The 57,038-nt window shown below is 63.1% G+C and carries 53 protein-coding genes (2 of these 53 running past the window's edge); 20 read left to right on the forward strand and 33 right to left on the reverse strand.

Going from position 1 to position 57,038, the window contains the following annotated elements:
* Both Mame_RS03185 and Mame_RS03190 read left to right on the forward strand, forming a co-directional pair.
* Window positions 1-282 carry the 3' portion of a class I adenylate-forming enzyme family protein gene (locus tag Mame_RS03185; protein ID WP_018065696.1) on the forward strand. The gene continues 1,227 nt to the left of window position 1, outside the view, so only the last 282 of its 1,509 coding nucleotides appear in the window; its start codon lies beyond the left edge, outside the window; the stop codon is at window positions 280-282.
* Window positions 279-1,031, forward strand: coding sequence for an SDR family oxidoreductase (locus Mame_RS03190; RefSeq protein ID WP_018065697.1), 753 nt, complete (start codon window positions 279-281; stop codon window positions 1,029-1,031). Before Mame_RS03185 ends, Mame_RS03190 begins: the two co-directional genes overlap by 4 nt.
* A gap of 61 nt (window positions 1,032-1,092) precedes the next feature.
* On the opposite strand, the gene Mame_RS03195 is transcribed toward Mame_RS03190, so the two are convergent.
* From Mame_RS03195 to Mame_RS03215, 5 genes are all read right to left on the reverse strand, one after another.
* The gene (locus Mame_RS03195; RefSeq protein WP_018065698.1) at window positions 1,093-1,938 is read right to left on the reverse strand and encodes a dipeptide ABC transporter ATP-binding protein; all 846 of its coding nucleotides are present in this window, start codon (window positions 1,936-1,938) and stop codon (window positions 1,093-1,095) included.
* On the reverse strand, window positions 1,935-2,780 hold the full coding sequence (locus Mame_RS03200) for an ABC transporter ATP-binding protein (RefSeq protein WP_018065699.1): 846 nt from the start codon (window positions 2,778-2,780) through the stop codon (window positions 1,935-1,937). The genes Mame_RS03195 and Mame_RS03200 overlap by 4 nt, the downstream gene beginning before the upstream one ends.
* Window positions 2,781-2,785: 5 nt before the next feature.
* Window positions 2,786-3,694 (reverse strand): ABC transporter permease subunit, encoded by a 909-nt coding sequence (locus Mame_RS03205; RefSeq protein ID WP_018065700.1) that lies wholly within the window; start codon window positions 3,692-3,694, stop codon window positions 2,786-2,788.
* Between the two features lie 10 nt (window positions 3,695-3,704).
* Window positions 3,705-4,712, reverse strand: a complete 1,008-nt coding sequence (locus Mame_RS03210) for an ABC transporter permease subunit (protein WP_018065701.1) — start codon at window positions 4,710-4,712, stop codon at window positions 3,705-3,707.
* Between the two features lie 213 nt (window positions 4,713-4,925).
* Complete coding sequence (locus Mame_RS03215; RefSeq protein ID WP_018065702.1) at window positions 4,926-6,521, reverse strand: ABC transporter substrate-binding protein; 1,596 nt, start codon at window positions 6,519-6,521, stop codon at window positions 4,926-4,928.
* A gap of 469 nt (window positions 6,522-6,990) precedes the next feature.
* Between Mame_RS03215 and Mame_RS03220 the strand changes: the two genes are divergently transcribed.
* The 4 genes from Mame_RS03220 (at window position 6,991) to nadC (ending at window position 11,386) form a co-directional block, all read left to right on the forward strand.
* The gene (locus tag Mame_RS03220) at window positions 6,991-7,887 is read left to right on the forward strand and encodes an NUDIX hydrolase (protein WP_018065703.1); all 897 of its coding nucleotides are present in this window, start codon (window positions 6,991-6,993) and stop codon (window positions 7,885-7,887) included.
* A gap of 154 nt (window positions 7,888-8,041) precedes the next feature.
* Complete coding sequence (gene nadA, locus Mame_RS03225; protein ID WP_018065704.1) at window positions 8,042-9,013, forward strand: quinolinate synthase NadA; 972 nt, start codon at window positions 8,042-8,044, stop codon at window positions 9,011-9,013.
* The gene (locus Mame_RS03230) at window positions 9,010-10,527 is read left to right on the forward strand and encodes an L-aspartate oxidase (RefSeq protein WP_018065705.1); all 1,518 of its coding nucleotides are present in this window, start codon (window positions 9,010-9,012) and stop codon (window positions 10,525-10,527) included. The genes nadA and Mame_RS03230 overlap by 4 nt, the downstream gene beginning before the upstream one ends.
* A gap of 10 nt (window positions 10,528-10,537) precedes the next feature.
* Window positions 10,538-11,386: a carboxylating nicotinate-nucleotide diphosphorylase gene (nadC, locus tag Mame_RS03235; protein ID WP_018065706.1), complete on the forward strand. Its 849-nt coding sequence runs from the start codon at window positions 10,538-10,540 to the stop codon at window positions 11,384-11,386.
* Here nadC and Mame_RS03240 read toward each other — a convergent pair.
* Complete coding sequence (locus Mame_RS03240) at window positions 11,365-11,910, reverse strand: dihydrofolate reductase family protein (protein WP_018065707.1); 546 nt, start codon at window positions 11,908-11,910, stop codon at window positions 11,365-11,367. The genes nadC and Mame_RS03240 overlap by 22 nt on opposite strands.
* A 44-nt stretch (window positions 11,911-11,954) precedes the next feature.
* Between Mame_RS03240 and Mame_RS03245 the strand changes: the two genes are divergently transcribed.
* Window positions 11,955-12,515, forward strand: a complete 561-nt coding sequence (locus Mame_RS03245) for a TetR/AcrR family transcriptional regulator (RefSeq protein WP_018065708.1) — start codon at window positions 11,955-11,957, stop codon at window positions 12,513-12,515.
* 213 nt (window positions 12,516-12,728) lie between these two features.
* Window positions 12,729-13,103 carry a DUF2147 domain-containing protein gene (locus Mame_RS03250; protein WP_079920682.1) on the forward strand — a complete coding sequence of 125 codons (375 nt, stop codon included), beginning with the start codon at window positions 12,729-12,731 and terminating at the stop codon, window positions 13,101-13,103.
* Window positions 13,104-13,119: 16 nt separating this feature from the next.
* On the opposite strand, the gene Mame_RS03255 is transcribed toward Mame_RS03250, so the two are convergent.
* Window positions 13,120-14,946: an SLC13 family permease gene (locus tag Mame_RS03255; RefSeq protein ID WP_018065710.1), complete on the reverse strand. Its 1,827-nt coding sequence runs from the start codon at window positions 14,944-14,946 to the stop codon at window positions 13,120-13,122.
* Window positions 14,947-15,456: 510 nt separating this feature from the next.
* Between Mame_RS03255 and Mame_RS03260 the strand changes: the two genes are divergently transcribed.
* A complete protein-coding gene (locus tag Mame_RS03260; protein WP_235726833.1) occupies window positions 15,457-16,557 on the forward strand; it encodes a DUF2778 domain-containing protein in 1,101 nt (366 codons plus the stop codon).
* Between the two features lie 56 nt (window positions 16,558-16,613).
* Here the strand turns inward: Mame_RS03260 and nrdF are convergent, their stop codons facing one another.
* The 9 genes from nrdF to cyoA all read right to left on the reverse strand — a co-directional run bounded on the left by nrdF (window position 16,614) and on the right by cyoA (window position 26,319).
* The gene (gene nrdF, locus Mame_RS03265) at window positions 16,614-17,591 is read right to left on the reverse strand and encodes a class 1b ribonucleoside-diphosphate reductase subunit beta (protein ID WP_018065711.1); all 978 of its coding nucleotides are present in this window, start codon (window positions 17,589-17,591) and stop codon (window positions 16,614-16,616) included.
* 17 nt (window positions 17,592-17,608) lie between these two features.
* Window positions 17,609-19,798, reverse strand: a complete 2,190-nt coding sequence (nrdE, locus tag Mame_RS03270; protein WP_018065712.1) for a class 1b ribonucleoside-diphosphate reductase subunit alpha — start codon at window positions 19,796-19,798, stop codon at window positions 17,609-17,611.
* Window positions 19,799-19,800: 2 nt separating this feature from the next.
* Window positions 19,801-20,202, reverse strand: coding sequence for a class Ib ribonucleoside-diphosphate reductase assembly flavoprotein NrdI (nrdI, locus tag Mame_RS03275; RefSeq protein ID WP_018065713.1), 402 nt, complete (start codon window positions 20,200-20,202; stop codon window positions 19,801-19,803).
* Window positions 20,203-20,331: 129 nt separating this feature from the next.
* Window positions 20,332-20,553, reverse strand: a complete 222-nt coding sequence (gene nrdH, locus Mame_RS03280) for a glutaredoxin-like protein NrdH (RefSeq protein ID WP_018065714.1) — start codon at window positions 20,551-20,553, stop codon at window positions 20,332-20,334.
* A gap of 693 nt (window positions 20,554-21,246) precedes the next feature.
* A complete protein-coding gene (locus Mame_RS03285) occupies window positions 21,247-21,978 on the reverse strand; it encodes an SURF1 family protein (RefSeq protein ID WP_018065715.1) in 732 nt (243 codons plus the stop codon).
* Window positions 21,979-22,176: 198 nt separating this feature from the next.
* Window positions 22,177-22,623, reverse strand: coding sequence for a cytochrome o ubiquinol oxidase subunit IV (gene cyoD, locus Mame_RS03290; protein ID WP_018065716.1), 447 nt, complete (start codon window positions 22,621-22,623; stop codon window positions 22,177-22,179).
* Window positions 22,620-23,234, reverse strand: coding sequence for a cytochrome o ubiquinol oxidase subunit III (gene cyoC / locus Mame_RS03295; protein WP_018065717.1), 615 nt, complete (start codon window positions 23,232-23,234; stop codon window positions 22,620-22,622). Before cyoC ends, cyoD begins: the two co-directional genes overlap by 4 nt.
* Window positions 23,231-25,213 (reverse strand): cytochrome o ubiquinol oxidase subunit I, encoded by a 1,983-nt coding sequence (gene cyoB / locus Mame_RS03300; protein WP_018065718.1) that lies wholly within the window; start codon window positions 25,211-25,213, stop codon window positions 23,231-23,233. Before cyoB ends, cyoC begins: the two co-directional genes overlap by 4 nt.
* Window positions 25,213-26,319, reverse strand: coding sequence for a ubiquinol oxidase subunit II (gene cyoA, locus Mame_RS03305; protein WP_210162255.1), 1,107 nt, complete (start codon window positions 26,317-26,319; stop codon window positions 25,213-25,215). The genes cyoB and cyoA overlap by 1 nt, the downstream gene beginning before the upstream one ends.
* A 513-nt stretch (window positions 26,320-26,832) precedes the next feature.
* On the opposite strand from cyoA, the gene Mame_RS03310 reads away from it, so the two are divergent.
* Window positions 26,833-27,237, forward strand: a complete 405-nt coding sequence (locus Mame_RS03310; RefSeq protein ID WP_018065720.1) for a hypothetical protein — start codon at window positions 26,833-26,835, stop codon at window positions 27,235-27,237.
* Window positions 27,238-27,510: 273 nt separating this feature from the next.
* Here the strand turns inward: Mame_RS03310 and pgi are convergent, their stop codons facing one another.
* The 10 genes from pgi to Mame_RS03360 all read right to left on the reverse strand — a co-directional run bounded on the left by pgi (window position 27,511) and on the right by Mame_RS03360 (window position 38,035).
* Complete coding sequence (gene pgi, locus Mame_RS03315) at window positions 27,511-29,136, reverse strand: glucose-6-phosphate isomerase (RefSeq protein ID WP_018065721.1); 1,626 nt, start codon at window positions 29,134-29,136, stop codon at window positions 27,511-27,513.
* A gap of 435 nt (window positions 29,137-29,571) precedes the next feature.
* Window positions 29,572-30,261: an ABC transporter ATP-binding protein gene (locus tag Mame_RS03320; RefSeq protein WP_018065722.1), complete on the reverse strand. Its 690-nt coding sequence runs from the start codon at window positions 30,259-30,261 to the stop codon at window positions 29,572-29,574.
* Window positions 30,258-31,007 (reverse strand): ABC transporter ATP-binding protein, encoded by a 750-nt coding sequence (locus Mame_RS03325; protein WP_018065723.1) that lies wholly within the window; start codon window positions 31,005-31,007, stop codon window positions 30,258-30,260. The genes Mame_RS03320 and Mame_RS03325 overlap by 4 nt, the downstream gene beginning before the upstream one ends.
* Complete coding sequence (locus Mame_RS03330; protein ID WP_018065724.1) at window positions 31,000-31,995, reverse strand: branched-chain amino acid ABC transporter permease; 996 nt, start codon at window positions 31,993-31,995, stop codon at window positions 31,000-31,002. The genes Mame_RS03325 and Mame_RS03330 overlap by 8 nt, the downstream gene beginning before the upstream one ends.
* On the reverse strand, window positions 31,992-32,861 hold the full coding sequence (locus tag Mame_RS03335; protein ID WP_051085128.1) for a branched-chain amino acid ABC transporter permease: 870 nt from the start codon (window positions 32,859-32,861) through the stop codon (window positions 31,992-31,994). The genes Mame_RS03330 and Mame_RS03335 overlap by 4 nt, the downstream gene beginning before the upstream one ends.
* Before the next feature lie 121 nt (window positions 32,862-32,982).
* Window positions 32,983-34,134, reverse strand: a complete 1,152-nt coding sequence (locus Mame_RS03340; RefSeq protein ID WP_051085125.1) for an ABC transporter substrate-binding protein — start codon at window positions 34,132-34,134, stop codon at window positions 32,983-32,985.
* 521 nt (window positions 34,135-34,655) lie between these two features.
* Window positions 34,656-35,534 carry an alpha/beta hydrolase gene (locus Mame_RS03345; protein ID WP_018065727.1) on the reverse strand — a complete coding sequence of 293 codons (879 nt, stop codon included), beginning with the start codon at window positions 35,532-35,534 and terminating at the stop codon, window positions 34,656-34,658.
* Window positions 35,531-35,926: an acyl-CoA thioesterase gene (locus Mame_RS03350; RefSeq protein WP_210162256.1), complete on the reverse strand. Its 396-nt coding sequence runs from the start codon at window positions 35,924-35,926 to the stop codon at window positions 35,531-35,533. The genes Mame_RS03345 and Mame_RS03350 overlap by 4 nt, the downstream gene beginning before the upstream one ends.
* A 23-nt stretch (window positions 35,927-35,949) precedes the next feature.
* Window positions 35,950-37,572: an AMP-binding protein gene (locus Mame_RS03355; protein ID WP_018065729.1), complete on the reverse strand. Its 1,623-nt coding sequence runs from the start codon at window positions 37,570-37,572 to the stop codon at window positions 35,950-35,952.
* A gap of 49 nt (window positions 37,573-37,621) precedes the next feature.
* Window positions 37,622-38,035, reverse strand: a complete 414-nt coding sequence (locus Mame_RS03360) for an acyl-CoA thioesterase (protein WP_018065730.1) — start codon at window positions 38,033-38,035, stop codon at window positions 37,622-37,624.
* A 456-nt stretch (window positions 38,036-38,491) separates the two neighbouring features.
* Here Mame_RS03360 and Mame_RS03365 point away from each other — a divergent pair, with 456 nt between their 5' ends.
* The 4 genes from Mame_RS03365 (at window position 38,492) to Mame_RS03380 (ending at window position 42,533) form a co-directional block, all read left to right on the forward strand.
* Window positions 38,492-40,771 carry a bifunctional salicylyl-CoA 5-hydroxylase/oxidoreductase gene (locus Mame_RS03365; protein WP_018065731.1) on the forward strand — a complete coding sequence of 760 codons (2,280 nt, stop codon included), beginning with the start codon at window positions 38,492-38,494 and terminating at the stop codon, window positions 40,769-40,771.
* On the forward strand, window positions 40,768-41,511 hold the full coding sequence (locus Mame_RS03370; protein WP_018065732.1) for an SDR family NAD(P)-dependent oxidoreductase: 744 nt from the start codon (window positions 40,768-40,770) through the stop codon (window positions 41,509-41,511). Before Mame_RS03365 ends, Mame_RS03370 begins: the two co-directional genes overlap by 4 nt.
* Window positions 41,512-41,579: 68 nt before the next feature.
* A complete protein-coding gene (locus Mame_RS03375) occupies window positions 41,580-41,999 on the forward strand; it encodes a RidA family protein (RefSeq protein ID WP_026173635.1) in 420 nt (139 codons plus the stop codon).
* 72 nt (window positions 42,000-42,071) lie between these two features.
* A complete protein-coding gene (locus Mame_RS03380) occupies window positions 42,072-42,533 on the forward strand; it encodes a MarR family winged helix-turn-helix transcriptional regulator (protein ID WP_018065734.1) in 462 nt (153 codons plus the stop codon).
* Between the two features lie 229 nt (window positions 42,534-42,762).
* Here the strand turns inward: Mame_RS03380 and Mame_RS03385 are convergent, their stop codons facing one another.
* The 7 genes from Mame_RS03385 to Mame_RS03415 form a co-directional block, all read right to left on the reverse strand.
* A complete protein-coding gene (locus Mame_RS03385) occupies window positions 42,763-43,566 on the reverse strand; it encodes an SDR family NAD(P)-dependent oxidoreductase (RefSeq protein ID WP_018065735.1) in 804 nt (267 codons plus the stop codon).
* Complete coding sequence (locus Mame_RS03390; protein WP_018065736.1) at window positions 43,563-44,405, reverse strand: fumarylacetoacetate hydrolase family protein; 843 nt, start codon at window positions 44,403-44,405, stop codon at window positions 43,563-43,565. Before Mame_RS03390 ends, Mame_RS03385 begins: the two co-directional genes overlap by 4 nt.
* Window positions 44,406-44,422: 17 nt before the next feature.
* Window positions 44,423-44,848, reverse strand: a complete 426-nt coding sequence (locus tag Mame_RS03395) for a cupin domain-containing protein (protein WP_018065737.1) — start codon at window positions 44,846-44,848, stop codon at window positions 44,423-44,425.
* A gap of 328 nt (window positions 44,849-45,176) precedes the next feature.
* A complete protein-coding gene (locus Mame_RS03400; protein WP_018065738.1) occupies window positions 45,177-46,109 on the reverse strand; it encodes a TIM barrel protein in 933 nt (310 codons plus the stop codon).
* A 23-nt stretch (window positions 46,110-46,132) separates the two neighbouring features.
* Window positions 46,133-47,635 (reverse strand): glycerol-3-phosphate dehydrogenase, encoded by a 1,503-nt coding sequence (locus Mame_RS03405; RefSeq protein ID WP_018065739.1) that lies wholly within the window; start codon window positions 47,633-47,635, stop codon window positions 46,133-46,135.
* Complete coding sequence (locus Mame_RS03410) at window positions 47,632-49,248, reverse strand: FGGY-family carbohydrate kinase (RefSeq protein ID WP_018065740.1); 1,617 nt, start codon at window positions 49,246-49,248, stop codon at window positions 47,632-47,634. The genes Mame_RS03405 and Mame_RS03410 overlap by 4 nt, the downstream gene beginning before the upstream one ends.
* Before the next feature lie 12 nt (window positions 49,249-49,260).
* A complete protein-coding gene (locus Mame_RS03415) occupies window positions 49,261-50,226 on the reverse strand; it encodes a sugar-binding transcriptional regulator (RefSeq protein ID WP_026173637.1) in 966 nt (321 codons plus the stop codon).
* A 480-nt stretch (window positions 50,227-50,706) separates the two neighbouring features.
* Here Mame_RS03415 and Mame_RS03420 point away from each other — a divergent pair, with 480 nt between their 5' ends.
* From Mame_RS03420 to Mame_RS03445, 6 genes are all read left to right on the forward strand, one after another.
* Window positions 50,707-51,375 carry a DUF2291 family protein gene (locus Mame_RS03420; RefSeq protein WP_026173638.1) on the forward strand — a complete coding sequence of 223 codons (669 nt, stop codon included), beginning with the start codon at window positions 50,707-50,709 and terminating at the stop codon, window positions 51,373-51,375.
* Window positions 51,372-52,913: a sugar ABC transporter ATP-binding protein gene (locus Mame_RS03425; protein ID WP_018065743.1), complete on the forward strand. Its 1,542-nt coding sequence runs from the start codon at window positions 51,372-51,374 to the stop codon at window positions 52,911-52,913. The genes Mame_RS03420 and Mame_RS03425 overlap by 4 nt, the downstream gene beginning before the upstream one ends.
* 28 nt (window positions 52,914-52,941) lie before the next feature.
* Complete coding sequence (locus Mame_RS03430) at window positions 52,942-54,054, forward strand: ABC transporter permease (protein WP_018065744.1); 1,113 nt, start codon at window positions 52,942-52,944, stop codon at window positions 54,052-54,054.
* Window positions 54,055-54,129: 75 nt separating this feature from the next.
* On the forward strand, window positions 54,130-55,083 hold the full coding sequence (locus Mame_RS03435; protein ID WP_018065745.1) for a D-ribose ABC transporter substrate-binding protein: 954 nt from the start codon (window positions 54,130-54,132) through the stop codon (window positions 55,081-55,083).
* A 323-nt stretch (window positions 55,084-55,406) separates the two neighbouring features.
* Window positions 55,407-56,261 (forward strand): DeoR/GlpR family DNA-binding transcription regulator, encoded by an 855-nt coding sequence (locus tag Mame_RS03440; RefSeq protein WP_018065746.1) that lies wholly within the window; start codon window positions 55,407-55,409, stop codon window positions 56,259-56,261.
* A gap of 86 nt (window positions 56,262-56,347) precedes the next feature.
* Window positions 56,348-57,038, forward strand: partial view of an FGGY-family carbohydrate kinase gene (locus Mame_RS03445; RefSeq protein WP_018065747.1) — the 5' end (the start) only. It continues 839 nt past the right edge of the window; 691 of the gene's 1,530 nt are visible here — the first part of the coding sequence; the start codon lies at window positions 56,348-56,350; the stop codon falls past the right edge of the window.

Raw genomic sequence — 57,038 nt, forward strand, 5'->3', positions numbered from 1 at the left:
GCCTCGGATCTGGAGGAAAAGCTGCTTTCCCATCCGGGCGTGCTGGAAGCGGCAGTGATCGCGATCCCGAGCGAGAAATGGGGCGAGACGCCGCTCGGCTTTGTGGTGGCGAAGGCGGGTGCTGCGCTCGATCCGGATGCGCTCCGCGACTGGGTCAACGCACGACTCGGGCGGATGCAGAAGATATCAGCCGTCGAAATCCGCGACGCGCTGCCCCGCAATTCTGGCGGCAAGGTGCTGAAGCAGGAATTGAAAAACCCTTATTGGGAGAAGGCGTCATGAGCGACATTTTGCCGGTCCGGCCCCGCGTCGCCGTCATCACCGGCGCTTCCGGCGGCATCGGCCGAGCGACCGCCGAACGGCTGGCGGCGCTCGGCGCGTCGGTCGTGATCGGCTATCACGGCAACCGCGAAAAGGCCGAGGCGCTGGCTGCCGCGCTGCCCGGCAATGGCCATGTGGCCCTTCGGATCGCGATCGAGGAGGCCGACAGCATAGCGGCGGCGGCCGATGCGGTGGAGGCCCGTTTCGGCGCGGTCGACCTGCTGGTCAACAATGGCGGCACCACCGAAGTCGTGCCGGCAGATGATCTCGAAGGCCTCACCGACGACCTGTTCGACCGGATCACCCAGGTCAACCTGCGCGGCCCCTTCGCCATGGTCCGCGCCTTCCGCCCGCTGCTTTCGCGTGGCGAAAACGCCGCCGTCGTCAACGTGTCCTCGATCGCCGCGCGCACCGGGGTCGGCAGCAACCTCGCCTATTGCGCGGCCAAGGCCGGGCTCGATGCGCTCACCATCGGTCTCGCCAAGGCGCTGGCGCCGGATATCCGGGTGTTCTCGGTCTCGCCCGCCGGCGTTGATACCGGTTTCGTGCCGGGCCGCCCGCGCGAAAAGCTGGAGGCGATGGCGAAAACGCTGCCGCTCCAGCGTATCACCATGCCCGACGACGTCGCCCGCGCGATTATCGCCTGCGCCACGCTGCTCACCAGCTCCACCGGCATTGTCGTGCCCGTGGATGAAGGCCGGCATCTTTAGGGCGGCAATTCCCTGAACCGAAGGCCATCCATCAGGGCAAATTTTTGGAGGCAGGGTCGCTTCAGCTCCCCGCCGCCATCTTCGCCTGTTTCGCCGCGAGCCTTGCGCGGATGCTTTCGACATCGGCCCTCGGCGTCGCCTTGAACAGGGTCTGCGTGTATTCGTGCTGTGGGTCGGAGAACACCGCGTCGCGGCTGCCGCGTTCGACCACTTCGCCGAAATACATCACCATGATCTCGTCGCAGATATATTTCACCACCGAAAGGTCGTGGGAAACGAAGATATAGGTGAGGTCGAACTCGTCCTGCAGGTCGGCGAGCAGGTTCAGGATCTGCGCCTGCACCGAAAGATCGAGCGCCGAAACCGGCTCGTCGAGCACCAGCAGCGAGGGGTTCAGGATCAGCGCGCGGGCGATCGCGATGCGCTGGCGCTGGCCGCCGGAGAACATATGCGGGTAACGGTCGAAATGCTCCGGCCCGAGGCCGACCTTCTTCAGAAGGTCGTGGGCCTTGTCGCGGCGGTCATTCGCCGTGTCGTCGGTGTTGAGAAGCAGCGGCTCCATCAGCACGTCGCCGATCTTCTGGCGCGGGTTGAGCGAGCCGTAAGGATTCTGGAACACGATCTGCACCTTGCGGCGCTGATCAGCCGTCGGGCGGTGTTTGGCGATGTCTATCGTCTGGCCTTCGATCTGAAAATCGCCATCCGTCTGCGCATCGATCATGGTGATGATCCGGGCAAGGGTCGACTTGCCGCAACCGGATTCCCCGACAAGCGCCAGCGTCTTGCCGCGCTCGACGGAGAAGTCGACACCCTTCAGCGCCCGCACCGTGCGGTCGGACTTGAACATGCCGCCGGGTACGACGTAATCGCGGACGATATTCTTTCCCTGCGCTACAATCTCGCTCATGCCGCGCCTCCCGTATAGTCGGCGGAATAATCGATGGTGGGCAGCCGGTCGCCGGTGGCGTTTTCCGGCAGCGCCGAAAGCAGCGCTTTGGTATAGGCGTGTTTCGGATTTTCAAACAGCGACAGCACATCGGCCTCTTCCATCAGCCGGCCCTTGTACTGCACCGTCACCCGGTCGGCGGTTTCGGCGACGACGCCCATGTCATGGGTGATCATGATCATTGCCATGCCGGTTTCGGCCTGAAGATTGGCCAGGAGCTCGAGGATCTGCTTCTGGATCGTGACGTCGAGTGCGGTCGTCGGCTCATCGGCAATCAGGAGCTTAGGCGAGCAGGCCATGGCGATCGCGATCATGATGCGCTGGCACTGGCCGCCCGACATCTGGTGCGGATAGGCCTTCAGCCGGTCTTCCGGGTTCGGCAGGCCGACGGCTTCGAGCAATTCGATGGCGCGGGCGTGGCGGGCCTTCTTGTCGAGGTCGGTATGCTGCTTCAGCACTTCCTCGATCTGGAAGCCTGCGGTGAAGCACGGGTTCAGGCTCGCGACCGGCTCCTGGAAGATCATCGCGATATCCTTGCCGATGATCCGGCGACGATCCGCGGCCGAAAGGTTCGAGATGTCGCGGCCCTCGAAGGCGATGCGATCCGCCTTCACGGTGGCGGTGGTCGGCAACAGGCCCATCACGGCGAGCATGGCGACCGACTTGCCGGAGCCGCTTTCGCCGACAATGGCCAGCACCTCGCCCTTGTGGATCCGGTAGGAGGCATTGTGCAGCACCGTGGTTTCGCCGTTCGCGGTCGGGAAGCTGACGGAGAGGTTTTGAACGTCGAGGAGTGGTTCCATGAGACCTAGCTCCGCTTCAGCTTGGGATCGAGCGCATCGCGCAGGCCGTCGCCGACAAGATTGATCGCCAGAACCGTGATCAGGATGGCAAGGCCGGGGAAGGTAACGACCCACCAGGCGCGCAGGATGAATTCGCGTGCTTCCGCCAGCATCGTGCCCCATTCCGGCGTCGGCGGCTGCGCGCCCATGCCGAGAAAGCCAAGCGCCGCCGCCTCCAGAATGGCGTTGGAGAAGGAGAGCGTCGCCTGCACGATCAGCGGCGCGAGACAATTGGGAAGGATGGTCTTGAACATCAGCCGCAGATTGCGTGCGCCGGCGACACGGGCCGAGACCACATATTCCCGGCGCGCTTCCGCCATCACCGCCGCCCGCGTCAGCCGCGCGAAATGCGGCTGTAGCACAAGGGCGATGGCGATCATGGCGTTGAACAGGCCGGGGCCGAGAACCGCGACCAGCACCAGCGCCAGAAGCAGCGGCGGAAAGGCGAGGATCACGTCCATGACGCGCATGATCGCGACATCGACCCAGCCGCGGAAGAAGCCGGCCAGCAGCCCGAGCGTGATGCCGAGCAGCAGCGCCACCGACACGACCACGAGGCCGATCACCAGCGAATAGCGCGACCCGTAGATCAGCCGCGAAAGCATGTCGCGACCGACCGCATCCGTGCCGAGCGGGAAGGTCAGCGTTCCGCCCTCCTGCCAGAATGGCGGGGTCAGGAACATGTCGCGATATTGCTGATCAGGATTATGCGGCGCCAGAAGCGGCGCAAAAACCGCCATCAGCACCAGAAGGACGATGACGACGAGGCCCGCGACCGCGCCCTTGTTCTGGCTGAAATAGTGCCAGAATTCGGAGAGCATCTGCAGGCGGATATTCCGTTTTTGGACCGGCTGGCCCAGCGTGCTGTCTGACATGGCTGAGCTCCTATTGATGACGGATGCGCGGATTGATGAGGCCGTAGGCGAGATCGACGAGCAGGTTGACGAGCATGACGAGACCGGCAATCAGCACCAGCCCGCCCTGGACGACCGGATAGTCGCGGCGCGAAATCGAATCGATCATCCATTTGCCGATGCCCGGCCAGGAAAAGATCGTCTCGGTCAGGATCGCGCCGGCCATCAGCATGCCGACCTGCAGGCCGATCGTGGTGATCACCGGGATCATCGCGTTTCTGAGCGCATGGATGCCGATCACGCGCCTTCCGGAAAGCCCCTTGGCGCGGGCGGTGCGGACATAGTCCTCGCCCAGCACTTCCAGCATCGCCGAGCGCGTCTGGCGGGCAATCACCGCCAGCGGAATGGTGGCGAGCACGACCGACGGCAGGATCAGATGCGACAGCGCCGAGGTGAAAGCGCCCTTTTCCCCCGACAGCAACGAATCGATCGTCATGAAGCCGGTGACCGAGGGGAAATAATAGAGCAGCGAAATCCGGCCCGACACCGGCGTCCAGCCGAGAATCCCGGAAAACAGGATGATCAGCAGCAGGCCCCACCAGAAGATCGGCATCGAATAGCCGGTGAGCGCGATGCCCATTGTAGCCTGGTCGAACACCGATCCGCGCTTGACCGCGGAGATGATGCCCGCCGGAATGCCGATGATGATGGCCAGCAGCATCGCGGAAATCGCAAGTTCGGCGGTGGCCGGAAACAGGTTCAGGAACTCCTGGAACACCGGCTGCTTGGTGGCGATCGAAACGCCAAAATCGCCATGCAGCAGGCCCCAGACATAATCGAGATACTGAACGACGATCGGGCGGTCATAGCCGAACTGGTGAAGAAGCTTCTGGTAGCGGTCGGGGTCCATGCCGCGTTCGCCGGCCAGAAGCAGGACAGGATCGCCGGGCAGGACGCGCACGAAGCCGAAAGCAACGATGGTGATCCCGATAAAGGTCGGGATAATCAGCAAAAGCTTGCTGAACAGAAATCTGAGCATGACGATTCCCGAAAACGGAAGGGGGCCGCATGACCGGCATCCGGCTTGCTTTTCGGCCTGCCATCCCGAAAGGCGTCATGCTCTGGTGAGCATCCAGGCGACGCGGTGGGCGCTGCCTGGACCCTCGGGTCAAGCCCGAGGGTGACTCCCGATCGGGGAGAGGTTTTTGCAAACCGGGGCCGCATTTCCGGCCCCCTTCTCTTGTGCGAGGCCTTATTCGGCGATGGTTACATCATCGAAGCGGTGATAGCCGAGCGGGTCCATGACGAAGCCCTCGACCGAATTGGTCATCGGCATGAACACCTTGGAATGGGCGATCGTGTTCCACGGCGCCTGTTCCTTGAAGATCACCTGGGCCTGCTTGTAAAGCTCGGTGCGCTCCTCGGTGTCGGAGGTGACCTTGGCCTTCTGGATCAGTTCCTCGAAGGGCTTGTAGCACCACTGGGCGCGGTTGGAGCCGCCAACGGCATCGCAGCCGAGCAGCACGGCCAGGAAGTTGTCCGGGTCGCCATTGTCGCCGGTCCAGCCGAGAAGCACGGCGCCGTCGCGATCTTCCGCCGAAGAACGGGCCAGATACTCGCCCCACTCATAGGACACGATCTCGGCATCGACGCCGACCTTGGCGAGGTCGGCCTGCATCAGCTCGGCCATGCGCCGGGCATTCGGGTTGTAGGGACGCTGAACCGGCATCGCCCAGATCTTCATCGAAAGATCGGTGACGCCTTCCTCTTCCAGCATCGCCTTGGCGGCTTCCGGATCGTAGGGGTCGTCCTGCACGTCGTCATTATAGGACCACATGGTCGGCGGGATCGGGTTCTTGGCAACCTCGCCGGCGCCCTGAAACACCGATTCCAGAATGGCCTGCTTGTCGACGGCCATGTTCAGCGCCTTGCGGACCTTCGGATTGTCGAAGGGCGCGACCTTGGTGTTATAGGCGAGATAGCCGACATTCAGGCCTTCCTTGGCCATGACCGTGATGTCGTCATTGGATTCCAGCGCTTCCAGATCGGCGGGTGCGGGATAGACCATGATCTGGCACTCGCCGGCTTCCAGCTTCTGGCGGCGAACGGCGGCGTCGGTGGTGATCGCGAAGATCAGGGTGTCGAGGTCTTCCTGACCCTTGTAATAGTCCGGATTGGCCTTATAGCGGATGACGGCATCCTGCTGGTAGTTCACGAAGGTGAACGGGCCGGTGCCGACAGGCTTCTGGTTCAACTGCTCCAGATTGCCGGCTGCTTCGAGCTGGTCGGCATATTCCTTCGACATGATCGAGGCGAAGTCCATGGCGAGGTTGGCGATCATCGGCGCTTCCGGCCGGTTGAGCACGAACTTGACCGTCATGTCATCGACCTTCTCGATGCTCTTGATCAGGTCCGGCATCGACATGCCGTTGAAATATTCCCAGGAGATGCCCGGCGCATACTGGTACCAGGGGCTGGATTCATCCATCTGCCGCATGAACGAGAAGATCACGTCGTCGGCGTTCATCTCGCGCGTCGGGGTGAAATAGTCGGTCGTCTGGAACTTGACGCCCGGACGCAGGTGGAAGGTATATTCCAGACCGTCATCGGAAACGTCCCAGCTCTCGGCAAGGCCGGGTTCGACCTCGGTGGAGCCGTGCTTGAATTCGGCGAGGCGGTTGTAGATGGCGCGCGAGGAGGCGTCGAACGTCGTGCCCGCGGTATAGGGCGCCGGATCGAAGCCCTCGGGGGAGCCCTCCGAGCAGTAGACCAGCGTTGATGCGCTGGCGGCGCCGCCAAGCGATACGAAAACGCTCGTGGCGAGCGCCAAAGCCTTCAGTTTCTTCATCATTTTCCCCTTGTGGTTCATATCGTCGACGGCATCTCGCCGCCAAAGGTTTCGCACTTTCCGGCACCGCTCCCGGCTTTTTCGCCCTGTCACGATCCCGAATTATGCTGAACGGCATGCGGGTCTGCGCCCAACCGCAAACGTCACATTGATGGCGAGACTAGCGCTTTTTATTGACCATGCAATCAAAAAACATGTTACCGCTCTCGCGTCAGGCATGGCAAACACATGAAATCCTTGAATTTTCCATGACTTGCTTATTTTTGGCAAAATGTGGCGGCATGTCGCGTAATTCTGTTTCACGACAATAGGCGCGGCGTTGCCGAAAGTTGCTTTCCACAGGCGACCATACAAGCAGGCCGCTATTTGCCAATCATGCGAAAGTCTGAGATGACCCGCCCTTGATTTCGTGACGTACCGCCATACTCGATAAGGTGATATCCTGCCCCGATACCCATCCGGAGCGCCCGTGACCGAAGCCCGCGTCCATGCCGAACTGATCGCCGTCCTGACCGCGCTCACCAATGACGCGCCGCGGGTGATGACCGTGCGCATGGGCGCAGCCCTCCCCTCCGGCCCGTTCGAAAACGGCCACCGCACGCTGCAGGGCGGGCTGAATTCCTGGGTCAGGGCCCAGACCGGGCATCCCGTCGGCTATCTCGAGCAGCTCTACACCTTCGCCGACCGCGATCGCGGGTTCGATGGCGAGCGCACCATCTCGATCAGCTATCTGGGCCTTGTGCGCGAACAACCGCCGCCCGGCGGCGGCGGGCCGCTGTGGAAGGACTGGTACACCTATTTTCCGTGGGAGGACCTGCGCGAGGGCCGGCCGGAAATCCTGGAACAGGTCAGCGACCTGATGATGCAGTGGGCAATCAGCGAGCGGCCGGGCCGCGCCGAGCGCCGCCAGCGCATCCGCTTCGCCTTCGGCATGGACGGCATGGCCTGGAACGAGGAACTGGTGCTGCAGCGCTTCGAGCTGATGTATGAGGCGGGGCTGATCGCCGAGGCCGGACAGACGCCCGCCTTCTGGTTCGGCAAGCCGATGGCCGCCGATCACCGCCGTATTCTGGCGACCGCGATCGCGCGGCTGCGCGCCAAGATCAAATACCGGCCGGTGATCTTCGAACTCATGCCGGAAAGCTTCACGCTGCTGCAGCTTCAGAAATGCGTCGAGGCGCTGGCGGGCCTCAAGCTGCACAAGCCCAATTTCCGCCGCCAGATCGACCAGCAGAACCTGATCGAGGAAACCGGACAGACCTCCGACAAGGCCGGCGGCCGCCCGGCCCGGCTTTACCGCTATCGCCACGCGATTGTCGAGGAACGGGCGCTGACGCTTTCGAGGCTCCCGCTCGCCCGTTCTTGACTCCCCCTCAATATGGGCGTAATGCTTGCGCCCATGATATACTCATATTGAGTATTAATCGACCAGCGCGAGGTTACCCCAACGCCTCCCCTGGCAGGCCCGGCGCGGCTTCCCCGATTCTTCCGCGCCGGGCCGAACACAGGAGATAACGCAGATGAACGCGCCCTTTTCCGCAGCAACCCTTTACGACCGGGTGGCCCATGTCATTCCCAAGGCGGAATGGCTGAGCTTTTCCGACGATATCGAGGCGATCCACCGCCTGAAGCGGGAGCGCAATGCCGTCATCCTCGCCCATAATTACCAGACGCCGGAAATCTTCCACGGCGTCGCCGATATCGTCGGCGACAGCCTGGCGCTGGCGCGGGAGGCCACAAGGGTCGATGCCGACGTGATCGTGCTGGCCGGCGTCCACTTCATGGCCGAGACGGCGAAGCTGCTGAACCCGGAAAAGACCGTACTGATCCCCGACATGGCCGCCGGCTGTTCGCTGGCGGACTCGATCACGCCCGAGGATATCGCGCTGATGCGGCAGGCCCATCCCGGCGCGCCGGTGGTCACCTATGTCAACACCTCGGCGGCCGTCAAAGCCGCCTCCGACATCTGCTGCACCTCGGGCAATGCCAAAAGGGTTGTGGAATCGCTCGGCGTGCCGAAAGTGCTCATGCTGCCCGACGAATATCTCGCCCGCAACGTCGCCCGCGAGACCGATGTCGAACTGATCGCCTGGCGCGGACATTGCGAGGTACACGAGCTGTTCACCGCCGAAGACGTGCGCGAAATGCGCGCGGCATGGCCGGGCGTCACCATCATCGCCCACCCGGAATGCCCGCCCGAAGTGGTGGCCGAGGCCGATTTTTCCGGCTCCACCGCCGGCATGTCGGATTATGTCCGCGACGCGAGGCCCGGCCGCGTGGTGCTTCTGACCGAATGCTCGATGAGCGACAATGTCGCGGTCAACCATCCGGACGTGAATTTCGTCCGGCCCTGCAATCTGTGCCCGCACATGAAGCGGATCACGCTTGGCAATATCCGCACCGCCCTTCAGGAGATGCGCCACGAGGTCACCGTCGATCCCGCGATCGCCGATGATGCCCGCCGCGCCGTCGAGCGGATGCTCGCGGTATGACCATCGCCGTCATCGGTTCCGGTATCGGCGGACTGGCAACGGCGCTTGCGCTGGCGCCGATGCCCGTCGTGCTGATGACCAAGGCCGCGCTCGGCGCGGAAACCTCCACCGGCTGGGCGCAGGGCGGCATCGCCGCCGCCCTTGGCGACGACGATAGCGCGGAGCTGCATCTTGCCGATACGCTGGCGGCCGGGGACGGGCTTTGCGACGCCGAGGCGACGGCGCGGATATTGCAGGGTGCGCCGGAGGCGATCGCCTTTCTCGAGCACCATGGCGTCGCCTTCGATCGCGCCCCCGATGGACGGCTCGCCTTCGGGCTGGAAGCCGCCCATTCCCGCCGGCGGATCATCCATGCCGGCGGCGATGCCACGGGCGCGGCGATCGTCAAGGCGCTGACGAAGGCCGTGGCCGCAACCCCTTCGATCACGGTCGTTTCCGGGGCAGAGGTGCGCCGGTTGCTGGTGCGCGACAATGCGGTCTGCGGCCTCGCCGGCGTGAAGGACGGGCAACCGTTCCGGCTCGCCGCCTCCCGGGTTGTGATCGCAACCGGCGGCATAGGCGGGCTCTACGACGCCTCGACCAACCCATCGGGCAATTTCGGCCAGGGCGTGGCGCTTGCCGCCCGCGCCGGGGCAATGCTTGCCGACATGGAATTCGTGCAGTTCCACCCGACTGCGCTCGCAACCGACATCCGCCCGCTGCCGCTGATCAGCGAGGCGGTGCGCGGCGAAGGGGCCTTGCTTCTGAATGAGAAGGGCGAGCGCTTTCTGGCCGCAACGCCGGGCGCGGAGCTTGCGCCGCGCGATGTCGTCGCCCGCGCGATCGCCGCCGAAATCGCCCGGGGCGGTCGGGTTTTTCTGGATGCGCGGGCCGCGCTCGGTAGCCGCTTCAAGAACCGCTTTCCGGAGATCTTCGCGATCTGCGCCCGCGCCGGCATCGACCCGGCGACCGATCTCATTCCGGTGCGCCCGGCCGAGCATTACCATATGGGCGGGATCGCCGTGGATGCTTCGGGCCGCAGCTCGGTCGGCGGTCTTTATGCCGTCGGCGAATGTGCTGCGACCGGGCTCCATGGCGCGAACCGGCTGGCCAGCAATTCGCTGCTGGAGGCCGCCGTCACCGGGCTTGCCGCCGCCGCCGATATCGCCGCCGCGCCGCCCGGCCGCGTGATGCCGCTTCCGGCACTGGCGCTGCCCGCCGCCCCCAGGCTTGCCACCGTGCGCGGCATCGTCTCAAGCGCGCTCGGCGTCACCCGCGATCACGCCGCCCTTGGCGAGGCGATCGCCGCTCTGCTGCCGCTCGCAGAAGGCGACGGCCCGGACGCCGACCCGGCGATCGTCGCGCTCTCGATAGCCGTGTTCGCCGCGATGCGCGAAGAATCTCGCGGCGGCCATGCCCGCATCGACTTTCCGCAGAAGAACCCCGAAAGCCGGCGCCGAACGATGACGCTCGACGCCGTTTTCGCCCATGCCCGCGCGCTTGCCGCGCGCCCCGCGCTTGCCCGTAGCGCCTGAGGACCATGCCATGCTGCCCCACCTGATCATCGAACCCGCCGTCCGCCGCGCGCTTGAGGAAGACCTCGGCCTTGCCGGCGACATCACCGCCAATGCCGTAATCCCGGCCGGCCATCGTTCCACCGTGGTGATGGCGGCGCGCCGGCGCGGCGTGATCGCCGGTCTCGATGCCGCCGAACTCGCCTTCACGCTGGTCGACCCGGCCATCGTCATGACCCGGCATGTGGCGGATGGCGACAAGGTCGAGGCCGGCGATATCGTCGCGACCGTCACCGGCCCCTCGCGCGGGCTGCTGACGGGCGAGCGCACCGCGCTCAATTTCCTCGGCCATCTCTCCGGCATCGCCACCGTGACGGCCGGGGTTGTCGCGGCCGTCGAGGGCACCGATGCGGCGATCGTATGCACCCGCAAGACCACGCCGGGGCTGCGCGCACTGGAGAAATACGCCGTGAAGGCCGGCGGCGGCGGCAATCACCGCTTCTCGCTCGCCGATGCGGTGCTGATCAAGGACAATCATATCGCGATCGCCGGCGGCATCCGTCCGGCGCTTCAGGCGGCAAAGCGGCACGCCGGCCACATGGTCAAGATCGAGATCGAGGTCGACACGCTCGACCAGCTCCGCGAGGCGATGGATGAGGGCGTCGACGCCGTGCTGCTCGACAACATGTCGCCGGAAACCCTCACTGAAGCGGTTTCGATCGTCGCCGGCCGCGCGATCACCGAGGCCTCGGGCGGCATCACGCCCGAGACCGCCGGCGCGGTCGCAAGAGCCGGCGTCGACCTGATCTCGATCGGTTGGCTGACCCATTCCGCCCCCGTGCTTGATATCGGGCTCGACTACCGAACGGCGGCGGCCTGAGGGAACGCATAATGCAGCCGGACACAGCCCCGGTCGAGCGCCTTGACGCTTAGCAGGCCCGGTTGCGCCGCAAACCCCGTCGCCGGAAACAGCGGCGACCCCCCGCCGATCAGTTCCGGCATGACATAGATCTCGATCTCGTCGAGCGCGCCACGCTCCATGAACGCCATCTGCAGTTTTCCACCGCCGAGCATCCAGACATCGCCATCGTCCAGCGCGCGCAGTTCCGCGATCAGGCTGTCGACGTCCGTCCTCGTCTCGATTGCCCCCTTCGGGCGGTCGATGGGGCGTGACGTCACGACCAGCGCCCGCTTGCCTTCATAGGGCCAGGGGCCTTCCATACGGTCCAGAAAGTCATACGTGCCCCGCCCCATGACAAGGGTGCCGATCCGCTCCAGGAAGCGATTGTAATCGTGTTCGCCGAGATCGAGCCCGTCATAGCGGAACAGCCAATCGAGATTGTCGTCCGGTCCGGCGATGAACCCGTCGAGGCTGGTTGCGATATAACCCACAATCTTTGCCATAAGCGCTCCTTGTTTATAAATGAATGTTCATTTATAAACGCCTCATGCCCAGAAACAAGTCAATTTCCGAACCGGCCCTTCTCGCCATACTGCTCGACGCCATCGCCGAGACCGGTCCGGACTACCTGACCTTCGCCAGGGCCGCCGCGCGCAGCGGCCTTTCCGCACCGACCCTGGTACAGCGGTTCGGCGACCGCGCGGCGATGGTCGAGGCCATCCTGATGTTTGCCTGGGACCGGCTTGATGAGGCAACCGAAGCCGCCGATGCCGCCTTTCCGGTCTCGCCGCGTGGCGCGATCGACCTGCTTCTGCATCTCACGCCCGATGCCGAACATGGCCTCGATGGCGGCTTGCCGCTTCTGCGCGAGGACATGCGCAACCCGGCGCTGAGGGCGCGCGGCAGGGCCTGGGGCGACAGGCTTTCGGCCGCGCTTTCGCGCCGGCTCGGCGATAATCCGGCGCTGGGGCGTCAGATGGCGAGCCTGTGGCAGGGCGCGATCATCTGGTGGGGTTTCGACCGCAACGGCCCGCCGCAGGCGGCTATCGGCGAGGCTCTCGAAGGCTGGTGCCGCACCGCCGGCCTCGATCAAAGCCCGCAACGTTGAGCGCGGACGCAAGAGCCGGCGTCGATCCGATCCCGATTGGCTGGCCGCCCCATTCGGCTCCGGTTCCCGATAGCGTGCCCGACATTAAAAACGCCGCCGAGCGAACCGGCAGGCATTTTCTCCCGTAATTCCCCTTGTCTGGTTGTTGTGGATGCGCGCCGCGCAGAGACTCGCCTTTGCCGGTCGCGCGCAAAACCGTGAGAGGAGACAGGGATGAACCGGAGAACCTCATTTTTGCTTGCGTTTCCGCTGGCGGCCGCGCCCGGGCTTGCCGAAGCCTCCGAGCTTGCCGGCGTGTGGGCGCGCGGCGATGGCAAGGCGCGGGTGCTGGTCGAGCAATGCGGCGACGACCTGTGCGCCACCAATGTCTGGGTCAGGCCCGGCACGCGCAACGAGCGCGTCGGCGACACGCTGGTCATGGATGTCGACCCGGTCGGGCCGTCGCGCTACGAGGGCCGGGCCCGCGATGTGCGGCGCGGCCTGACCTATTCCATGGAGATCTCGCTGGACGGCGCGGCGATGGAGACGCGCGGCTGCATCCTCGGCAAGCTGATCTGCAGATCGGCGAACTGGACCAGCCTGAACTGAAGGTCCATGGCAAGGGTCAAAGCCCGTAATACCAGGGCGCCGTCAACGCGAACACCACGGTGAGCAGCACGATCAAGGGCACGCCGGCGCGGATGAAATCGCCGAAACTGTAGTGGCCCGGCCCCATGACCATGAGATTGGTCTGGTAGCCGATCGGGGTCGCGAACGAGCAGTTGGCGGCATAGATCACGGCTGCGGCGAAGGCCTCCGGCGGCGCGCCGATCTGCCGCGCCATGCTGAGCCCGATCGGGATGAACAGCGCGACCGCCGCATTGTTGGAAAGCACATTGGTGAGGATCGAGACGCCGACGAACAGCATCACGATCATCAGCCACGCCGAGGAGCCGCCGCCAAGCGCGACGATGCCTTCCGCGATCAGTTGCGCGCCGCCGGTTGCCTGAAGCGCCGTCGCCATGGCGATCGACGCGCCGACGAGCAGGTATATCTGCCGGTCGAAAGCGCGGGCGGCCTGTTGCAGCGTCAGGCAGCCGAACAGGATCATCAAAAGCGCGCCGGTAACGGCATTGACCACCATCGGCGTGATACCGGTGGCCGACAGGATGACGATCGCCGCGAAGATGCCGCTCGCCAAGAGCGCCTTGTCGCGCGGCGGCACGCTTTCGGCCGAATGCTCGAGCAGAAGGATATCGTGGTTGCCGCGCATGGCGCGCAGATCGTCCTCGCGACCGCCGATCAGCAGCGTATCGCCCGCCTCGAAACGCAGTTGCGAGAACGGCGTCCGCGCCATCCGGCTTTTGCGGCGGACACCGAATATGGCGATGTTGAAGCGCTGCTGAATGCCGCTGAAGCGCACCGTGCGTCCCTCGAACAGCGAACCGGGCGTGATCACCGCTTCGGCCAGATGATAATGCGCGCCCACCCGCCGTTCCGACGTCGGCAGGGTCCCGTCCGGCGGCGCCGCGAGGCTGATCTCGCCCTTGGCCAGAAGATCCATGAACCCCTTGCGGGTGCCCGTCATCTGCAACCGGTCGCCCGGCTGCAGCGTCAGGCCGTCGTCATAAGGCGGCAGCAGCACCTTCTCATCGCGCACGAGCGCATGCAGCGACATCGGCGTCAGCACGGGAAAGAAGCCCGAGCGGGCACGTTCCCCGACATAGCGGCTTTCGCCGAGCAGAACCACCTCGCCCAGAAACTGGGTGCCGGCGCTTTCCTGTTCGAAGCGCTTTTGCGACCGCTCCCGGGTGAAGATCCGCGGCATGACGAACAGCACATAGACAGCGCCGGCGCCGGCGAGAATAGCGCCCATGCCGGTGATATCGAAAAAGCCGAGATTGACGCCCTCGCGACTGGCGATGCCGGCCGCGATCAGGTTTGTCGAGGAACCAATCATCGTGGTCATGCCGCCCAGAATGGTGATGAAGGAGAGCGGCATGAAGATCTGGTAGGGCGGCAGGCGGAACCGCGCGGCAAGCGAGGCCAGCACCGGAATGAAGATGACGACGACCGGCGTGTTGTTCAAAAATGCCGAGGTCATGCCGCAGGTCGCCAGGATCATGATGATCAGCAGGCGCGGATTGGCGCCGTAGAACTGGCCGATCCGGTTGGTCACGCCCTCCAGCGCGTCGGTCGCGAACAGGCCCTGGCCGACGATCAGGAGGGCCAGCACCGTGACCAGCGCCGGCGAGGAGAAGCCGGCGAGCATATCCTCGATCGGCAGCGGCCTTCCGCCTTCCACAGTAAACGGGAACGCGCCGAACAGCACAAGAAGCATGCCCAGCGCGGCGAGCGACACCGCTTCGATCGGGAAACGGTCAAGGGAATAAAGACCGATCGTCCCGACGATAATCGCCATTGTCGCCACAAGATGAAAATGTTCGATCAAAAGAGCCTCGTAAAAATCCGGACACACCTGTCCCGAGACCGAAGCGATGCCCCCGCTCCCGCAAAAACCGGCTGTCCTCACATCATCGAAAAGTCGACTTTGACAGCATTCCCGCGGCTTCCGCAAGTGTTGGCTAAAAAGACCGCCGCAACTGCACCGTCCTCAAGCCTGCCGCATTTTCGGGCTTTATCTGGCGTGGCCGCATTTTCTCCCATTTTGGGTTCTAGGCGCTCCTTGAGCCCAGTGACGCAAACGTAAAGGTCAAATGACCCAATACCAAGAAGGCCAAATCCAGTGTTAGAGGACCAAGCCCGCATGCCGCCACGCAACTTTTTTTCCGTCCGCAAAAACCCGGCAACCAAAGGCGCCTCCGCCTGTTCCGGCCGTTGTGACACCCGTCAGTCTCTGACCGTCCGCTCCGGTCGTAATGAAAAATTTACCCTGCGCGCAGTATTTTTCCGACTGGCACCTGTCACACCGTCTTTGAGTTTTGCGTAGGAAGTGTGTTTCGTGACGTCGATCAAGAATTCGAAATCCCGCCCCGGGCGTGATCGCAGGAACGGCTTGCTGCGGCTTTCGCTCGCGTGCATCATGGCGGCGATCGCCGGCGGCGCGATCATCACCATCGCCTCATCGCCGATCATCTCGGCGACGGTCTCCAAGCCCGAATTCGCCTCCTCGCGCGGCATCAGCCTCACGGTCAACCCGGCATTCAAGGCGCCCGAGCGCGCCCAGAGCGCCAAGGAAGCGCGTCTGCTTGCCGCAAGGACCGGCCAGGCCCGCGCGAAGCCGGCGCTCGCTCCGGATGATATCAGGCAGGCCCTTCTGGCGGGCCGGCTGGAGCAGGCCGGCCGCATGGCGCTCGCCGATCTCCAGCGCGGCCTTGTCGGCCGCCAGATCGCTGATAATGCCGGCTCCGAAATCGCGCTTGCCGGGGTTCCGCCCGAGCTTCAGCCGAAAGCGGCGGCGGTCCCGACGCCCGCCGCCCCGTCCACCACGCTTGCCGCGCTCGCCCCGAGCAGCGACACCAATGCCGACGATGCCTTCAAACTGGTGCTCCAGGGCGCCGATTCATCCCGTCTCTCGCCGGGTGAAGTGCCGGTGCCCGCCAAACGGCCCGCAGGCATGCAGCTTGCCTATGCCGATTTCGGTCACGACGATCTCGACGAAATCATGGGCGAGGTTCCCGGCCGCACCAAGAAGGTCGCCGTCTACGATATCTCCGCCGCCAAGGTCTACATGCCGGACGGAGAGGTGATGGAAGCCCATTCCGGCAAGGGCAAGTATCGCGACAACCCGAACGGCACCCATGTCAAGATGGCCGGCGCCGTCCCGGCGGCAACCTACAAGCTGACCATGCGCGAATCGCTGTTCCACGGCGTGCCGGCGCTGCGCATGACCTCGGTCGACGGCACCAATCCGCTCGGCCGCACCGGTATTCTCGCCCACACCTACATGCTGCGCACGCCGGGCGATTCCCATGGCTGCCTGGTGTTCAAGGACTATTACAAGTTCCTGAAAGCGTGGAAGGCCGACAAGGTCGATTATATCGTCGCGGTTCCGAGCCTTGAGGAAGGGGCCAGCACGCTGCTGGCGAACCGGTCAAACTGACGCGGCCAGGCGTTTCCGCCTGGCCGTAAAAATACCCGAGACTCTGCTGAAGGGGATCAGAAATCCCAGTCGTCGTCCTCGGTGGCGATTGCCTTGCCAATGACATAGGAGGAGCCGGAGCCGGAGAAGAAGTCGTGGTTCTCATCGGCGTTCGGCGACAGCGCCGACAGGATCGCCGGGTTTACCTTGCAGGCTTCCGGCGGGAACAGCGCCTCGTAACCGAGATTCATCAGCGCCTTGTTGGCGTTATAATGCAGGAAGGCCTTCACATCCTCGGTGAGCCCGACCGCATCGTAAAGCTGTTCGGTATATTTGGATTCGATCTCGTAGAGTTCGAACAGCAGGCCGAAGGTGAAATCCTTGATCGCCTCGCGCTCGGCCTCGGAAACTTTCTTCAGTCCCTGCTGGAACTTGTAGCCGATATAATAGCCATGCACGGCCTCGTCGCGGATGATCAGGCGGATCAGATCGGCGGTGTTGGTGAGCTTGGCGCGGCTCGACCAGTACATCGGCAGATAGAAGCCCGAATAGAACAGGAAGCTTTCGAGGAAGACGCTCGCGACCTTCTTTCGAAGCGGATCGGTGGCGCGGTATTCCTGCAGGATGAGCTGCGATTTTTCCTGGAGGAAGGCGTTTTCTTCCGACCAGCGATAGGCGTCGTCCACTTCCGGCATCGAGCAGAGCGTGGAGAAGATCGAGGAATAGGAGCGTGCGTGAACGGCCTCCATGAAGGCGATATTGGTCAACACCGCTTCCTCGTGCTGGGTGACGGCATCCGGCATCAGCGTGATCGCGCCGACCGTGTTCTGGATGGTGTCGAGCAGCGTCAGACCGGTGAAGACGCGGATGGTAAGTTTCTGCTCGTCTTCCTTGAGCGTCGACCAGGAGGGAATGTCGTTCGACAGCGGCACTTTCTCCGGCAGCCAGAAATTGCCGGTGAGCCGGTTCCAGACCTCGAGGTCCTTCTCGTCGACGATGCGGTTCCAGTTGACCGCGCGCGGCACGGCGATGACGGGTTTCTTCTGCATGTTCATGGTTTTTCTTCCCCTCATCACAGGCTGCAGGATACGCAGCCTTCGACCTCGGTGCCCGAAAGCGCCATCTGCCGAAGACGGATGTAGTAAATGGTCTTGATGCCCTTCTTCCAGGCGTAGATCTGCGCCTTGTTGACATCGCGCGTGGTGGCGGTGTCGCGGAAGAACAGCGTCAGCGACAGGCCCTGGTCGACATGCTGGGTGGCCGCCGCATAGGTGTCGATGATCTTCTCCGGCCCGATTTCATAGGCGTCCTGGTAATATTCCAGATTGTCATTGTCCATGAACGGCGCCGGATAATAGACGCGGCCGATCTTGCCTTCCTTGCGGATCTCGATCTTCGAGACGATCGGATGGATCGAGGCGGTGGCATTGTTGATGTAGGAGATCGAGCCGGTCGGCGGCACGGCCTGCAGGTTGCGGTTATAAAGACCGCCCTTCATCACCGCGTCCTTCAGCGCCAGCCAGTCTTCCTTCGTCGGCAGGTCGATGCCGGCCTTTTCGAACAGGTCGCGCACGCGCTCGGTCGCCGGTTCCCAGTCCTTCTCGATGTATTTGTCGAAATATTCGCCGCTTGCATATTTCGACTTCTCGAAGTCCGCGAAGGTCACGCCGCGTTCGACGGCGATCCGGTTCGAGGCCTTCAGCGCGTGATAGGTCACGGCGTAGAAATACATGTTGGTGAAGTCGACGCCTTCCTCCGAGCCGTAGAAGATCCGCTCGCGGGCGAGATAGCCGTGCAGGTTCATCTGGCCAAGGCCGATGGCGTGGCTTTCGTCATTGCCCTTCTCGACGGAGGGAACCGAGGAGATGTGGCTCATGTCGGACACGGCCGTCAGCGCGCGGATCGCGGTATCGACGGTGCGGCCGAAATCGTCCGAATCCATCGCCATGGCGATGTTCATCGAGCCGAGATTGCAGGAAATGTCCTTGCCCATATGCTTGTAAGACAGATCCTCGTCGAATTCGCTCGCTTCCGAGACCTGCAGGATTTCCGAGCAGAGATTGCTCATCGAAATCCGGCCGGCGACCGGGTTGGCGCGGTTGGCGGTATCCTCGAACAGGATATAGGGATAGCCGCTTTCGAACTGCAGTTCGGCCAGCGTCTGGAAGAAGGCGCGGGCGTTGATCTTCTTCTTGCGGATTTCCGGGTTGTCGACCATCTCGCGGTAATGCTCGGAGATCGAAACCTCGGTCATCGCCTTGCCGTAGACGCGCTCGACGTCATAGGGCGAGAACAGGTACATGTCCTCGTTGTTCTTGGCGAGTTCGAAGGTGATGTCGGGGATCACCACGCCAAGCGACAGCGTCTTGATGCGGATCTTTTCATCCGCATTCTCGCGCTTGGTGTCGAGGAAGCGCATGATATCGGGGTGATGGGCGTTGAGATAGACCGCGCCCGCGCCCTGACGCGCGCCAAGCTGATTGGCGTAGGAGAAGGAGTCTTCGAGCAGCTTCATCACCGGGATGACGCCGGAGGACTGGTTCTCGATCTTCTTGATCGGCGCGCCATGCTCGCGGATGTTCGTCAGCGACAGCGCCACGCCGCCGCCGCGCTTGGAAAGCTGCAGCGCCGAATTGATCGAGCGGCCGATGCTTTCCATATTGTCTTCGATGCGCAGCAGGAAGCAGGAGACCAGTTCGCCGCGGCTCTTCTTGCCGGCGTTGAGGAAGGTCGGCGTTGCGGGCTGAAAACGGCCGGCGATGATTTCATCGACGAGCGCGGTCGCAAGCGCCTCATCGCCCTTGGCAAGCGCGAGCGCGACCATGCAGACGCGGTCTTCGTAGCGCTCCAGATAGCGTTTGCCGTCAAACGTCTTCAGCGTATAGGCGGTGTAATATTTGAAGGCGCCCAGGAAGGTCTGGAACCGGAACTTCTTGTCGAAGGCATGGTCCCAGAGATCGCGCACGAAATTGAACGCATACTGGTCGAGCACTTCCTGCTCGTAATAGCCTTCATCGACCAGATAATCGAGCTTCTCCCTGAGGTTATGGAAGAACACGGTGTTCTGGTTGACGTGCTGCAGGAAATACTGCTTCGCCGCCAGCCGGTCCTTGTCGAACTGGATGTGCCCGTTCTCGTCATAGAGATTGAGCATCGCGTTCAGGGCATGATAGTCCAGCGTCGCGGGCTTCGCCTTGGCGACGCCCTTTTCCGCAACTTTCTCGGTGCCCTGCACGGTTTCTTCCTCGGCGCTTGTGGCCATCCTCAATTCTGCCGTTTCCAAAACTCTTCCAGCCCTTGTTTGACGTTGTTGACATCCTCTTCAGTCCCGAGAAGCTCGAAACGGTAGAGGTATGGTACCTTGCATTTTGCCGCGATGATGTCGCCGGCAATGCCGTAGGTATTTCCAAAATTCGTGTTTCCGGAAGCGATGACGCCGCGCACCAGCGCCCTGTTTTCCGGATCGTTGAGGAACTGGATGACCGGTTTCGGCACCGCTCCCCTGCCGTCCCCGCCGGCATAGGTGGGAACGACCAGCACATAGGGCTCGTCCACCTTTTTCGTGTCGCCCTGGGGGCCGAGACGCTTTGCCGGAAGGCCAGTCTTGGTCACGAAACGATGGGTGTTGCCCGTGGCGCTCGAATAGTAGACGAGCATGCCCGTCATCCTCTTGTCCTCTTCACCAACACGGCGCGCCCGTCTGACGCGCCGTCTGATCGCTCAGGCGCCCGCCGCATGGATGCGGCGCAACGCCTTCTTCAGGCTTCGCCGGTTATCAGCCGGCGGCATTCATGGTCAGGCAAGCGCGCCGATCATGTCCGGACGGAAGCCCGACCAGTGCTGCTCGCCGGCGACCACGACCGGGACCTGCCGGTAGCCCATGCCGACGACCTGATCATAGGCATCGTTGTCCACCGACACATCAACCACTTCATAGTCGAGGCCCTTGCGCTCCAGCGCGCGGGTCGTTGCATTGCACTGCACGCAAGCCGGTTTGGAATAGACAGTGATCTTCATCGTTATCCTCGCATAATCATTTTCTTCAAAAAGCGCCGCCGGGCGAACCCTCGGCGCTTCCCGCGCATCTGGCGAGGCTGGCAACCAACACGGCATAGCCTCGTCCCGGACCCATGGCCGGCTCTTGCCTGATCGAAACGCCGGCGGTTGCAAACGGCCGCCGCCGCCATTTCTCAACAGACATCTCGAACACATTGACCGGACTGGCATTTTGGCTCTCCAGAAGCCGGCAGAAATCGCGCTGTCCACGAGGAACACCACTTCGACATATACCTATGGAGACTCAAAAAACCTGAGAACCGGACGCCGCTGACGTGTCAGCATTGATTCGATAGACTCACCATAACACAATATCTGCGAACAGGAATGCCAAAACCAACCATATATAGTGTTCCGTGGACCTGTTTTCCACATTCAGGGTTAACGCATTGTGACAGAGGGGAAAAATACAGTCCGGAACGGGCGAACAGCGCTGATGCAGCATGTGCCGGCCCGGCGAATCGGTCTCTTGAAATTGCCGATGGCCATAAAGATGACCCTTCGCCACCGGCAACGGCTACCAACCGATAGTTGAACCATCATGCACGCGGGATTTCTTTCGCGCTTTCCACAGGGGGGCGAAAAAGCAGGGGATGACGGAAACTTCAGGTCGGCAACAACGCGCTCAAGGGACAAGCCTTTGAGAAGCCAGCCCTATTCGTCGTCGGAGGACGATGGCCGCCGCTCATAGCGCAGCACGAAGACATAAAGCGCGAGCGTGCCGAGCGCCATCGCAAACCATGTCAGCGCGTAGCTCAGATGTGCATTGCGGAACGAGACCACGGTCAGGCCGCCGATCGGCAGCTTGCCCGTCGGGCCGCTCGCTTCGGCATCGATGAAATAGGGCGCGAACGGCACCAGGCCCCGGGTGCCCATGATCGAGGCGACATCGCGGCGATACCATTTGCCATCGACGGGATCATTGGCGCGCGAAAACAGCCAGCCCTTGCTTTCCGGCATGCGCAGCAACCCCGCGACCGTGACCTCGCCCTCGGGCGCGCGATAATTGGCGGGATTGTCCTGCCTGCCTTCAGGCACGAAGCCGCGGTTGATCAGCACATAGCTGCCGTCATCGCGCAGAAGCGGCGTCATCACGAAATAGCCGGCGCCGAGCTGGGTCGGATAGTAGATCAGCGTCTGCGCCGCCTCGATATAGCGACCGGTGACGCTGACATGGCGATAGGCGTCATCTTCGCGCGTCACCATCTCCCCTGCCCTAGGCGCGGGCACAGCCGGCGCTTCGACGCGGGCATCGACGGCGGCGATCAGATCGCGCTTCCATTGCAGGCGATAGACCTGCCAGATGCCGAGCGCGGTGAAGCCCGCAAACAGGATCGCGGCAATCGCGGTGAGGATCAGGAATTTCTTGCGGGACATGGCGGCCATTGCGGCAAAGACCTTTCGGGCCGGCGTCTTACAATGCTTTGTAAAGCACGCAGGTCGGCGGCGCGTCACCTCCGGCGCAATCAAGGCCATCGCCCTGGAAGGCGCCTCGGATCGGAATGACGCCGGAACGTGGCGAAACGGCGTTCGCCGGATAATACGGAACCGCCCCGCAGCCAGGCTGCGGGGCGGAGAAAAGCGTTACTGCTGGCCCTGCACGATGATGTTGCCGGTGACGCCGGCGTCGCGCAATTGCTGGGCGATCTCGGGCGTGGCGCAGACGATGGTGCCGTCGTCGAGATAGGTGAACCCGCTTTCCGGCAGCGGCATCATGTATTTGTTCATGTTGTGCATGACCCAGAGCGAGCCCGCCAGCACGATCAGAAGCAGGATCAGCGCCAGCAGCGAGGAGGCCATGGTCCAGCCCTGTTCCTGGTTGGGGCTGAGCAGCAGGAAATAGCGCAGATGAACCAGAATCTGGGCGGCCGCGCAGATCATCACCACCGTCAGCAGGAACGCCTTGCTGGAGATCGCATCCGCCATCACCAGCCCGAAGGGGATGATGGTCAGCACCGCCGCCAGCACGAAACCGGTCATCAGCCCCTTGAAGCTGCCATGGCCGTGGGAAGTGTGTTCAGCGCTGCTCATAGGATCGCTCCGGTAAGATAGACCAGCGAGAACACGCCGATCCAGATCAGGTCGAGGAAGTGCCAGAACATCGAAAGCGTCGCGGTCCGGCGGCGCATCGGCGCGCTGAGGCCACGCTTCGAGATCTGGACCATCAGCACGATCAGCCAGATCGTGCCGAAGGTCACATGCAGGCCGTGGGTGCCGACCAGGGTGAAATAGGCGGAAAGAAACGCCGAACGGTCGGGCGTCGCGCCCTCGGAGATCAGGTCGTGGAACTCGTAGACTTCCATCGCCAGAAACCCGACCGCGAACAGGCCGGCAATGGCGAGCCATTTCAAGAGCCCGGCCTTGTCGTTCTTGTCCATGCGCAGCATGCCCATGCCGAAGGTAACGGAGGACAGCAGCAGCAACGCCGTTTCCACCAGCGCGAACCACAGGTGGAACAGGTCGTTGGGCGCCGGCCCGCCCGCATAGGAGCGGCCGAGCACGGCATAGGTCGCGAACAACGTGCCGAAGATCAGGCAGTCGCTCATCAGGTAGATCCAGAAGCCAAGCTGCGTCGGACTGTCGTGGGCGTGGTCGTCGTGATGCGCGCTCGTATCGGCGCCCGTATCAGCGATCGTCGTCATACAAGTGCCTCCTTGGCCTTTTCCTGGTCGCGGGCGACCTGTTCGGCCGGAACATAGTAATCACGGTCGAAATCGAAGGTGTGGTAGATGATCGAGCCGATCGCCAGCACGAAGCTCAGCACCACCAGCCACCACATGTGCCACACCAGCGCGAAGCCGAGCGCGAGGCAGAAGAAGGCGGGCACGATGCCGGCCCAGGTATTCTTCGGCATGTGGATCGGCTTGTACTCGGTCGGCCACTCAAAGCCTTCCTTCTTCATCCGCCACCAGGCATCACGGCCGGTCACGACGAAATCGGCAGGGAAATTGTAGGGCGCGACCGGAGACGTGGTCGCCCATTCCAGCGTGCGGCCGTTCCACGGGTCCGGACCGCATTTCAGCGCGTCGCGGTTCTTGATGGAAACGACGAGCTGGATCACGGTGCAGGCGATGCCGCAGCCGATCAGCAGCATGCCGATGCAGGCGATGACGAAATAGATCTGCCAGCCGGCATCGGTGTAGCTCTGCAGCCGGCGGGTGACGCCCATCAGGCCGAGCACGTAGAGTGGCATGAAGGCGACGTAGAAGCCGATGCACCAGAACCAGAACGAGCGGCGGCCCCATTTGTCGTCGAGCTTGAAGCCGAACACTTTCGGCCACCAATACTGGTAACCCGCCATCAGCCCGAACACCACGCCGCCGATGATGACATTGTGGAAGTGGGCGATCAGGAACAGCGAGTTGTGGAGCTGGAAGTCCGCCGGCGGAACCGCCAGCATGACGCCGGTCATGCCGCCGATGGTGAAGGTGATCAGGAAGCCCACCGTCCAGTACATCGGGGTCTCGAACCGGATCCGGCCGCGATACATGGTGAACAGCCAGTTGAAGATCTTCGCCCCCGTCGGCACGGCGATGATCATCGTCGAAATGCCGAAGAAGGTGTTGACATTCGCGCCGGAGCCCATGGTGAAGAAGTGGTGCAGCCAGACGACGAAGGACAGCACCAGAATGCAGGCCGTGGCATAGACCATGGAGCGATAGCCGAACAGCGGCTTGCCCGAGAAGGTCGCGACCACTTCGGAGAAGATGCCGAAACAGGGCAGGATCAGGATATAGACTTCCGGGTGACCCCAGATCCAGATCAGGTTCACATACATCATGGGGTTGCCGCCCATGTCGTTGGTGAAGAAGTGCATGCCGAGATAGCGGTCAAGCGCCAGCATGGCAAGCGTTGCCGTCAGCACCGGGAAGGCTGCGACGATCAGCACGTTGGCGGCAAGCGTGGTCCAGGCGAACACCGGCATGCGCATCATGGTCATGCCCGGCGCGCGCATCTTCAGGATGGTCGCGACCATGTTGACGCCCGATAACGTCGTTCCTATCCCCGCGATCTGTAGCGACCATATGTAATAGTCGACCCCCACATCGGGCGAGTATGCGATCCCCGAAAGCGGCGGCATGGCGAGCCAGCCGGTGCGGCCGAGCAGGCCGATGAACAGCGAAACGTTGAGCAGGATCGCGCCCGAAACCGTCATCCAGAACGAGAAGTTGTTCAGCCACGGAAAGGCCACGTCGCGCGCGCCGATCTGCAGCGGCATCGCGATGTTCATCACGCCGACTAGGAAGGCCATGGCGAAGAAGAAGATCATGACCGTGCCGTGGGCGGTGAAGATCTGGTCGAAATGGTGCGGCGGCAGATAGCCCTGGGCGCCGCCGGCGGCAATCGCCTGCTGGGTGCGCATCATGAAGGCATCGGTGAAGCCGCGGAACAGCATCACCAGCGCCAGCACGATATACATCACGCCGATCTTCTTGTGGTCGACCGAGGTGAACCACTCGCTCCAGAGATAGCCCCATTTGCGATGGTAGGTGATCAGGCCGAACACGGTCAGAAAGGCAATCACCACGGCGGCGAAGGTCACATCCAGGATCAGGACATTATAGGGAATGTCGGCCCAGGTGAGCTTGCCGAAGATGAAATTCCAGAAATCAGATCTCATTACTGCCTCACGGATTCGGATGCGTTCGGCGCGCTGTCGCCGCCGGCCATGTTTGTGACGGTCTGGTCGGGATTCTTGACGTTGACCGGACCATGGGTCGGCTCGTCCGGATTGGCGTGGAGCGTCTCCTCGAATGCATGCTGATCGAAGCCCTCGCCGGGCGGGAACTCGTCATAGACATAGGAATCCTTGGTTTCGATCCCCTTCTTGCCGCCGCCGCCCATCATGTCCTGCATCATCATGTCGCCGATGCAGACCTTGCCCGGCTCGACGCACAGGCCGACGATCTTGTCGAACAGATTGTCGGCGACGCCGTTATAATAGGACACGCTGTCGGCAACAGTCGGTTTCGCCAGCGTCTGGTAGGCGTCGATCGTAAGCTCGGAACCGGAGGTCTTGACCGTGCTCAGCCAGTTGTTGAACTCGTCCTCGGACACGGCGAAGGTCTCGAAATCCATATGGGCATAGCCGGGACCGGAATAATTGGCCGAGCGGCCGTAATATTTGCCGGCGTCATCGGCCACCAGATGAAGCTTGGTCTCCATGCCGGCCATGGTGTAGATCATGCCGGCGAGCGCGGGGACCGAAAACGTGTTCATCACCGATGACGAGGTCAGCCGCAGGTTCACCGCCCTGTCGGTCGGCAGCACGAACTGGTTGACGACGGCGATGTTTTCTTCCGGATAGATGAACAGCCACTTCCAGTCGAGCGAGACCGCTTCGATCTCCAGCGGCTCGCCGGCGATATGGTCGAGCGGCTTGTAGGGGTCGAGACGGTGGGTATAGACCCAGGTCAGCGCTCCGAGCGCGATGATGATCATCACCGGAACGCCCCAGATAAAGCCCTCGAACAGGCTGGAATGCTCGAATTCGGGATCGTAGTCATCCGTGGCCTTGCGCGAATCGCGATAGCGCCACGGAATGTAGACCGCCATGATCAGCACCGGAACGATGATGACCATCATCAGCACGGTGGAGGCGATCAGCAGGTCGCGCTCCTCGTTGGCGACCCAGCCTGCGGGGTCGAGAAGGATCAACTGACAGCCCGAAAGAGCGAGCACAAGCGGCAGCAGCAATGCCGGTTTTATTAGCTTGGAAAGGTTCACAATCGTTTCATTCTCTGCCAAACGCCCGGTTTCGCGGAAAAACGCGGGCCTTGTTGTCGATGACTTGCCTGCAGCCTTCCGGCCCCTGGTCCCCGCGACACCGGTGCGGCACAGACATTCCCGTTGAAACCGCCCGTCCTTTCGGCCCGGGCGCACATGCGGCAGCTACTAACCCAATTCCGTCAAAAATAAACCGCTTTCGTGCTGTGGCATTTTGGCACAAGGGCGCCGACCCGTCACCTGTACCCCCGTTTTTTTCGCCCGCATTGCGTGAAAATTGCCACGTCGCAGGGCCGCAGGTCGTCCCGCGCGGCAGATTGTCACGCCGGGCCCTATCCCTCCAAGCGAAATTTTCCCTCCGCCGACCGCGACGCGATTGCGAGGAACCGACGGGGCGGTCCGGTCGTTGATTCTCCAACAATCACTTTTCGCAGTTGCGGTACCGGAAGCTTTCATGCGACAATACGACACATGTGACAAATTGCGCATGACCGTTTCGAGGAGGAAACGAATATGACGGGCCTTTTTTTCTTTCCCTATGTGACCAGTGCCGTGGGCGTTCTGCTCGGCGTCTACTGGACCAACGAAGCGCGCGAATATAACCGCCTCGATTATATCCTGCGCGCCTGCTTCATCTTCGTGATCAATATCGTGATCTCGTTCCTGCTGGAATTCGCCTTCCCGATGGAAACCGTGACCAGTTCGGGCATCGCACTGTCGACCGCCTATTTCCTGGGTCTTTCAATCTACGCCGTGGTGCCGGGCCTTGCCTTCGGCCGCTTCACCGCGTTCCGCGCCCGCAATATGGGCCTCGACAAATCGGCGGCCTACTGGTCCGCGATCCCGTTCGTGTTCATCTATTTCATGCTGATCGCCCACAAGAGCGAGCACAAAAAACCGACCGCCACCCACGCCTGATTGGCAACGGGACGAAGGCAGAATGAAAAAGCCCCGGCGCGATGCCGGGGCTTTTTGTTTGTGAAAATTTTGCCAGCGCGGAGTTCGCGGCTGCTCCGCTTACCCTCACCCGGCGCATACGCGCCACCCTCTCCCCTGCGGGGAGAGGGGGAACTCCGCAGCGTTTTCAGAGCAAGCGGCAAGGCAGAGCCGCGCCGTATTCCCCTTCTCCCCTTGGGGAGAAGGTGGCCGAAGGCCGGATGAGGGAACAGCCTCAGCCCCACACAGGGACGGCTACTTCGCCGCCTCAAGCAGCGCCGCAACCAGCCCCTTGGTCGAGGAATCATGCCCCTCGGCGCTTTCCTTGCCGGAGACGACGGGCAGCAGCCCGGTGGCGAGTTCCTTGCCGAGTTCGACGCCCCACTGGTCGAAGGAGTTGATGCCGAACAGAACGCCCTCCACGAACACGCGGTGCTCGTAAAGCGCGATCAGGCGGCCGAGCGCATAGGGCGTTAGCAGATCATAGACGAAGGTGATCGACGGCCGGTTGCCGGAAAACACCCTATGCGGGGCGATCTTCTCGGCCTTTCCGGCATCCATGCCCTTGTCGAGAAGCTGGGCCTTGGCCTCGTCCAGCGAACGGCCCTTCATCAGCGCTTCCGACTGGGCCAGGCAATTGGCCATCAGCAATTGGTGCTGGTGGCGCAAATCGCTCTCGAAACCATTGGCGGCGATCATGAATTCGATCGGGATGATGTTGGTGCCCTGATGCAGAAGCTGGAAGAAGGCGTGCTGGCCATTGGTGCCGGGCTCGCCCCAGACGATCGGCCCGGTCGGCGTGGTCACGGCTTCGGATTCGATGGTCACCGACTTGCCGTTGCTTTCCATGTCGAGCTGCTGGAGATAGGCGGCAAAGCGCGACATCCGCTGGTCGTAGGGGATCACCGCGCGCGACGGGTAATCGAGGATCACCCGCTGGTAGAAGCCGACGAGGCCGAGCAGGAAGGGCAGGTTTTCCCTGACCGGGGCCTCGCGGAAATGATTGTCGATCGCATACGCGCCATCGAGGAATTTTCCAAAATTCTTCTCGCCGATCGCGATCATCAGCGGCAGGCCGATCGCCGACCAGATCGAGTAACGCCCGCCGACCCAGTCCCAGAAGCCGAAGACGCGCGACTGGTCGATGCCGAAATCGGCAACCTTGTCGAGCGCCGTAGACACCGCGCAGAAATGATGGGCAACCGCCTCCTCGCCAAGGGCCGAGGCGATGAACTTGCGCGCCGTCTGAGCATTGGTCATGGTCTCGATCGTGGTGAAGGTCTTGGAGGCCACGATGATCAGCGTCGTCGCCGGATCGAGCCCCTTCAACGTATCGGCGATATGGGCGCCGTCGACATTGGAGACGTAATGCAGTCTCGGTCCGTCATGGAAGGGGGCGAGCGCCAGCGTGGTCATGGCCGGGCCGAGATCGGACCCGCCAATGCCGATATTGACGACATCGGTGAACGGCTTGCCGGTGGCGCCGCGTATCGCGCCGGTGCGGATGCCCTCGGCGAAATCGCCCATGGCCGCCAGCACCTCGTTGACATCCGGCATCACATCCGCGCCATCGACCATAACCGGCGTGTTGGCGCGGTTCCTGAGCGCCGTGTGCAGCACGGCGCGATCCTCGGTGATGTTGATCTTCTCGCCGGCAAACATCGCCGCGCGCTTTTCCGCAACGCCCGCCTCATCGGCAAGCTTGACCAGCAGATCGAGGATTTCGTCGTTGATCGCGGTCTTGGAGAAATCCATCAGCAGGTCTTCGAAGGAAACGCTGAATTTCGAAAACCGCTCCGGATCTGCGGCAAAGGCCGCGCGCAGATCGGTGGCGTTATCGCGCTCGGCCGTTTCCCTGAGCTTGGCGATGAGGGTGTTCATATCAGACTGCTCCCTGACTATGGGGGTGGGGCGAAAGGTCTTACTTAGCGATTGAACGCGATCCGTGAAGCCCCTTGGGGATTTTGGGCTCAATTTCGCGGCATTGAATGCGGGCCCGCGCGGAAAATCAAGCGTTGGGCTGTATTGTTTTTATGAAATGACGGAGGACGCGGCTTACGCATCCAAAAAAGGAAGATAGCATAGACCTTCTCTGACCCAGAAGAATTGCCATTTCGCCTACCGCTCGCTCCCAATACTCTCTCCCGCTGGCGGGAGAGATGCCCCGACAGGGGCCGTGAGGGTGGCGCGGCATATCCATTTGTGACGGCGTCCGTGTGGAAAGACTGCCCCCTCACTGTCGCTTTCGCGACATCTCTCCCCTCCGGGGCGAGAAGATTGGGGGCTATGCGGCGAGGTTCGTTGCGATTCGCCCGCCTAAACCCCGAGATAGCGGTCGGTCAGCTCCGGCGTCAACGCATCGATGCCGCCCTGCCAGACCGTTTCGCCGCGCTCGATGATCACCGCGCTGTCGGCGACGGAGACGATTTCCTTCAGCGACTTGTCGACCAGCAGGATCGAAAGCCCCTCCGCCTTCAGCGCCCTGACGCCGGCCCAGATTTCCTGGCGCACCACCGGGGCGAGGCCCTCGGTCGCCTCGTCGAGGATCAGGAGGCGCGGATTGGTCATCAGCGCGCGCCCGATCGCCAGCATCTGCTGTTCGCCGCCCGAAAGCGTGGCCGAGGTCTGGCGCATGCGCTCCTTCAGCCGCGGAAACAGCGCCTGCACCCGTTCGATATCCCACGGGCCGGGCCGGGCGGCGACCACCAGATTTTCGGCAACTGTCAGCGGCGCGAAACAGCGCCGCCCCTCCGGCACCAGCCCGACACCGAGCTGGGCGACCTTCGGCGCGGAGACGCCCTTGAGGTCGCGCCCGGCAAAGCTCAGGCGGCCGCCCGAATGGAGCAGCAGCCGGCTGATGCAGCGGATCGTGGTGGTCTTGCCCATGCCATTGCGGCCCATCAGCGCCACGACCTGACCTTCGTCCAGGGCAAGCGAGACGCCGAACAGCGCCTTGACCGCGCCATAGGCGGCCGTGACGTTTTCCAGTTCCAGCAGCCGGCTCATGCCTCTTCTCCGAGATAGGACCGGCGCACATCGGGATTGGCGCGGATTTCGGCGACGCTGCCGGATGCGATGATCTTGCCGTAGACCAGCACGGAAATGCGGTCGGCAAGCGCGAAGACGGCGTCCATATCATGCTCCACCAGCAGGATCGGCGCTTCGTGTTTCAGCTCTGCCAGCATGCCGGTCAATTGCTGGCCGCCCTCGAGCCCCATCCCGGCCATCGGTTCATCCAGCAGAAAGGCGCGCGGGCGCATCGAAAGCGCCATCGCGATTTCGAGCTTGCGGCGCTCGCCATGCGAAAGCGCGGAGGCCGTGACATTGGCGCGGTCCTTCAGCCCGGCCTCGGCGATATGAAACAGCGCCGGCTCGGTGAGTTTGCGGTCGGAAAGGGCCGGGATATGGAATCGGAACACCCGGCCGGAGGCCCCGGCGACGGCGAGCATGACATTCTGCAGCACCGTGAAATCGGCAATCACCGAGGAAACCTGAAAGCTGCGCGCCAGACCCAACCTGGCGCGGGCGGCGGCATCGAGATCGTCGATCATCTGGCCCTCGAACCGCATCGTGCCGTGATCGGGCCGGACCTCGCCGACGATCTGCTTGATCAGCGTGGACTTGCCGGCGCCGTTCGGCCCGATCAGGGCATGGATCTCGCCGGGCATCAGGGTGAGGCTGACATCGTCGGTGACGGTCAGCGCGCCGTAGGCTTTGCGAAGTCCGGTGATTTCCAGGATCGGCTCATGCATTGCGGAGCTTCCTGTCTGGCAGACGGCCGGTAATCAGGCCGATCAGGCCGCCGGGCGAATAGATCACGATCACCAACAGCAGCAGGCCGAGCAGCGCCTGCCAGTATTCGCTGACATCGCCGAGCAGATGCTCGAGCAGGATATAGATCGCCGCCCCCGCCACCGGCCCGCACAGCCTGCCGACGCCGCCGAGAATGACGAACACCATGATCTCGCCCGACATGTGCCAGGACAGCATAGCCGGGCTGACGAAACGGTTGAGATCGGCATAGAGCGAGCCGGCAAGCGCCACGATCATGCCCGACAGCACGAAGGCGACCAGCAGCACGCCATAGGGCCGGATGCCGACGGCCATGGTGCGCTGGCGGTTCTGCCTTGCCGCCTGCAATGCAAGCCCATAGCGCGATTGGGTGACAACGGCGGTGAAGACCAGCGCGATCGCCAGAAGTGCTGCGCAGATCGCGAAATACTGGATCGGATCGAACGTGTTCATGCCCGGAAAATTGTTGCGGACATAAAAGCTTAAGCCATCCTCGCCGCCATAGCGCGGCCAGCTCACCGCGAAGTAATAGACCATCTGCGCGAAGGCGAGCGTCACCATGATGAAATAGACGCCGGTGGTGCGAAGCGACAACGCGCCGATCGCAAGCGCCAGCAACCCGCCCGCAACCATCGCCATCGGCCAGATGCCGAGCATGTCGTTGCTGCCCGCGAGCGTGAACGGAAAGGTCAGCACCGGCGTACCCGACATCGCATGACTTGCCAGAATACCGGTGACATAGCCGCCAATGCCGAAGAAGGCGGCATGGCCAAGCGAGACCAGCCCGCCATAACCGAGCGCGAGGTTGAGGCCGACGCCGGCGAGAGCGAAGATCGCGGCCTTGGTGGCGAGCGTCACCGCAAAGCCGTTGCCCATCAGATGCGCGCCGATGGCAAAGGCAATCAGGGCGGCAAAGATGGCAAGATTGATGATGGTTTCCCGGGTCATGCCTTTGCCCCGAACAGGCCCTGCGGGCGGATCACCAGAACCACGGCCATCAGGATATAGATCAGCATCGAGGCGACGGTGGCGGCCATGGCATTGGCGCCCGAACCGCCGCCAAGTGCTGCAAACAGGCCAGGCAGCAGCGCCTTGCCGAGCGTATCGGTCATGCCCACCAGAAGCGCTCCGATCAGCGCGCCCTTGATCGAGCCGATGCCGCCGATGACGACGACGACGAAAGCCAGGATCAGCACCGGCTCGCCCATGCCGACCTGCACCGACTGGATGGAGCCGACCAAGGCACCGGCAAAGCCGGCGAGCGCAGCACCCAGCGCGAACACGATGGTGTAGAGCCTCGCGATATCAACGCCGAGGGCTGCAATCATCTCGCGATCGGCCTCGCCGGCGCGGATGCGGATGCCGAGACGCGTGCGACCGATCAACAGCCAGAGGCCGATGGCGACCGCCGCGCCGAAGAGGATGATCACCAGCCGGAACACCGGATATTGCAGCCCGCCCGGCAGCGTGACCGCGCCTGACAGCAGCTCCGGCAGGTTGAGATAGAGCGGAAACGAGCCGAACACCCACCGCGTGCCTTCAGAGAACACCAGGATCAGCGCGAAGGTCGCCAGCACCTGATCGAGATAGTCGCGGGCATAGAGCTTGCGGATCACGCCCACCTCGATCAACGCGCCGACGCCGGCGGAGACCAGCAGGCTTGCGGCAAGGCCGAGCCAGTAATGGCCGGTTGCCGCGGCGACAAAGGCGCAGGCGAAGGCGCCGATCATGAACAGCGAACCATGGGCGAGGTTGATCAGCCCCATGACGCCGAACACCAGCGTCAGGCCGGCCGCCATCAAAAACAGCATCATGCCGTATTGCAGGCCGTTCAGGGCCTGCTCGACAAAGAGCGACACACGCTCCTCCTTCGCGAAAGGACAGGATACGGACCGACGCTTCAGCGCCGGCCCGGCATGAGGTCCCGATCAGACCTTACATCTTGCACTCGGCCGCGTAGGCGTCGGCGTGATCGGTCATCACGGTGCCGACCAGCTTGTTGGTCAGCACGCCATTGTCGTCGACCACTTCGCGGATCACGAAATCCTGGATCGGATGCTGGTTCGGGCCGAACTTGAAATTGCCGCGCACGCTGTCGAAATCGGCGGCGGCAAGCGCTTGCTGGAAGGCATCGGCGTCCGAGACATCGGCAGCCGCGATCGCCGACAGCAGCAGGTTGGCGGTGTCATAGCTCTGCGCCGCGTAGAGCGAGGGCAGGCGGCCATATTCGGCCTCGAAGCCTTCAACGAACTTCTTGTTGGCTTCATTGTCGAGGTCCGGCGACCAGTCGGACGTGTTTTTCACGCCGATCGCGGCCTCGCCCATGGCTGGAAGGATATCCTGGCTGAAGCTGAAGGCCGGGCCGATCAACGGCTTGTCGACGCCGGATTCGGCATATTGCTTCATGAACGAAATGCCCATGCCGCCCGGCAGGAAGAAGAACACCGCATCGGCGTCGCTGTCGCGGATCTGGGCGATCTCGGACGCGTAGTCGGTGGCGCCGAGCTGGGTGTAGACTTCCTTGACCACGTCGCCGTCATAGAAGCGCTTGAAGCCGGTGAGCGAATCCTTGCCCGCCGGATAGTTGGGGGCCATGATGAAGATCTTCCCTATGCCTTCCTGGCTGGCATAGGCGCCGGCGGCCTCGTGAAGATTGTCGTTCTGGTAGCTGACCGCGAAATATTTCGGATTGCAGCCGGCGCCCGCGAGCTGCGAGGGCGCGGCGTTGGTCGAGAGATAGAACTTGCCCTGCGCCACCGCCGACGGCACCACGGCCATGGCGAGGTTCGACCAGACGATGCCGGTCAGCACGTCGACCTTGTCGGACTGGATCATCTTGTCGGCGATCTGGACGGCGACATCCGGCTTCTGCTGGTCGTCCTCGACCACGACTTCAACGTCGGAAGCGGCATCCCCCGCCTGCTTCAGCGCCAGCATGAAGCCGTCGCGGCTGTCGACGCCAAGCGACGCGCCGCCGCCCGAAAGCGTGGTGATGACGCCGACCTTGACCGGCTCGGCCTGCGCCATGCCGGCAGCGCCGATCGCGAGCGCCATGACGCCGCCTTTCAGGAAAGTGCTGAGTTTCATAGATGTCCCCTATCTGTTGTTTGCGATTCCTTCGGAATTCGTCTCGGCCTTAGGCTCGTGCCCATGCGGGCAGTCTAGTCGAAGCATGTCGCCATGATAAGCCGTTGAAGCTTAACCTGACATAATTCAATTATTACATCAAATTTAAAATAGTTTTCGCCGACTATTTCTGGCCTTACCCAACCGCGCTGTTTCCGGACTGGGGTTTGTCGGGTGGTTTCTCATAGGCGAACCGGTTAGTCCCGCGGCTCTATCGGTGGGGCACGCCCTCTCCCCCACTCTCTGCGTCATCCTCGGGCTTGACCCGAGGATCTAAGCACATTCCTGCACGAGCGGTGGCGGCGGCAAAGGCAAAGCCGTCGCCAAACCCGCCAACGCTTCTCGCGGCGGCCGGGATTGGATCCTCGGGTCAAGCCCGAGGATGACGCCGAGAAGGAGGCGAGCGTGTCCGTCTCTCCTGCGTCGCTCAAAGTAAAAAGACTACGAAACTATTTTAAAATTAAACTTATTACCAACTTGACTCACGCAACGCCGATCTGCTCCAGCACCATTTTCCCGAACGGATGGCGCGGATTGGCCAGGGCGTCGAGGATCGAATAGTGGTGGTGGCCGGCGATGTCGAGCAGTACGCAATTGCCGCCCGCCGCTTCGACATGGTCTGCGTAGAGGCTGCTCTGCCGGTGGAATTCATCGCTTTCGAGCGCGCCGACGGCGGCGATGACCGGCGGAATTTTCGCCGGCAGCGGGTGGTCGATGGGACTGTTACAGCGGGCTGCGGCTTCATCCATGCCGAGATCCTCATTGAGGCTCGTCAGCCGGAGCGGCGCTAGATCGAACAACCCGCTCACTGCCGTCACCCCCTTGATCGGGAAGCCGGAGACCGAGCCGAGCCCGGACCAGTCGGCGGCCAGCAGCATGCCGGCGATCTGGCCGCCGGCGGAATGCCCGGAGACGAACACCCGCGCCTCGTCGCCGCCGAAGGAGGTGGCATTGCGCCAGATCCATTCGAACGAGCGGCGGCACTGCTCGGCGATCACATCCATGGTGACGGCGGGGCATAGCCCGTAATCGGGAAACACCACCGTGACGCCGCGTTCGACGAAGGGGCGGGCGAGAAACCGATACCAGGACTTGTCGGTCGAGCGCCAGTAGCCGCCATGGTAGAACACCAGCACCGGCGCCGGCCCGCCGTCGAGCGCGGGGAAGATATCGAGCTTCTCGGCAGCGCTTTCACCATAGGCGATATCGAGCTGGCAGGGCAGGTCTTCCGCTGCCTTCGCGCTCTGTTTCTGCCAGCGCTTCGCATAAGCGCCGAAGGCGGGCACTGCGTCGCGGGCGATATATTGCGCATTCAGCGCGGCTGGATCATATCGGCGGTAGGCGTTGCGGTCGCCGGTCATGCCGCCGGCTCCAGGGCCGCCTCAAGTTTGGCCCGGATCGCCTCCGGCCAGGGCTGCGGGCGACCGCTGTCGTTGACGAACACCAGCCGCGCCTTGGTCTCGAACCGCTTTTCATCGCCGCACCATGCCGTCATCCGATAGGTGAAAGAGGTGCGGCCGACATGTTCGACATCGAGCGCGATCACCAGATGATCGCCATGCAGGCTGGGCGCCGTGAAACGGGTCTCGATCGCCGCCGTCGGCACGCCCTCGCGTCCGATGAATTCCTCGAACGGCCATTCCAGCACCTCCGAGAAGAAGGTCTCGACGCAATCATTCATCATCTCGAAATAGCGGGGGAAGAACACGATCCCCGCCGGATCGCAATGTTTGAACAGGACTTTCTGCTTCATTTCAAAGGTCATGCGACGGCCTTTCAGGACTGCAAGCGGAACCGCTGGATCTTGCCCGTGGAGGTCTTCGGCAGCGCCTCCACGAATTTGATGCTGCGCGGGTATTTATACGGCGCGATCGTCGCCTTGACATAGTCCTGAAGCTCTTTCACCAGCAAATCGCTCGGGGCATATCCATCGGCAAGCACGATATGGGCCTCGACGATCTGGCCGCGGTCCTCGTTCGGCGCGCCGATGACGCCGCATTCCGAGACCGCTTCATGGCGCAGCAGCGCCGCCTCCACCTCCGGGCCGGCGATGTTGTAGCCGGCCGAGACGATGATGTCGTCATTGCGGGCGGCAAAGTGGAAATAGCCGTCCTCGTCATGCACGAAGGTGTCGCCGGTGATGTTCCAGCCATCCTGTACATATTCGTCCTGACGCTCACCGCCGAGATAGCGGCAGCCGGCCGGCCCGCGCACCGCAAGCCGGCCCATCGTGCCGCGCGGCGCTTCCGAGCCATCCTCGGCCAGCACCTTCGCCTCATAACCCCCGACCGGCCGGCCGGTGCAGGCGGGCCGATGATCGTCAAACCGGTTGGTGATGAAGATATGCAGCATCTCGGTGGAGCCGATGCCGTCGAGCATCGGCTTGCCGGTCTTTTCCATCCAGGCCTCGTAGACCGGCGCCGGCAGGGTTTCACCGGCGGAGACCGCGGCCCTGAGGCTCGAAAGATCGGCCCCCTCCTCCATCGCCTGCAGCATGACGCGATAGGCCGTCGGCGCGGTGAAGCAGACGGTGGCGCGGTATTTCTCGATGATCTCGATCATGTTCGCCGGCGAGGCGACCTCAAGCAGCGTCGCCGCCGCCCCGAAGCGCAGCGGAAACACCGCCAGCCCGCCAAGCCCGAAGGTGAAGGCGAGCGGCGGCGAGCCGATGAACACATCCTCCGGCGTCACATTCAGCACTTCCCTGGCGTAGCCATCGGCGATGATCAGCAGGTCGCGGTGGAAATGCATCGTCGCCTTGGGATCACCGGTCGAGCCGGAGGTGAAGCCCAGAAGCGCGACATCGTCCGAAGCAGTGTCGACGGCATCGAACTGCACCGGTTTTTCCAGCGCCAGACGATCAAGCTCGGCATCGTGATTGGCGGTGCCATCGAAGCCGATCACCTTTTTCAGGAACCGGCTTTCCTTGGCGCAGATAACCAGCTCCTCCATCAGCCGGGTGTCGCAGAGCGCGAATTCGATCTCGGCCTTGTCGACATATTTGGAGAGTTCCCCGGCCCTCAACATCGGCATGGTGTTGACCACCACCGCGCCCGCCTTGGTGGCGGCCAGCCAGCAGGCGACCATGGCGGGATTGTTGGCCGAGCGGATCAGCACCCGGTTGCCGGGCTTGACGCCGAGATCATCGACCAGCACATGGGCCAGCCGGTTGGTCCAGTCCGCCATTTCCTTGTAGGTGCGCCGCCTGCCATTGCCGATCAGCGCAACCCGGTCGCCGAAGCCCTTGGCGACCATGGCATCGGTCAGCTCGACGGCCGCATTGAGCCGGTCGGGATAATCGAAGCCTTCAAGCAGAAGATCGGGCCACGTCTCGAAAGGCGGCAGGTTGTCGCGGGCGAAACTGTCGGTGTGGCCCGAAGGCCGGAGATGCTGAGGCATGGTCTGTTCCCGTTGTTTTTATGAGTGAACGCTGCCTGCTTCATGTCTGTCAGGCCGGCGGGTCCATGTAGGTCTCCAGCCCGGCGCGGACATCGTCCGGCCATGGCCGCGACCGGTGATCCTCGGTGGAGGTGAGCACGATGCGCTGGCGCACCGACCAGATCACCTCCCCCTTGACCCGCGCGAAGGTTTCGAGATCGAGCGAGGAATTGCCGATGCGGCGCACATGCATGGAAAAATCCAGCACATCGCCGAACCGTGCGGGCTTTTCAAACCCGATATCCATCTTCAGCACCGGCATGCCGAGATTGCGCTCCAGCATCATCTCCTCCCACGACACCCCGAAGGAGGCGAACATGGCGCGGTTGACTTCGACCAGCATGGAGAAATAGGCCGGATGATAGGCGATCCCGGTCAGGTCGCAGTCGCCGAAACGTAAGGGCTGGGAAGTTTCAAACGGCAATGGCGGGCTCCCTTGGTATTGTGGCTGATATCGGCCGCGTTTTGCGGTTATGGGGAAAACATAGAGGAGACGGATTATTAGTTCAATATTGAAATAATCGACGTAGCATTGTTGACCCAGCCTATCCCAACGCTCTGCGTCATCCTCGGGCTTGACCCGAGGATCCAACCACTTATGCCGCGAGATGCGTTGGCGGTTTTTTCCGAGTTGGCGCCGCGACCATGCCAAGCCGTTCGCTCCGCTCGTAGTGCAATGTGCTTGGATCCTCGGGTCAAGCCCGAGGATGACGCCGGTGAGGGAGGTCGGGCCGCCGCACGTCTTCCAACGATCAGAAAGAAGGCACCGGTCGTCCTTGCCGGCCAAACCCGCGCTTGACACTACCCCCAAACCCAATTTATTTTAAATTCAAATTAATTTTGCGCAGGCAATCACACGCAGCGACAGGGGAAGCCGGATATGAAAATCGCCGTTCTGGGAGGCGGGCCCTCGGGCCTTTACTTCGCCATCTCGATGAAGCTGCGCGATAGCGGCCACGACATCACCGTCTATGAGCGCAATCGCCATGACGACACATTCGGCTGGGGCGTGGTATTCTCCGACGAGACGCTCGAGAATTTCAAGGGCAACGATCCGGTCGTGGTCCAGTCGATCCGCGACAATTTCGCCTATTGGGACGATGTCAAGGTGGTGCGCGGCGGGGAGAGCATGACCTCCGGCGGCCACGGCTTTTGCGGCATCGGGCGGATGCGGCTTCTGGTCCTGCTGCAGGAACGCGCCCGCGAACTCGGCGTCAATCTGGAATTCGAGGCCGAGATCGATGACGCCGCCATTGAAAGACTGCGCGCCGAAAACGACCTTGTGATCGCCGCCGACGGCCTGAACTCGCGCACCCGCAAGCTCTATGAAGAGCATTTCCAGCCGTCGATCGACATGCGCCGCAATCATTTCGTCTGGCTCGGCACCAGACAGAAATTCGACGACGCCTTCACCTTCATCTTCGAGAAGACCGACAAGGGCTGGATCTGGGCCCATGCCTACCAGTTCGACGACGACACAGCGACCTTCATCGTTGAATGCGGGCCTGAGGTGTTCGAGGCCTATGGCTTCGGCGAAATGAGCCAGCAGGAAAGCATCGCCACCTGCGAGAAGATCTTCGCTCGTCATCTCGGCGGTCACGCGCTGATGACCAATGCCAATCACATTCGTGGTTCGGCCTGGATCCGGTTCCCGCGGGTGGTCTGCGAAAACTGGCATTTCGACAATGTCGTGCTGCTCGGCGATGCCTCGGCGACCGCCCATTTCTCGATCGGTTCCGGCAGCAAGCTCGGCATGGAAAGTGCGGCCGCCCTTGCCGACGAACTCAATTCCGGCAAGCCGCTGGAGAAGGCGCTCGACGACTACGAGGCGGAACGCAAGCTGCAGGTGCTGCGCGTCACCTCGGCGGCCCGCAACTCGACCGAATGGTTCGAGGAGGTGGAGCGCTATCTCGATCTCGACATGATGCAGTTCAACTATTCGCTGCTGACCCGCTCGCAGCGCATCGGCCACGAAAACCTGCGCCTGCGCGATCCCGAATGGCTGGCGACGGCGGAAGCCTGGTTCCAGAAAAAGGCCGGCAGCCAGTCGACGCGGCGACCGATGTTCGCCCCGTTCAAGCTGCGCGACATGGAGCTCAAGAACCGCGTCGTGGTCTCGCCGATGGCGCAGTACAAGGCCAGAGACAGCATGCCGACTGACTGGCATTTCGTCCATTATGCCGAACGCGCCAAGGGCGGCGCCGGCCTGGTCTTCACCGAGATGCTCTGCGTTTCGCCGGAAGGCCGGATCACCTCCGGCTGCCCCTGCATCACCGACGAACAGGTGCCGGCCTGGACCCGGCTGACCGACTTCGTCCATGCAGAGACCGACGCCAAGATCTGCGCCCAGATCGGCCATGCCGGGCGCAAGGGCTCGACCCGGGTCGCCTGGGAAGGCATGGACAAGCCGCTTATCGACGGCAACTGGCCGCTGATCTCGGCGTCGGCCATTCCCTATACGCCCGAAAGCCAGACGCCGAAGGCGATGGACCGGGCCGACATGGACATGGTGCGCGACCAGTTCGTCGCCTCCGTGAAGGCCGCCGATCGCGCCGGTTTCGACATGGTGGAAATGCACGCCGCCCACGGCTATCTGCTCGCCTCCTTCATCTCGCCGGTTACCAATCGGCGCGAGGATGAATATGGCGGCAGCCTGGAAAACCGGATGCGCTTCCCGCTCGAAGTCTTCGCCGCCATGCGCGCGGCCTGGCCGGCCGAAAAGCCGATGACGGTGCGCATCTCCGCCCATGACTGGGTGGGCGAGGCCGGCGTCGAGCCGGACGAGGCGCTGAGGATCGCCGAAGCCTTCAAGCAGGCCGGCGCCGACGCCATCAACGTTTCCTCGGGCCAGACCACCAAGGACGAGCAGCCGGTCTATGGCCGCATGTTCCAGGTGCCGTTCTCCGACCGGGTGCGCAACGATATCCACCTGCCGACCATGGTCGCCGGTAATATCTACGAGGCCGATCACGTCAACTCGATCCTGATGGCCGGCCGCGCCGATCTGGTGCTGCTCGCCCGCCCGCATCTGGCCGACCCCTACTGGACGCTGCATGCCGCCGTCGAACTCGGCGACACCGAACAGGCATGGCCGGCCCCCTATGAGGGCGGCCGCCGGCAGGCCAATACGCTTGCCGAACGCGCGAAGGCGATGTCATGAGCCTTTCCGGCAAAAAGGCGCTGGTCACCGGCGGCGGCTCGGGCGTTGGCGCGGTGATTGCCCGGGCGCTCGCCGATGCCGGCGCCGAGGTGATCATCTGCGGGCGCAGGCGCGAGGCCCTGGAGACCGTTGCCGAAAGCCACAAGGCGATCTCGGCCATGACCTGCGACATCACCGACGAGGCGCAGGTGACCGCTCTGTTTGCCGCCGCCGGACCGCTCGATATCGTGGTCGCCAATGCCGGCGCATCTGAAAGCGCGCCGTTCGCCGCGACCACGCTTGAAAGCTTCAACGCGATGATCGCCGTCAACCTGACCGGCACCTTCCTGACGCTGCGCGAAGGCGCGAAGGCGATGGCGGGCCGCAAGGGCCGGCTGATCGCGATCGCGTCGACCGCCGGGCTCAAGGGCTACGCCTATGTCGCACCCTATGCGGCGGCGAAACACGGCGTCGTCGGGCTGGTCAGATCGGCAGCGCTCGAATATGCCCGCAAGGGGATCACGGTGAACGCCATCTGCCCCGGCTTTCTCGACACCGAGATGACCGAGCGCTCGATCGCCCGCATCGTCGAGACCACGGGCCGCTGCGCGGAAGAAGCGCGCGCAGCCCTTGAGGCCACCAATCCGATGAAACGGCTGGTGCCGCCGGAAGACGTGGCCGAGGCCGTGCTGTGGCTTGCCTCCGACCGGGCCGCCATGGTCACCGGACAGGCGATTTCGATTTCGGGGGGCGAGGTATGAACACGCCCGCCGCCCATCCACACACCGCGGAAAAGCCGCCCATCAAGATTGTATTTGAAAGTTCAGGCATGACATCCTTCTCGCAATCGCCGCATCAGTTTCTCGAACCCGAAGGCTGGGTCCCCGCCCGCGGCTATGCCAATGGCATGGCCGCCACGGGCCGGATGGTCGTCACCGGCGGTCTGGTCGGCTGGAATGCCCGGCAAGAATTCGAGCATGACGATCTCGTCGGCCAGTTCGAACAGACGCTCAGGAATATCGCCGCCGTGCTTGCCGAAGCCGGCGCCCGGCCGGAACACGTGGTGCGGCTGACCTGGTACGTCACCGACAAGCGCGAATATCTCGACAACCTCAAGGAACTTGGTTTGGTCTACCGCAAGGTCATGGGCCGCCATTTCCCTGCCATGGCCGTGGTTCAGGTCGTCGCCCTGATGGAAGACGCCGCCAAGGTGGAGATCGAGGCGACTGCGGTGATCCCCGCCGGGTAAGTCGTGCCGTAATCTGGTTGAGGTTTGAAGCAAATGCGGCTAGAGCGGTTACGGAAGCAGAGAGAATCCGCCATGACCGCCCATGAAGTCAAAGACCCGGCCCTTGCCACCCAGCGCGTGCGCCTCTGGCTGCAGATGCTCAAGGCGGTGCGCCATGTGGAGGGCAATCTGCGGGAGCGGCTGCGCGAGAATTACGCGATGACGCTGCCGCGTTTCGACGTGATGGCGGCGCTACACGCGGCGCCCGAGGGCATGCGCATGAGCGAGCTTTCCAAACAGCTCGTGGTCTCCAACGGCAATGTCACCGGCGTGATCGAAAAGCTGGTCGCCGACGGCCTGGTCGAGCGCGAGAACCAGGAAACCGACCGCCGCGCCTTCCTGGTGCGCATCACCGACAAGGGCAAGGCGCTGATGGACGAGGCCACCGCCGTCCACCGCGGCTGGATCGACGAGATCTTCGCCGAAATCGCCGAACCGGACATCGCCCGGGCAATCTCGATCATGATGGATATCCGCCACAAGCCGCATAGTTGAGCGACGGACGGGCCTCGCTCGCAATCACTTAGCTCTTCCATGCGTGGATAGGCTGCTTCCCTCATCCGGCCTTCGGCCACCTTCTCCCCAAGGGGAGAAGGGGAAGACGGCGCGGCTCTGCCTTGCCGCTTGCTCCGAGAACGCAGCATGGTTCCCCTCTCCCCGCAGGGGAGAGGGTGGCGCGAATGCGCCGGATGAGGGCAACAGCCCCTCCCCGCGACACAGCCTCTCAGTAAATCCCCGTCTCCCGCGCCACGCGGCGATAGGCCGCGCCGCCGGTGAAGCCGCCGTCGATGACGAAGTCCTCGCCGGTGATGAAGGCGGAGGCGTCGGAGGCGAGGAACAGCACGAGTTGGGCCACTTCCTCGGCCTCGCCGCTGCGGCCCATCGGCGTCATCTCGATCATCGGCTTCAGATGCGGCGAATTGCGGTTGAGATCGGTGACGATCAGGCCGGGGCAGATCGCGTTCACGCGCACGCCCTTTTCGGCATATTCCATCGCCGCCGTGCGGGTCAGGCCGCGCAGCGCCCATTTGCTGGCGGTATAGGCCGGGTCGTAATGGCCGGAAAAGCCGCTATTGGACGAGATATTGATGACCGAGCCGCCGCCGGTTTCCGCCATCAGCGGCAGCGCCGCCTTGAGGCCAGCAAATGCGCCGGTGGCGTTGACGTCCAGCACCTTGCGCCATTCGGCGACGCTCATGTCGGCGATCGTCTTGCGATTGATGATGCCGGCATTGTTGACGAGGATGTCGAGGCTGCCGGTCCATTCCCGCACGGCGTCGACCACCGCCTGCCAGTCCGCCTCGGCAGTGACGTCGAGCTTCAGGAAGCGCGCGTCATGGCCCGCCGCACGCAGTTTTTCGGCCTCGGCCTCGCCTTCCTCGACCAGCACGTCGCACAGCATCACCCGCGCGCCGGCCTCGGCGAGAAGAGCCGCTTCGACGGCCCCCTGCCCGCGGCCCGCGCCGGTGACGATCGCGGTCTTGCCGGAGAGATCGTTCAGCGCCGCCTTTGCCTTTGCCATGCTCATGCCTGCACCATTTTCTGGCGCTGTTCGCCGAGCCCGGCAGCGCCAAGCGTAACGATCTGGCCTTCCTTGAGGAATGTCGGCGGCTTCATGCCGAGGCCGACGCCGGGGGGTGTGCCGGTGGAGATGACATCGCCTGGTTCCAGCGTCATGAACTGCGAGATGTAGCTGACGAGGTGCTTGACCGAAAAGATCATGGTGCGGGTGTTGCCGGTCTGGCGGCGCTCGCCGTCGACATCGAGCCAGAGGTCGATATTCTGGATATCCTCGAATTCCTCGGGCGTCACCAGCCACGGGCCGGTGGGACCGAACGTGTCGTGGCTCTTGCCCTTGATCCACTGACCGGCGCGCTCCGACTGGAATTCCCGCTCGGAGACATCGTTGACGAGAACATAGCCGGCGACATGGGAAAGCGCATCGTCCTCGGAGACATATTTCGCACGGCTGCCGATGACGATGCCAAGCTCGACCTCCCAGTCGGTGCGGTCGGAACCGCGCGGAATTTCGACATCGTCGTTCGGGCCGCAGACCGCCGTCGTCGCCTTGGCGAACAGCACCGGCTCGGGCGGCGGCGCCTTGCCGGTTTCGGCGGCATGATCGGCATAGTTGAGGCCGACGCAGATGAACTTGCCGATTTTTCCGACCGGTGCGCCATAGCGCGGGCTGCCGTCGACAAGCGGCAGGGTTTCGGGATCGAGGCCGGAAAGCCGGGCAAGCAGCTCCGGCGACAGCGTTTCCGAGGAGATATCCCCGATCACGCCCGAAAGATCGCGGATCGCGCCGTTCGCATCGAGGACGCCGGGCTTTTCGCCGCCCTTTTCACCATATCGTACCAGTTTCATGCTCTGCTCCAGTTTGTTCAGGCGCGACGATAGCCTTCAAGCTGCTCGTCGGGAACATCCGGCAGGTTGGTGACCAGATTATCCGGGGTGCGGCAGGTGAGCCAGACCAGCTCTTCCGTGGTGCTCATATTGACCTCGACATGCGGCATGAACGGCGGAACGAACACGAAATCGCCCGGATACATGTCGGTATATTCCTTGTAGTCCTCGCCGAAATAGATGCGGCCGTGGCCGGAGAGCACATAGCCGCCGGTCTCGGCTTCCTCGTGATGATGCGGCGGCGAACGGTGGCCCGGCTCGTTGCTGACCCGGCCGAACCAGATCTTGGTGGCCGGCGTGTGCTGCGGGCTGACGCCGGACTTGCGGACGCATTCGCCCGATTGCAGGGTCTGTTCGCCAAGCTCGCTGCTGCGGGTGACGACGGGTACGACTTTAGCGCTCATAGTTTCCTCCAAATTTAAAATTTTCCCGCCGGACGGCGGCATTGGCAAAGGCAGGAACAGTTTACAATCTGCCTTTTAATGCTCGATGGAGAAACGATATAATCGACGCCACGAAATTACAAGAATGCCTCGCATATATTTTAAATTTGAATTATTAATCTCGCCGTCGCGGGTTCACGGGGATTTTGACGTTCATCAGAACGCCGCCGGAATTGGCGTAGAATATCAAAGGGGCCCTCGGCCAAACCGGCATGCCCTCGACTGCGACAAACTGGCGCAACGCTCCGCCAGGCGCCGGAATGCCAGGGGCCTGCCGAAACCGCGATCCTCAGATCTTCAGATCACCGGCCCCGGTATCGATATGGGGCGCCCAGAAGGCGATGCTTTCGGCGATCTGCGGGATCACCTCGCGGTCATTGGGCTCGCGCTCCTTGAAGCTCAGCTCGAGGCAGATTTCGTTGTCGCGCGCGCCGCCCTCGGCAAAGGCTGCGAGCAGCGGTTCCGGCTGGATCCGGCCCTTGGCGTTGAACGCGGCGGTGAACGGGCGATGGCCGCCCTTGTCCATCAGGCTCTGCTTGATGTGGATGATCGGCGAAACCTTCGGCACCGCCCGCGCCCAGGCATAGGGATCGTAATCGTCCGGATTGTCGGAGGTGACGTCGCCATGGTCGATATCGGCCATCATCCACATCGGCACCGCCATATTGGCGGCGGTGAGGCGATCCTGCAGCGCCATGCATTCCGCGATCGTGTGGCCGAATTCGCGGCCGACCGACATCGGTTCCCAGAACACATAGGAAAGCCCTGCGGCCTTCGCATGCTCGGCCACTTCGGCCCAGCAGTCTATAGCAATCGTGATCAGTTCCTCGCGACGCTTCGGATCGTCGTAATCGGCAAAAGTGAGGATCGCGAACTGGGTGCCGATCGAAGTGCCGCCGAGATCGCCGATAATGTCGGCGAAGGTCTTGAACCAGTCGACATAATAGCGCCGGACGTCGCGGTCGGGATGGCCGAAATGGTTGAGCCGGCCATAAGGCCCCGTCATGCCCGACGTCACCCTGACCCCGGTGCGCTGGAGCGCGCCATCCATCGCCCGCGTCAGCCTGCGGATGACGGGGGCCGGCCAGGACGGGTTGATGAATTCATGGGTAAGCTGAAGGTCGCGCAGCTTCAGGTCGCGCGCCGCGGTCTCGATCAGGTCCACCGGGTCGGCGAAGCGATTGACGAGCGGATTGGTGTTCAGGGAAAGCGTCAGTGGCATCGCTCCGGCCTTTCGTTTGAAAATTACTTCAGCTCGGCATCGAACCAGACGGTAAAGGCGGCCTGCTCGGCATCGCTCAGATGCAGGCGATGCTTTGTCCGCCGCCACAGCACATCCTCGGCGGTGCGGGCCCATTCGTGTTCGACAAGGTAACGCGCCTCGGCCTCGTAGAGATCGCCGCCGAAATGACGGCCCAGACCCTCGATCCCGTCGGCCGAACCAACGATATCGGCAATCGCCGTGCCATAGAGCCGGCCATAATGGCGGCGCAGTGCGGCCGGCATCCATGGATAGTCGGTCTTCATCCGGTCGCGGAAGGTCTCATAATCGGCGTTTTCCATGTCGCCGCCGGGCAGCGGCGCGCTGTCGGTCCAGTCCCCGCCCATGCCGGGGAAGAACTTCTGCAATTTGTGCATGCCGCGCTCGGCAAGCTCGCGAAACGTAGTAATCTTGCCGCCGAAGACATTGAGCATCGGCGCGCCGCCGGTCTCGTCGAGATCGAAGACATAATCGCGGGTTACGGCCGACGGATTGCCCTTGCCATCATCGAACAGCGGGCGGACGCCGGAGAAGGTTTCCTCGACATCGTCGCGCCGGAGCTTCTGCTTGAAGTAGCGGTTGACGACGTCGAGCAGGTACTGGACCTCGCTCTCATCGGCCTGAACATCCTCGGCGCGGCCCTCATAGGCGATGTCGGTGGTGCCGATCAGCGCCTTGTTACCCTCATAGGCGTTGATGAAGATCACCCGCTTGTCGTGGTTCTGGACGAGGTAGCTATGCGGCCCCTCCCAGAACTTTTCGGTGATGATATGGCTGCCCTTGACGAGCCGGACATTGCGGCTGGAATTAGAGCCGGCGACACGGCGCACCACGTCATTCACCCAGGGGCCGGCCGCATTGACGAGGATTTTCGCCCGGAAGGTCTTCGCCTCGCCGGTCATCCTATCCTTCGTCTCGATGGTCCAGCAGCCATCCTCGCGCCTCGCGGAAACGCAAGGCGTTCGCGTTAGCACGGTGGCGCCCTTGCGGGCGGCATCAACCGCATTCAGCACCACGAGGCGGGCATCATCCACCCAACAGTCGGAGTACTCGAAACCGCGGGTATATTTGTCGAGCAGCGGCGCGCCGACCGGATCGCGCTTCAGATCGAGAACGCGGGTGCCGGGCAGCTTCTTGCGGCCGCCGAGATGGTCGTAGAGAAACAGGCCAAGGCGAACCAGCCAGGCCGGCCGGTCATCCGGCGAGTGGGGCAGCACGAAGCGCAGCGGCCAGATGATGTGCGGCGCGTTGTTCATCAGCACCTCGCGCTCGATCAGCGCCTCGCGCACCAGCCGGAACTCGTAATATTCGAGATAGCGCAACCCGCCATGGACCAGCTTGCCGGAACGCGAAGAGGTGCCCTCGGCGAGATCGTCCTTTTCGCAGAGCACCACGGAAAGGCCCCGGCCTGCGGCATCGCGCGCGATACCCGCGCCATTGATCCCGCCACCAATCACAAACAGATCGATCATTCCGGCTTCGCTCATTTCGTAGTCCTTCCATCGGCGGCGGCCTCGGCCGCGCCATCACGTTCGGCGCGGCGATCCTTCGCCATTGCATTCCAGATCGGTTCCAGCGCGTGGCGCGCGGCGGCATAAGTCGGATAGCGCCGTTGATAGAGTGCGGCCATCGCCGGATCAGGGCGCTCGGCCTCGCCCAGAAGCGGCGTGACCCATTCACCGATGCAGCGCTCCATATCCGGATAGACGCCGATCGCGACCGCCGCCATCATCGCGGCCCCGGCGGCCCCTGCCTCCTCGCGCGCCGAAACCCTGACCGGCGCGCCGATCGTTGCCGACAACACGCCGCGCAGACCGCGAGACCGCGCGGCCCCGCCGGTCAGGCGCAACTCGCCGGGCATCTCGCCCATTTCCGCGTAACAATCGCGCGCCGCCATCGCGAGGCCCTCGACCACTGCTCTGACAAGATCGGGATAGCGATGTCCGGCGGAAAGGCCGATGAACCCTGCCCTTGCATCGGCATTGATGAACGGGCCGCGCTCGCCGGCCTCAGAAATATAGGGGTGGTAGAGGAGCGCGCCCGGCCTTGCGCGCGAAAGCCAGTCGTCGATCTTCGCAACCAGATCGCGGTGGGAGACCTCGACGCCCATATCGGCCAGCAGGCCGCGGCCCACCTCCAGCACCCAGTCAATGTTCAGCGTCGCCGCCATATTGGTCTGGACCTGGGTGACCATGCCCGGAACCGGCAGCGCGATGACGTAGCCGGTATTGTCGTCATTGAGCCGCACCTGCGAGGCGTGAACGGCGCGCATATGCACCCCGGTCGAACCGATGGTGGAACAGGCCGTGCCCGCATCGCCGGTATAGACGCCGGCGCCAAGCGCGGTCATGACCATGTCGACAAAGCCGAGGCTGACAGGCGTTCCGGCAAGGAGCCCGGTCTGCTTCGCCGCTTCCGGGCTCAGCGGATGCGTGGTCTTGGTGCCATCGACGATCTCCGGCAGAAGATGCCGGAAATCACGAAGGCCGAGCGTCTCGATGACGGCATCGTCATAGGCGCGGTTGCGGAAATTGCCGAAGGTGAAGCTCGCCTCGGAAGGGTCAGTCGCCCGCGCGCCGGTGAGGTTGAGATAGAGCCAGTCCTTGCAGTGCAGCGCCACGGCGGCATTGGCCAAAAGCTCCGGCCGCGTCGCCGCGATATGCGCCATCTGCGCGCCCTGCTGGCAGGTATTTAGCCCGGTGCCGGTCGCCTCGAACCGGGCACGCGCGCCGGCTTCCTTCTCCAGGCGGTCGACGGTGGGTGCTGCGCGGGCATCGAGCCACAGCCAGGCATCGCCGACCGGCCTGTGGTCGCCGTCGGCAAGCCAGGTGCCGTCGCCCTGTCCGGTGACGGCAATCGCCGCCGTGCGGGCGGCAAGCCCCTCGAGTTTTTCGCCCAGATGCCGGAGCGCTTCCGCGCAGTCCTCCCAGGTTTCCGCCATCGACTGGGTCGCCGAGCCATCGTCGCCGGTCCGGTAGCGGTTTTTCACCGCCGCCTCGGCGACCTGCCTGCCGCCAAGGTCGAAGGCGACGGCCTTGATGACCGAGGTGCCGGCATCGATGCCGATCAGAATATCGCCGCGTCCATTGTGACTGGCCATAACGCCGCCTCCCTATCCGATCCTGCCGTCCGCAAGCGCGGCGGCGGTCGCCTCGTCGGTGATCAGACCGCTGATCGTGCCGCTGCGCAGCACCGCGGCCATGGCATTGAGCTTCTCCTCGCCGCCCGCGATCGCGACGATCCGGCGCTTGCCCAGCGCCCTGATGTCGAGCGACACGGTGCGGGCCGAAAGCGAGGTCTCGACAAGCTGACCGTCACGGTCGAAGAAGTGGCCGAGCACCTCGCCCGCGCCGCCGCGCTCCTGCACCTCGCCGATCTCGGCGACATCGATCATGTGGGAGGCGACAAGCTGCGCGCCCGGATTGGCGGTGCCGATGCCAACCAGCATCAGATCGGAACGGGCGGCGAGGTCGATCACCTGCGACACGCCGCGCTGGGCGAGAAACACCTCGCGGTCGGCAGCCGTGTTGGCGAAGAACGGGATCGGCATGACATAGGCCGAGGCGCCGGTCTTTTCGGCAAGCCGGTGGATAACGTCATGCGGATTGGCGGCGTAATTGCGGGTCAGCCCGCCCATCAGCGACACGAAGCGCACGCCGTTAGCCGCGATTCGCGGCAGCGCGTCAACCGCGCTCGCCAGCGTCCGGCCATGGCCGACGCCGATCACGTCCGAGCGCTCGGATTCGATTTCCTGGCGGATGAAGCGCGCGCCGGCAATGCCGAGGGCTCGCAGCGGCATGCCGCGTTCGCCGAGATCGGGCACGACCTCGCAATGGGTGAGGCCGAATTCTTCGGCAAGCCGGGTTTCGAGCGCGACGCATTCGGCGACATCGCCATCGATCGACACCTTCACGGCACCGCTCTGATTGGCCCAGGCGATCAACCGGTGGGCCTTGACGGTGGAGATATCCAGACGCGCGGCAACTTCGGCCTGCGTCAGCCCGCCGCCGTAATGAAGCCACGCGGCGCGCAGCGCCATGCTCTCGTCAAAATCGCGCCGTCGACCCGCTCGCGCCATGCTCTCTCCCTTTTTGTAATTTTTTATATTTATGGCAATTTATTTCATCAGAACCGTATTCTGTCAATGAAGCCAACATGGTCACGCATGAGGCGGCACGCCGGATAAACGGCCCCTAATCGCCAACGTCATAGAGCATAGGGTATCAGGAGAGGCCGGAGTCCGGCGGTGATCAAATACCCGACGACCGGATTTTGATGCCGGTGATTGACAGCCAAGTTTAATTATAACATAGTTTGCTGAATAGATAACATAGCGATAACACGAACTGTTATCCGTGGCCGCCGGTTCAGCCGGCCGTGCCGAAGCAGCGAGAGGACGTTGCGGAGGCGCGCCATCAAGGAGGCCGCAAGGGAGGAGCGACCGGATGCCAACACTGCCATCAATCTACCGTGTCCGCCTTCTGGCGTCGCCAGCAGCCCGCGGGGCCGGCGGCGCGCTTTCATGTTCAAAATTCCAGCGTCTGAAGGTCACCTCCTGATGAGTGCACAAACCACAAACCCTTCTTCCAGTCCTTCCGCCCGGCCGCGCGGCTCGAAACTGCCGATGATCATTGGCACGCTGGCGGTCGTGGTCGTCGTTGCCGCGATGGCCCTCGATACCAAGGTCGTGCGCATCGGTACCGCCGAGCATGTGACGGAAGACGGTTTCTCGCCGGAGGCCTTCGGCGTCGAAAACTTCCCCGTCGTGCAGAAAAGTGTCGAGGACCGAGCCGTGGATGCGGCAACGCTTGCGAGCGACATCGCTGCCGACAAGGACGCGGCGATCGAGAAATACGGCGTCAAGGCCGGGATCGGCGCTGTCATGGCGGTCAGCTTTACCGGCGTTGCCGGCGAGGCCAAGGGCGGCATCTACCCCGTTGCCGTGGACGGCGTGCCGGAAGAAATCACCATCCGCGTCCAGACCGGACCGGCGATCAACGGCACCGATCTGCGCGATGCCACCGGCACGATCGCGTTTGGCCAGTTCAAGAACCAGATCGAATATCAGGATGCCGGTTCCGCGCTGAACAACGAGATGAAGAAGGAAGTGCTCGCCGATATCGACACCGCAAACCTTTCCGGCAAGACGGTCTCCGTCACCGGCGTCTTCAAGCTGATCAATCCGAAGAACTGGCTGGTCACTCCGGTGGAGATGAGCGTGAAATGACCAGAACCCCAGACAGCCAGCGCAGCAGGGACGAAATCGTCCTCGCCGCCCGCAACATCGCCAAGTCCTATGGCAATATCCACGCGCTGAAGGGCGTCAATTTCGACGTCCATTATGGCAGCGTCACCACGCTTTTCGGCGAAAACGGCGCCGGCAAGTCAACGTTGATGAAGGTGCTTTCCGGCATCGTGCGCCCCACCTCAGGCGAGATCATTCTCGACGGCGCGCCGGTGACCTTCAGCTCGGCCGCTGATGCGACGTCACAGGGCATCTCGATCATCCATCAGGAACTCAGCCTCGCACCCAATATGAATGTGCGCGACAATATCTTCATGGGCCGCGAGATCCGCACCGCGAAAGGCGTCGATTTCGCCGAGGAGGAGCGCCAGACCCGCATTCTGATGGAGGAACTGGAAGAGGACATCGATCCGCTGACCCCCGTCGAGGATCTGCGCCTCGGCCAGCAGCAGATCGTCGAGATCGCCCGCGCGCTCTCCGTCAATTCCCGCATCCTGATCATGGACGAGCCGACCTCGGCGCTCAGCGCCTCGGAAGTCGAGGTGCTGTTCAAGGTGATCGCGGACCTCAAAAGTCGCGGCGTCTCGATCGTCTACATTTCGCATCATCTGGAAGAAGCGCTGCAAATCACCGACCATGCGGTGGTTCTGCGCGACGGCACCATGACCGCCTTTGGCGAGCGCAAGGATATCGATCTCGAATGGATCGTGCGCAACATGGTCGGCGACAATTTCGACCTCGGCTCCCCGCCGACGGGCTATGAGTTCGGCGACATCAAACTGTCGCTGCGCGATCTCTGCGTCGAGGACGCCTCGGGCACCGGCCGGCTGGCCGTCGATCATCTGTCGCTCGACGTGCGGGCCGGCGAGATTGTCTGCATCTACGGCCTGATGGGCGCCGGGCGCACCGAAATGCTGGAATGCATTGCCGGGCGCAGCCGCAGCGTCGGCGGCCAGATCCTGCTCAACGGCGAGGACGTGTCGCATCTCAGCATTGCCCAGCGGATCGAGGCCGGGCTGGTGCTGGTGCCGGAAGACCGGCAGCGCGACGGGCTGGTGCAGACCATGACGGTCGGCCGCAATCTCTCGCTCGCCTCGATCCCGACCTTTACCCGCCGCATCTTCACCTCCCGCAAGGCCGAGCGCGGCATCGTCGAGGGCGCGATCGACGACGTGCATATCAAGACCGATGGCGGCGGCGCGGCGATCGGCTCGCTTTCGGGCGGCAACCAGCAGAAGGTCGTGATCGGCAAGATGCTCGCCACCCATCCGGGCGTCATGCTGCTGGACGAGCCCTCGCGCGGCATCGATATCGGTGCCAAGGCGGAGGTGTTCAAGCTCCTCGGCGAACGCGCCGGGCGCGGGCTTGCGGTGATCTATTCCACCTCGGAAGTCGGCGAATGCTTCAGCGTCGCCCACCGCATCATCGTCATGGCGCGCGGGCAGATCGTCGCCGAGTTCGATCCGTCGGTATCAAAAGAGGAAATCATGGCCGCATCCGGCGAAGCCGTGGCCGCGTGATTTCAGCGTTAAATTTCGGAGCATAATAATGACCGACACACGTCAAGTTCAAAAATCCACAAGCTCCGGCCGGCGCGGCGGCTTCAGCCTCGGGCGCATTCTGCTGGAAGGCCGGGCGTTCTTCGCGCTGATCGCGATCATCGTCGTGTTCTCGCTGCTGTCGCCGGTTTACCTCTCCACCAACAACTTCCTGATCATGTCCTCGCATGTGGCGATTTTCGGCCTGCTGGCAATCGGCATGCTGCTGGTGATCCTGACGGGCGGCATCGACCTTTCGGTCGGCTCGACGCTCGGGCTTGCGGGCTGCATCGCCGGCTTCCTGATGCAGGGCGTTCAGCTGGACATGTTCGGCGTGGTGCTGTTTCCGCCGGTCTGGGTGGTGGTGATCCTGACCTGCCTGGTCGGCGCTCTGATCGGAACCATCAACGGCGTGCTGATCTCCTTCTTCAAGGTGCCGGCCTTCGTGGCGACGCTTGGCCTGCTCTATGTCGCGCGCGGCGCGGCGCTGCTGATGACCAACGGCCTGACCTACAACAATCTCGGCGGCAAGCCGGAACTCGGCAATACCGGTTTCGACTGGCTCGGCTTCAACCGCCTGTTCAACGTGCCGATCGGCGTGCTGGTGCTGGCGGTCGTCGCCATCATCTGCAGCATTCTTCTGACGCGCACGGCTTTCGGCCGCTGGGTCTATTCCACCGGCGGCAATGCGCGCGCGGCCGAGCTTTCGGGCGTACCGGTCAAGCGGGTGACGGTGTCGGTCTATGTGCTTTCCGGCATCTGCGCCGCGATCGCCGGCCTCGTTCTGTCATCGCAGCTGACCTCGGCCGGACCGACCGCCGGCACCACCTATGAGCTGACCGCGATCGCCGCCGTGGTGATCGGCGGCGCGGCGCTGACCGGCGGGCGCGGCAATGTCCGCGGCACGCTGCTGGGCGCCTTCGTCATCGGCTTTTTGTCCGACGGTCTCGTGATCATCGGCGTGTCGTCCTACTGGCAGACCGTGTTCACCGGCGCGGTCATCATTCTCGCGGTGCTACTGAACAGCATCCAGTACGGCCGCCGCCGGGCCGCAAAGCCGGCCGCTGGCGACGCCTCGACCAATACCCCTTCCGCCGCGGGGGCCAAGACCAAAACGGCTTGATAGAGCGCGGAAAACCCGGCCGGATAACGGCCTATGAGAAGCATTGAGCTATTCAACCAAGGGAGAGAGAATACCATGTTCAAAAAGAGACAGTTTCTGATGTCCATGGCGGCTGCCATCATTGCGGTTCCGCTTAGCGCGGGCGCGGCGATGGCCGACGGCCTGATCTCGATCATCGTCAACGATCCGTCGAACCCCTACTGGTACACGGAAGGCGAAGTGGCCAAGGCGGAAGCCGAGAGCCTCGGCTATTCGGCGACGGTTGCCGCCCACAAGGGCGACACCAACACCGAAAGCAACCTGATCGACACCGCCATCACCAACAAGGCCGTCGCGATCATCCTCGATCCGGCCAATGCCGACGGCTCGGTCGGCGCGGTGCGCAAGGCCGTCAATGCCGGCATTCCGGTGTTCCTCGTGAACGCCGAAATCAACCAGGAAGGCCTCGCCAAGTCGCAGCTCGTCTCCAACAACGCCCAGGGCGCGGCGCTCGGCGCCATGCAGTGGGTGGAAGATGTCGGCGACAGCGGCAATTATGTCGAACTGTTCGGCGCACCTTCCGACAACAACGCCCAGACCCGCTCCAACGGTTATGAAACCGTGCTGAGCCAGTATCCGGATCTGGTCAAGGTCGGCCAGGATGTCGCCAACTGGGACCGCACCCAGGGCTACAACAAGATGCAGAGCCTGCTTCAGGCCCATCCCGACATCATCGGCGTGATCAGCGGCAATGACGAGATGGCGCTTGGCGCGATCGCGGCCCTGAAGGAAGCCGGCCGTCTGGAAGACATCAAGGTCGGCGGGTTCGACGGTTCTCCGGATGCCGTTGACGCGATCAAGGCCGGCGAGCTGGAATACACCGTTCTCCAGCCGGTCGCGATCTTCTCCAAGGAAGCCGTCAAGCAGGCGGACTCCTTCATCAAGACCGGCAGCACCGGCGTCGACGCCGAAAAGCAGCTCTTCGATTGCCTGCTGATCACCAAGGACAATGTCGACGATTATACCGGCCCGTTTGTGCTGGCACAGTAAGTCCTGAAAAAGGGAAGGGGCGAGAGCGGCGCGTCAAGCGTGTTGAAAGCCCTCCACCCCTCCAGGCGTCACCCTCGGGCTTGACCCGAGGGTCCAGGCAGCGCACTCCGTGTGGCCTGGATGCTCGGGTCAAGCCCGAGCATGACTCATGAGAGGGTGGAGGGTCTGTCCAGCAACGCCCGCGCCCCTTCCTCACGCAAAAGCGGCCCAGCATGAAAGCGGTTCGAACAGGCCGCCCTGTAAAACAGCATTCACCTCAGCGACCGGGCCGCCTATAACAACATCCTTCAGCCGCGAGACCAATGCCGCCCACAGGAACGGGAATGACGAGTCAGAGCAACGACGCCATGGACCATCTGATGTCGGAGGAGATGCCCTCCGATTCCAGACAGGCCCGCCAACTCGCCCGCCGCCAGCTGATCACCGAAACCGTGATGCTGGAAGGGCCGATGCGGATCGAGGACCTGACCGAGCGTTTCGGCATCAGCCTGATGACGGCCCATCGCGACCTCGACGATCTGGTGAGCCGGGGCCTGTTGCGCAAGACCCGCGGCACGGTGTCGGCAGCGCCGACAAGCCTGATCGAGGCGAGCGACGTCTACCGCTCCAGCCGCCAGTCGCCGGAAAAGGCCGCGATCGCCGCCGCCGCCGCAGGCTTCATCGAGCCCGGCCAGGCGATCTTCGTGGATGATTCCACCACCGTTCTCCACATGGTGCCGCATCTGCAGGACCATGCGCCGCTGACGGTGATCACCAACTCGCTGACCATGATGAACGAATTGCGCGGCCTGCGCGACATCACGCTGCTGGCGCTTGGCGGCGAGTTCCGCAACTGGTGCAACGCGTTTCTCGGTCGCATGACCACTAATGAAATCGCCAATCTGCGCGCCGATACCGTGTTTCTGTCGATGGCGGCGATCACCGACGACATGGTGTTTCACCAGTCCTCCGAGATGATCGACGCCAAGCGCGCCATGCTGGACGCCGCCTCGAAGCGCATTCTTCTGGCCGATCACACCAAGTTCGAGCGCCGCGCCCTCCACAGCCTTGCCGCGCTGACGGATTTCGACGTCGTCATCGTCGATGACGCAACGCCGCCGGCCCATATCAAACGGATGCACGCCAAGGGCATCAACGTGGTCGTCGCGCCACGCAAGCACGACAAACACATGAAATGATATAATTGACTCGATGTAACGCTCTTTGATATTAACTTATCAAATTATTCCGTTAATTTTGACCGATACGGTCATCGGAGCGCGACATGCCGAGCCTTCTAGGAATTGATAACGGTCTGACGGTCACCAAGGCGGTGCTATTCGACATGGACGGCACGGTGTTGTCCGTCGCAAGACGCCGCGTGCCGCAATCGATTCCCGCGCCGCGCTTTGTCGAGCGCGACATGGACGGGCTCTGGCGCGCCACCGCCGAGGCGATTGCCGAGGCAATCTCCAGGAGCGGCCGCCCTGCTTCCGATATCGCCGCCATTGCCGCAACCGCCCATGGCGACGGGCTTTATCTGCTCGGCGAGGACAACCAGCCGCTCGGCCCCGGCATTCTCTCGCTCGACAGCCGCGCCGGCGACATCATCGCTGACTGGAAGAAGGACGGTACTGCCGACAAGGCGCTGGCGCTGGCCGGACAGAGGCCACATCTCTCCGCCCCATCGGCGCTGCTCGCCTGGATCAGGCGCCATCAGCCGGAACGCTATGCCCGGATCGGCGCGGTGCTCGGCTGCAAGGACTGGCTGACCTTCTGCCTGACCGGCCATGTCGGCACCGACCGCACCGAGGCCAGCACCTCCTTCACCGACGTGAACACCCAGGACTATTCGCCCGCTGCGGCCGAACTCTACGGGCTGGAGCGGATTTTCGACAGGCTTGCGCCGAGCGCACATTCCGCCGCAATCATCGGCCATGTCGACGATGATGCCGCCCGCGCGACCGGCCTTGTCG

This window comes from Martelella mediterranea DSM 17316 (assembly GCF_002043005.1).
In the GTDB taxonomy this organism is placed as follows: domain Bacteria; phylum Pseudomonadota; class Alphaproteobacteria; order Rhizobiales; family Rhizobiaceae; genus Martelella; species Martelella mediterranea.

Coding starts and splice junctions, on each gene's coding strand:
- Mame_RS03420 (WP_026173638.1), top strand. CDS start 50,707: ATGAGTGCACAAACCACAAACCCTTCTTCCAGTCCTTCCGCCCGGCCG.
- Mame_RS03335 (WP_051085128.1), bottom strand. CDS start 32,861: ATGATGCTGTTTTTGATGGCGGCCGGCCTGACGCTGGTGTTCGGCGTC.
- Mame_RS03210 (WP_018065701.1), bottom strand. CDS start 4,712: ATGCTCAGATTTCTGTTCAGCAAGCTTTTGCTGATTATCCCGACCTTT.
- Mame_RS03205 (WP_018065700.1), bottom strand. CDS start 3,694: ATGTCAGACAGCACGCTGGGCCAGCCGGTCCAAAAACGGAATATCCGC.
- cyoB (WP_018065718.1), bottom strand. CDS start 25,213: ATGAGATCTGATTTCTGGAATTTCATCTTCGGCAAGCTCACCTGGGCC.
- Mame_RS03365 (WP_018065731.1), top strand. CDS start 38,492: ATGAAAATCGCCGTTCTGGGAGGCGGGCCCTCGGGCCTTTACTTCGCC.
- Mame_RS03190 (WP_018065697.1), top strand. CDS start 279: ATGAGCGACATTTTGCCGGTCCGGCCCCGCGTCGCCGTCATCACCGGC.
- Mame_RS03380 (WP_018065734.1), top strand. CDS start 42,072: ATGACCGCCCATGAAGTCAAAGACCCGGCCCTTGCCACCCAGCGCGTG.
- Mame_RS03435 (WP_018065745.1), top strand. CDS start 54,130: ATGTTCAAAAAGAGACAGTTTCTGATGTCCATGGCGGCTGCCATCATT.
- Mame_RS03245 (WP_018065708.1), top strand. CDS start 11,955: ATGCCCAGAAACAAGTCAATTTCCGAACCGGCCCTTCTCGCCATACTG.
- Mame_RS03195 (WP_018065698.1), bottom strand. CDS start 1,938: ATGAGCGAGATTGTAGCGCAGGGAAAGAATATCGTCCGCGATTACGTC.
- Mame_RS03240 (WP_018065707.1), bottom strand. CDS start 11,910: ATGGCAAAGATTGTGGGTTATATCGCAACCAGCCTCGACGGGTTCATC.
- nrdI (WP_018065713.1), bottom strand. CDS start 20,202: ATGACGGGCATGCTCGTCTACTATTCGAGCGCCACGGGCAACACCCAT.
- nadA (WP_018065704.1), top strand. CDS start 8,042: ATGAACGCGCCCTTTTCCGCAGCAACCCTTTACGACCGGGTGGCCCAT.
- Mame_RS03440 (WP_018065746.1), top strand. CDS start 55,407: ATGACGAGTCAGAGCAACGACGCCATGGACCATCTGATGTCGGAGGAG.
- Mame_RS03250 (WP_079920682.1), top strand. CDS start 12,729: ATGAACCGGAGAACCTCATTTTTGCTTGCGTTTCCGCTGGCGGCCGCG.
- Mame_RS03200 (WP_018065699.1), bottom strand. CDS start 2,780: ATGGAACCACTCCTCGACGTTCAAAACCTCTCCGTCAGCTTCCCGACC.
- nrdH (WP_018065714.1), bottom strand. CDS start 20,553: ATGAAGATCACTGTCTATTCCAAACCGGCTTGCGTGCAGTGCAATGCA.
- nadC (WP_018065706.1), top strand. CDS start 10,538: ATGCTGCCCCACCTGATCATCGAACCCGCCGTCCGCCGCGCGCTTGAG.
- Mame_RS03350 (WP_210162256.1), bottom strand. CDS start 35,926: ATGAAGCAGAAAGTCCTGTTCAAACATTGCGATCCGGCGGGGATCGTG.
- nrdF (WP_018065711.1), bottom strand. CDS start 17,591: ATGAACATGCAGAAGAAACCCGTCATCGCCGTGCCGCGCGCGGTCAAC.
- Mame_RS03330 (WP_018065724.1), bottom strand. CDS start 31,995: ATGACCCGGGAAACCATCATCAATCTTGCCATCTTTGCCGCCCTGATT.
- nrdE (WP_018065712.1), bottom strand. CDS start 19,798: ATGGCCACAAGCGCCGAGGAAGAAACCGTGCAGGGCACCGAGAAAGTT.
- Mame_RS03285 (WP_018065715.1), bottom strand. CDS start 21,978: ATGGCCGCCATGTCCCGCAAGAAATTCCTGATCCTCACCGCGATTGCC.
- cyoC (WP_018065717.1), bottom strand. CDS start 23,234: ATGACGACGATCGCTGATACGGGCGCCGATACGAGCGCGCATCACGAC.
- Mame_RS03395 (WP_018065737.1), bottom strand. CDS start 44,848: ATGAGCGCTAAAGTCGTACCCGTCGTCACCCGCAGCAGCGAGCTTGGC.
- Mame_RS03405 (WP_018065739.1), bottom strand. CDS start 47,635: ATGAGCGAAGCCGGAATGATCGATCTGTTTGTGATTGGTGGCGGGATC.
- Mame_RS03370 (WP_018065732.1), top strand. CDS start 40,768: ATGAGCCTTTCCGGCAAAAAGGCGCTGGTCACCGGCGGCGGCTCGGGC.
- Mame_RS03410 (WP_018065740.1), bottom strand. CDS start 49,248: ATGGCCAGTCACAATGGACGCGGCGATATTCTGATCGGCATCGATGCC.
- Mame_RS03310 (WP_018065720.1), top strand. CDS start 26,833: ATGACGGGCCTTTTTTTCTTTCCCTATGTGACCAGTGCCGTGGGCGTT.
- Mame_RS03320 (WP_018065722.1), bottom strand. CDS start 30,261: ATGAGCCGGCTGCTGGAACTGGAAAACGTCACGGCCGCCTATGGCGCG.
- Mame_RS03425 (WP_018065743.1), top strand. CDS start 51,372: ATGACCAGAACCCCAGACAGCCAGCGCAGCAGGGACGAAATCGTCCTC.
- Mame_RS03340 (WP_051085125.1), bottom strand. CDS start 34,134: ATGAAACTCAGCACTTTCCTGAAAGGCGGCGTCATGGCGCTCGCGATC.
- Mame_RS03385 (WP_018065735.1), bottom strand. CDS start 43,566: ATGAGCATGGCAAAGGCAAAGGCGGCGCTGAACGATCTCTCCGGCAAG.
- Mame_RS03415 (WP_026173637.1), bottom strand. CDS start 50,226: ATGGCGCGAGCGGGTCGACGGCGCGATTTTGACGAGAGCATGGCGCTG.
- pgi (WP_018065721.1), bottom strand. CDS start 29,136: ATGAACACCCTCATCGCCAAGCTCAGGGAAACGGCCGAGCGCGATAAC.
- Mame_RS03325 (WP_018065723.1), bottom strand. CDS start 31,007: ATGCATGAGCCGATCCTGGAAATCACCGGACTTCGCAAAGCCTACGGC.
- Mame_RS03215 (WP_018065702.1), bottom strand. CDS start 6,521: ATGAAGAAACTGAAGGCTTTGGCGCTCGCCACGAGCGTTTTCGTATCG.
- Mame_RS03390 (WP_018065736.1), bottom strand. CDS start 44,405: ATGAAACTGGTACGATATGGTGAAAAGGGCGGCGAAAAGCCCGGCGTC.
- Mame_RS03355 (WP_018065729.1), bottom strand. CDS start 37,572: ATGCCTCAGCATCTCCGGCCTTCGGGCCACACCGACAGTTTCGCCCGC.
- Mame_RS03400 (WP_018065738.1), bottom strand. CDS start 46,109: ATGCCACTGACGCTTTCCCTGAACACCAATCCGCTCGTCAATCGCTTC.
- Mame_RS03375 (WP_026173635.1), top strand. CDS start 41,580: ATGACATCCTTCTCGCAATCGCCGCATCAGTTTCTCGAACCCGAAGGC.
- Mame_RS03430 (WP_018065744.1), top strand. CDS start 52,942: ATGACCGACACACGTCAAGTTCAAAAATCCACAAGCTCCGGCCGGCGC.
- Mame_RS03345 (WP_018065727.1), bottom strand. CDS start 35,534: ATGACCGGCGACCGCAACGCCTACCGCCGATATGATCCAGCCGCGCTG.
- cyoD (WP_018065716.1), bottom strand. CDS start 22,623: ATGAGCAGCGCTGAACACACTTCCCACGGCCATGGCAGCTTCAAGGGG.
- Mame_RS03230 (WP_018065705.1), top strand. CDS start 9,010: ATGACCATCGCCGTCATCGGTTCCGGTATCGGCGGACTGGCAACGGCG.